Raw genomic sequence first — 55,509 nt, forward strand, 5'->3', positions numbered from 1 at the left:
CTTATAAAAAGGGCCGTAAAAGGGTCGCAGGGGCGAATACCCCTTCTCCAGATGGGTTGAAGTGATAATCGTTATCACTAACATGGTGAGATGCCCTGATGGCGCCAACCAATGAGGTAGAGCTATGGAATTACAAGCAGGAACCTTTAATCCCGACGATTTTAGCTGGCGAGGTCTGATAATGACGCCCGCCGCCGCCGCCCATATCCGTGATCTGGTGAGCAAGCAGCCGCCGATGCAGGGGCTGCGTCTTGGCGTGAAAACCAGCGGCTGCGCTGGATTTGCCTACGTCATGGAGCTTATCGCTGAGCCCGCGCAGGACGATCTGCTGTTTGAGTTTGATGGCGCGAAGCTGTGGGCGCCGCTGCAGGCAATGCCGTTTATTGATGGTACGGAGCTGGATTACGTTCGGGAAGGATTAAATGAAATCTTTAAGTTTCATAACCCGAAAGCGCAGCACGAGTGCGGCTGCGGTGAAAGCTTTGGGGTTCAGGCGGAGTAATTATGTCTCGTAATACTGAAACAACTGACGATGTCAAAACCTGGACCGGCGGGCCGCTGAATTATAAAGAAGGCTTTTTTACCCGGTTACAGACCGATGAGCTGGCCAAGGGCATCAACGAAGAGGTGGTGCGGGCAATATCCGCCCGTCGCAACGAGCCGGAGTGGATGCTTGAGTTCAGGTTGAACGCATTTAAGGCGTGGCTGGAGATGGAAGAGCCGCACTGGCTGAAGGCGCACTACGATAAGCTGGACTATCAGGACTACAGCTACTATTCCGCGCCGTCCTGCGGCAACTGCGACGACACCTGCGCCTCCGAACCGGGAGCGGTGCAGCAAACCGGCCCCGGCGACTATCTGACCAGCGAAGTCGAAGAGGCCTTTAATCTGCTGGGCGTGCCGGTACGTGAAGGTCGCGAAGTGGCGGTAGACGCCATATTTGACTCGGTTTCGGTCGCCACCACCTACCGGGAAAAGCTGGGAGAGCAGGGCATCATCTTCTGTTCCTTCGGCGAAGCGATTCACGATCATCCGGAGCTGGTGAAAAAATATCTCGGCACCGTGGTGCCCGGCAATGACAACTTCTTCGCCGCGCTGAACGCCGCGGTTGCCTCCGACGGCACCTTTATCTACGTGCCGAAAGGCGTGCGCTGCCCGATGGAGCTATCGACCTATTTTCGCATCAATGCGGAAAAAACCGGCCAGTTTGAACGCACGATCCTCGTCGCCGATGAGGGCAGCTACGTCAGCTATATTGAAGGCTGCTCGGCGCCGGTTCGCGACAGCTACCAGCTGCACGCGGCGGTCGTTGAGGTCATCATCCACAAAGATGCCGAAGTAAAATATTCCACGGTGCAGAACTGGTTCCCCGGCGATAACAACACCGGCGGGATCCTGAACTTCGTCACCAAACGGGCGCTCTGTGAAGGCGAAAACAGCAAAATGTCGTGGACTCAGTCGGAGACCGGCTCGGCGATAACGTGGAAGTATCCGAGCTGCATTCTGCGCGGCGACAACTCCATCGGCGAGTTCTTCTCGGTGGCGTTGACCAGCGGTCACCAGCAGGCGGATACCGGCACCAAAATGATTCATATCGGTAAAAATACCCGCTCGACGATTATCTCCAAAGGGATTTCCGCCGGTAAAAGCCAGAACAGCTACCGCGGGCTGGTAAAAATTATGCCGACCGCGACCAACGCGCGAAACTTTACCCAGTGTGACTCGATGCTGATTGGGCCAGACTGCGGGGCGCATACCTTCCCGTACGTCGAGTGCCGCAACAATAGCGCCCAGCTGGAGCACGAAGCCACCACCTCGCGAATCGGTGAAGATCAGCTGTTCTACTGCCTGCAGCGCGGGATCAGTGAAGATGATGCGATCTCAATGATCGTTAACGGTTTCTGTAAGGATGTTTTCTCAGAGCTGCCGCTGGAATTTGCCGTGGAAGCGCAAAAACTGCTGGCGATAAGCCTTGAACACAGCGTCGGTTAACAGTCTGACCCACACCGGCTGCGCGCTGACGCCGCCTGAATCAGACTGCCGAATTAAGGAATATACATGTTAAGTATTAAAGATTTGCAGGTTTCCGTTGACGAGAAAGAGATCCTGCGCGGATTGAACCTGGATATCCGACCTGGCGAAGTTCACGCCATTATGGGGCCCAACGGCTCCGGGAAAAGTACGCTCTCCGCAACGCTCGCCGGGCGGGAAGATTATGAAGTGACCGGCGGCAGCGTTGAGTTTAAGGGCAAGGATCTGCTTGAGCTTGCGCCGGAGGATCGCGCGGGCGAGGGGATCTTTATGGCCTTCCAGTATCCGGTTGAAATTCCGGGCGTCAGCAATCAGTTTTTCCTGCAAACGGCGCTGAATGCGGTACGTCGCTATCGCGGGCAGGAGCAGTTAGATCGCTTTGATTTTCAGGATCTGATGGAAGACAAAATTAAGCTGCTGAAGATGCCGGAAGACCTGCTGACCCGCTCGGTCAACGTCGGCTTCTCCGGTGGCGAGAAAAAGCGCAACGACATCCTGCAGATGGCGGTGCTGGAGCCGGAGCTGTGCATTCTCGATGAGTCTGACTCGGGGCTGGATATCGACGCCCTGAAGATCGTTTCTGACGGCGTCAACGCGCTGCGCGACGGCAAGCGCGCGTTTATTATTGTCACCCACTACCAGCGTATTCTCGACTATATCAAGCCTGATTACGTCCACGTGCTGTATCAGGGGCGGATCGTCAAATCCGGCGACTTCACCCTGGTCAAACAACTGGAGGAGCAGGGCTATGGCTGGCTTACCGAACAGCAGTAACGCGCTGCAGCAGTGGCACCACCTGTTTGAAGCGCAGGCGGAGCAGCGAACCCCAGAAGCGCACCAGCACCTGCAGCAGGCGCTGCGCCTGGGGCTGCCGACGCGTAAGCATGAGCACTGGAAATATACGCCGCTGGATGCGCTGCTCAGCGGCACCTTCGTCGCACCGCAGCCCGAGGCGTTAACCACGGCGCAGCGGGACGCGCTGGCGCTCTCCGTCGATGCCTGGCGGCTGGTGTTCATCGATGGCCGCTACAGCGAAGCGTTGAGCGATGCGCTGGCCGACAGCGGCTACGAAGTCAGCATCGATAACCAGCGGCAGACGCTGCCCGACGCGCTGCAGCCGGAGCTGTTTCTGCACCTGACCGAAAGCCTGGCGCCGACGGTGACGCGCATTCGCGTGAAGCGCAACCAGCGCCCCGCGAGGCCGTTACTGATTATGCACGTGACGCGCGGGCTGGCGGGGGAAGAGATGAATACCGCGCACTACCGGCATCATCTGGAGCTGGAGAGCGGCGCGGAGGCGACGATCCTTGAGCACTATGTCAGCCTTAACGAGCAGCGTCATTTTACCGGCGGACGGCTGACCGCCACGGTGGCGGACAACGCGCATCTGCAGCATATCAAGCTGGCGTTTGAAAACGCGCAGAGCTTCCACTTTGCCCACAACGACCTCTCTCTGGGGCGCGATGCATCGGCCTTTAGCAGCAGCTTCCTGCTCGGCGGCGCGGTGCTGCGCCAGCATACCAGCGTGCAGCTGCGGGGTGAGAACAGCAACCTGCGGATCAACTCTCTGGCGATGCCGGTAAAAAATGAGGTCTGCGACAGCCGCACCTGGCTGAACCATGACGTCGGCTACTGCAACAGCCGCCAGCTGCATAAGACCATCGTCAGCGACAAAGGTCGGGCGGTATTTAACGGCCTGATCAACGTTGCGCCGAACGCGATTAAAACCGACGGCCAGATGACCAATAATAATCTGCTGTTAGGCCGGCTGTCGGAGGTGGATACCAAACCGCAGCTGGAGATTTACGCCGATGACGTCAAATGTAGCCACGGCGCCACCATCGGGCGTATCGACGATGAACAGCTGTTTTACCTGCGCTCGCGCGGCATCACCCAGCAGGCGGCGCAGCACATGATTCTGTACGCTTTCGCCGCGGAGCTGACGGAAGCCATCGGCGATGTGGCGCTGAGGCAGCAAATCCTCGCGCGCATCGGCCAGCGTCTACCGGGAGAGGCAGCATGACATTTTCTGTTGAACGAGTCCGTGCAGATTTTCCGCTGCTCGGCCGGGAGGTCAACGGCCAGCCGCTGGTCTATCTGGACAGCGCCGCCAGCGCGCAAAAGCCGGAGGCGGTCATTCACGCCGAGGCGGAGTTTTACCGGCACGGCTATGCCGCCGTGCATCGCGGCATTCACACCCTGAGCGCGGAAGCGACGACGCGAATGGAGCAGGTTCGCCAGCGGGCGGCAACCTTCCTCAACGCGCGCTCTGCGGAAGAGCTGGTGTTTGTCCGCGGGACCACCGAAGGGATTAACCTGGTGGCGAATAGCTGGGGCAACGCCAACGTGGGGGCCGGAGATAACATCATCGTTAGCGCGATGGAGCACCACGCCAATATCGTTCCGTGGCAGCTGCTCTGCGCCCGGGTGGGCGCAGAGCTGCGGGTGATCCCACTCAATCCGGACGGAACCCTGCAGCTGGAGGCGATAGCGGGCCTGTTCGACGCGCGCACCCGGCTGCTGGCCATCACCCAGGTCTCCAACGTGCTGGGCATTGAAAATCCGGTAGCGGCGCTGATTGCGCTGGCGCATCAGCACGGCGCCAGGGTGCTGGTGGACGGCGCTCAGGCGGTGATGCATCACGCCGTGGACGTCCAGGCGCTGGACTGCGACTTCTACGTCTTCTCCGGACACAAGCTGTATGGCCCGACCGGGATCGGCGTCCTCTATGGTAAAGCGGCTCTGCTGGACGAGATGCCGCCGTGGGAAGGGGGCGGATCGATGATCGCCACCGTCAGCCTGACCCAGGGGACCACCTGGGCAAAAGCGCCGTGGCGCTTTGAGGCGGGGACGCCAAATACCGGCGGAATTATCGGGCTCGGGGCGGCGCTGGATTACGTCAGCGCGCTGGGGCTGGCGCATATCGGCGAATATGAACAGACGCTGATGCGCTACGCGCTGCAGGAGCTGACAAAAGTGCCGGACCTGATCATCTACGGCCCGCCGCAGCGGCTCGGGGTGATTGCCTTTAATCTCGGCGCGCACCACGCCTACGACGTCGGCAGCTTCCTCGATAACTATGGCATCGCGATTCGAACCGGCCATCACTGCGCGATGCCGCTGATGGACTTCTTTAGCGTTCCGGCGATGTGTCGGGCATCGCTGGCGATGTACAATACCACGGAAGATGTGGATCGGCTGGTCGCAGGACTACAGCGCATTCACAAGCTATTAGGCTAAAGGAAGCAATCATGGCGGCGTTACCGGATAAAGATAAACTGCTGCGCAACTTCAGCCGTTGCGCAAACTGGGAAGAGAAGTACCTCTATATTATTGAGCTTGGCCAGCGGCTGGCGCCGCTGAGCGCCGAGGAGCATACGGCGCAAAACATTATCCAGGGCTGCCAGAGCCAGGTATGGATTGTCGTGGAGCAGAACGAGACGGGCGCGCTCGTGCTGCGCGGCGATAGCGACGCGGCTATCGTCAAAGGGCTCATCGCCGTGGTGTTTATTCTCTATGACCAGATGACGGCCAAGGATATCACCGCTTTTGACGTTCGCCCGTGGTTTGAAAAGATGGCGCTGACTCAGCATCTTACGCCATCGCGGTCGCAGGGGCTGGAAGCCATGATTCGCGCAATTCGCGCGAAAGCCGCAAATCTTAGCTAGAATAAACAGGTAGATTTCATTCTGTTACGTTCGGTGGGAACGCGTTTCCCGCCGATGTACAGATCCTGGCGTTTTATTAGCGAAAGAAGGAATCTCAGTATGAAACGCGCGTCTCTCCTCACTTTATCCCTTCTGGCGGCCCTCAGCGTGCAGCATGGCGCCTGGGCGGTAGATTACCCACTTCCTCCTGCTAACAGCAGGATCATTGGTCAAAATCAATTCTGGACGGTGCAGGAGGGGGATCGCAACCTGCAGGCGATTGCTCGTCATTTTGATACCGCGGCAATGCTGATCCTCGAAGCTAACGATACGCTGGCGCCGGTAGAGCCTGAACCGGGCACCCAGGTGCTGATCCCTTCGCAGATGCTGCTGCCCGACACGCCTCGCGAGGGAATTGTCGTGAACCTGGCGGAGCTGCGGCTCTACTACTTCCCGCCGGGGCAAAATCAGGTGCAGGTCTATCCTCTCGGCATTGGCCAGCTTGGGCTGGAAACGCCGGAGATGACCACCCGCGTCGGGCAGAAGATCCCCAATCCGACCTGGACCCCGACGGCGGGCATCCGCGCCCGCTCGCTGGAGAAAGGGATTAAGCTGCCGCCCGTTATTCCGGCGGGGCCGAACAACCCTCTGGGACGCTATGCGCTGCGCCTGGCGTACGGTAACGGCGAATACCTCATTCATGGCACCAACGCGCCGGATAGCGTGGGGCTGCGGGTCAGCTCCGGCTGTATGCGCATGAACGCCGCCGACATTCAGGCACTCTTTAGCCAGGTGAAGACCGGAACGCCGGTGCGCATCATCAATCAGCCGGTGAAGTTTGCGGTTGAGCCCGACGGCAGGCGCTACGTTGAGGTACACCGGCCGCTGTCGCAGGATGAAAGCGGCGATACCCGAACTATTGCCTATACGCTCCCGGCGGAATTCCATCAGTTTTCCGGCGATAAGTCCGTCGACGAGGCGCTGCTGAAGCGCGCGCTGTCGAGAAGAGCGGGCTACCCGGTGGTGGTTTCTGGCGGTGAGCAGAGCAGTGCCGGAGGGGCGGTATCGAATTTGTCGGTGCAGAATGCGCCGGTGGATGAGAGTACAAGAGTGCAGTAAATCGGGGAGAGCAGGACAAAAAAATGGCGCACAATGTGCGCCATTTCTATTACACAGGCACTATTACTTACGGTATTTAGTAGCCTGGTTGTCCAGACGCTGGTTAGCGCGTGCTGCGTCATCTTTAGCAGCCTGAACGTCGGAACGGATTGCGTTCACGTCGTTGCTCAGCTGGTCAACTTTAGCGTTCAGAGTCTGAACGTCAGAAGACAGCTGATCGATTTTAGCATTGCTGGAGCAACCAGCCAGCAGAGTAGAACCCAGGATTACCGCGCCCAGTACCAGTTTAGTACGATTCATTATTAATACCCTCTAGATTGAGTTAATCTCCATGTAGCGTTACAAGTATTACACAAACTTTTTTGGGATGAGAATATTTTTTTACGGTAATACGCTTATTTTTGATCGTTCGCTCAAAGAACCAACGAATTTGGAGGATTAGTTTAAAAAGCTGTGTGAAAACAGCACGCTTCCATCGGATTCATCTTAGATAATCTCTTATTAAATAGTAAATTCCGATTTGCATTTTTATTAAGAGTAGCTAGTGATTGAATAAAAAAAAAGCGCCTCACGGAGGCGCCTTTAAAAAAACGAATTAGCCTGTAAATTATTACAGCACGTGCACGGATGCGGTATTGGTTGTTCCGCTTGGAACCAGCGCTCCGGACACCATCACGACGACGTCGCCTTTACGCGCCAGACCGCTCTGCAGAGCCAGCTCTTTGCCCAGCATGTAGAAGTCGTCGGTAGAGGCCAGCTGCTCAACCAGCTGCGGTACAACGCCTTTGGTCAGCACCAGCTGGCGGGCGGTGGTTTCGTTGGTGGTCAGCGCCAGGATAGTGGCATCCGGGAAGTATTTACGCACTGCGCGAGCGGATTTACCGCCCTGGGTGGCGACGACGATCAGCGGCGCTTCCAGTTTTTCAGCGGTTTCTACAGCACCACGGCAAACGGCTTCGGTGATGCGCAGCTTGCGGTTGTCGTTGTTGAACTCCAGACGGCTGGTCATGACGCGGTCGGTACGTTCGCAGATGGTCGCCATGATGGTAACCGCTTCCAGCGGGTATTTACCTTTTGCCGATTCGCCGGACAGCATCACGGCATCGGTGCCGTCGAGGATGGCGTTAGCGACGTCGCCGGCTTCCGCGCGGGTCGGACGCGGGTTCTTGATCATTGAGTCCAGCATCTGGGTAGCGGTGATAACCACTTTACGCGCGCGGATACATTTTTCGATGATCATTTTCTGGGCGAAGATAACTTCTTCAACCGGGATTTCAACGCCCATGTCGCCACGAGCAACCATGATGCCGTCGGAGGCTTCAAGGATTTCGTCGAAGTTGTTCAGGCCTTCCTGGTTTTCGATCTTGGAGATGATCTGAATGTTGTCGCCACCGTTAGCCTTCAGGTGTTCGCGAATTTCTACTACGTCAGAACGCTTGCGGATAAAGGATGCGGCAACAAAGTCAACGCCCTGTTCGCAGCCGAAGATCAGGTCCTGTTTGTCTTTCTCAGCCAGCGCCGGCAGAGCGATAGATACGCCCGGCAGGTTAACGCCTTTGTTCTCGCCGAGGTCGCCGTTATTCAGCACTTTACAGATAACGTTTTTACCTTCGATGGCGGTAACTTCCATACCGATCAGACCATCGTCAACCAGTACGGTGTTGCCAACGGAGAGGTCAGAGGTAAAACCTTCATAGGTGACGGCTACGATTTCGTTGTTGCCGACTACGGATTTGTCGGTTGTGAAGGTGAAGGTCTGACCCGCTTTCAGGGAGACGTCGTTGCCGCCTTCCAGTTTGATGGTGCGAATTTCCGGACCTTTGGTATCCAGCAGGATAGCGGCGGTTTTACCGGTTTTGCTCACCACATTGCGCAGGTTCTGGATGCGCTGACCGTGTTCAGCATAGTCGCCGTGAGAGAAGTTCAGACGCATGACGTTCATGCCCGCGTCCAGCATCTTGGTTAACATCTCTTCGGATTCGGTTTTCGGACCGATGGTGCAAACAATTTTGGTCTTTTTCATGAAGGTATTAGTCTTTAAGTTGTGAAGGATAGGGGAATCTCGCTCCGTGGGCGCACTGCCGTGGAGGCAAACCTGTATTGCGAAAGCTGCTATGCCACGCTCTAAGGATAGGTGACAACAATAGAGCGTGCAGAAGAATGTGTGCTGGCGGTTCAGCCCATGAAAAGAGGCAATTTTTTATGCTTTTAGTCATGCAGTCCAATGTGCTGAAACCATTCAAGAAAGAATCGGTGTGCATTATACGACGATGAAACAAAAAAGGAAAATGAAAACAACGTTTCATTTTCCGTTATACAAACGCAACAAAACTCACACCAATAACAATCTTATCTGCAACACAAATTTTCGCCAGTCGCTAAGATAAACTGGCCGCAGCGTGCCGTTTTAGCCGCGGTTTGGTCATGGAAATTCGTCATTAGCGAAGAAACGGTGCGCTGGTTTGATTTATGCGGAAAAGATATCAATAATGAATTGATTGATAATGATAATTTGCGAGCGTGATTTGATGGGAAACCGAGCAAAAGACGATGAGTTGTACCAGGAAATGTGCCGCGTGGTGGGGAAAGTCGTGCTCGAAATGCGCGATCTTGGTCAGGAACCGAAACATATCGTGATTGCCGGCGTCGTTCGCACCGCGCTGGCGAATCCCAAAATCGCCCGTTCGGAGCTGACTCATGAAGCGATGACCCGGGTTATTCACGCCTTATCAGGACATGAATAACGCCGACGGCAGCGCCTCAGGCTTCAGGATATAACGAAGCGAACCACCGCTTTTACCGCGATATCGCAGTGGTGGGCGACCATCGCCTCATCGTCGATTTCCGGCAGCGGATCGTCGAGATAGAGGCTGTTGAAGGTGTAAAAATTCGAGACCTGATAAAAGCTGAAGCTGCTGATCAGCCGGTGGACGTCCCGCGGCTCAATCCCGGCCTGAAAAATCCCCTGCTGCTGCCCGCGCTGGAGAATATCCTCGAGGATGGAAAGGGCGGTTCGGTTCAGCGGTTTCAGCTGCCCGGATGACTGCAGCCACTTCCCGCGCTGCATATTCTCCATACAGATCACGCGCATAAAGTCCGCGTGGGTCGCGTGATAGCGCACGCTCCACCTCACCAGCTGAACCAACGCCTCCACCGGAGGAAGCTGCTCCAGCCCGAGCTGCTGTTCCGTTTCGCGAATACGGGCGTAGACGTGCTGCAGCACGGCCTGATACAGCAGCTCTTTGCTTTTGAAGTAGTAGACCACCATCCGCTTGGTCGTCTGCGCTTCGACGGCGATCTGTTCCATCCGCGCCCCCGAAAGCCCGTGTTCGGCAAATACGGCAATCGCGGCGGTGAAGATCCGCTCTTTCAGGGATTGCGCTTCATCATGAGCAACCACGGACATAACCACTCCTTTTTTCTGAGAGACAAAAAATACACATAACGATCACAATTTAGCAACCTTGTGTGGCGCGGATGAACCAAATGATACATATTCAGGGCTCACGTCCGCTGATGACACGAGGATCTATGCTGCGCTCAATCGCCACCGTCTCGATTTCCGGTACCTTACCTGAAAAGCTTCACGCCATTGCCGCTGCGGGTTATCAGGGCGTCGAAATCTTCGAAAACGATCTGCTCTATTATACGGGCACGCCGGCGGATATTCGTAATCTGGCGGCTGATTTAGGGCTAAAAATCACGCTTTTTCAACCCTTTCGCGATTTTGAAGGCGCCAGCCGCGCGCAGTTTGCGGCCAATCTGGCGCGGGCGAGGCGCAAATTCGCGCTGATGCATGAGCTCGGCTGCGACACCATGCTGCTTTGCAGCAACGTGCAGCCGGACTGCTCCGCCGATATCTCCCTGCAGGTGGCGGATTTACGCGCCCTGGCGGATCTGGCGGAGCAGGAGGGCATTATCGTGGGCTATGAGGCGCTGGCCTGGGGGACTCACGTTAACCTCTGGCATCAGGCCTGGGAGCGGGTAAAAGCGGTGAACAGCCCGGCAATGGGCATCGTACTCGACAGCTTCCATATCCTGGCGCGCGGCGACGATCTGGCGCGGCTCCACGAGGTGCCGGTGGATAAAGTCACCTTCCTGCAGCTTGCCGACGCGCCGCTGATGAAGATGGATGTCCTCGAATGGAGCCGCCATTTCCGCTGCTTCCCCGGCCAGGGGCAGCTGCCGCTGGTGGATTTTGCCTGCGAGCTGACCCGCTGCGGCTATCGCGGCCCGTGGTCGCTGGAGATCTTTAATGATGGTTTTCGCGCCTCGCCGAACGGCGCGACGGCGAAAGACGGCTACCGTTCGCTGCTGTGGCTGGAAGAGCAGACCCGGCGCCAGCTGGCGAGCAGCGATGCGGCGCTGTTTGACGCGCCGGAGTTAGCCCCCTACACGGGGCTGGAGTTTATTGAGTTTGCCGCCAGCCCCTCCGAGGCCAAAACCCTCGGCCAGCGCCTGGCGCAGCTGGGTTTTCAGCAGGAGGGCCAGCATCGTTCGAAACAGGTGGCGCTGTGGCGTAACGGGGCGGCAAGAGCCGTCGTCAACTTTCAGCCGCACAGCTGGGCCGACCATTTCTACCAGCGCCACGGGATCTCGCTGTGCGCGATGGCCCTTGGCGTCAGCCGCAGCGCGCCGATTATTGCGCGCGCTCGCGCCTACGGTTACGCCACCTGGCAGGGCGACGCCGGGCCGAATGAAAGCCCGATTCCGGCGGTTTGCGCCCCGGATGGCAGCCTGATTTATTTGATTGAGCGCGGGGACGATATCTATGCCCGCGATTTCCACCTGCAGCCGCCTGCGGCTGTGCGCGATGATTACAGCGGCATCGACCACCTGGCGCTCGGGATGGAGGCGGACAGCCGCGACAACTGGATTATGTTCTTCCGCACGGTGTTCGGCTTTACCCTCGAACATGAACAGACGCTGCCGGACCCGTACGGTCTGGTGCGAAGCCTTGCGGTACATAGCCCGCAGGGCAACATCCGCCTGGCGCTGAATATTTCTCAAAGCCGCGCGACGCAGATTGCCCGCTCCGTTGCCTGCTATCAGGGCGCAGGCCTGCAGCATGCGGCCTTCGCCTGCCGGGACCTGCCGGCCACCCTCAATTGCCTGCCTGAGGTCTCCCTTAACGCGCTGCCGATCCCGGCAAACTACTATGAGGATTTAGCGGCGCGCTTTGGCGCAGGTGAGAGCGTGGCGCTGTTCAAACGTCTGCAGCTCCTCTACGACAGCGATGGCCAGGGCGGTGAATTCCTGCATCTCTACACCCGACCCTTTTCCGCAGGGCGCTTTTTCTTTGAGTTGACCGAAAGACGTGACGGCTACGCGCTCTACGGCGCGGCGAACGCGGCGGTGCGTCTTTCGGCGATGCAGTACGGCTAGTTTGTATCAAATGGTTCATCTGATACGTGTCGCCCATACAATAACAACATTCATCTGCACCCAACGCACCACATCACTCGCGCTGCGTTAAGGCGGCAACGTTCCTGCCGCCCGTACAAAAGCGACCCGGGTGATAACGTGTCTATGACAGGAAACGACTATGAGTTTTTATAGCCATAACCACGCGGCGACGGCGGCGACCGTGACCACCGCGCGCCGCTCCCGGCGGCGTATCGGGATCCTTTCGCTGCTGGCCGTCGGTACGATGATTAACTACCTTGACCGAACGGTATTAGGCATTGCGGCCCCCAGCTTAACCTCCGAGCTCGGCATCGATGCCGCGGTGATGGGGATCGTGTTTTCCGCCTTCGCGTGGACCTACGCGCTGGCGCAGATCCCCGGCGGCCTGTTCCTCGACCGTTTCGGCAACAAGGTGACCTATTTCCTGTCGTTGACCCTGTGGTCGCTGTTTACCCTGTTTCACGGCATGGCGCTTGGCCTCAAGACGCTGCTGCTTTGCCGTTTTGGCCTCGGGGTCAGCGAAGCGCCGTGCTTTCCGGTCAACAGCCGGGTCGTCAGCGCCTGGTTCCCCCAGCAGGAGCGGGCCAAAGCCACTGCGGTATATACGGTGGGCGAATATCTTGGGCTGGCCTGCTTCTCCCCGCTGCTGTTCTGGATCATGGGCAGCTTTGGCTGGCGGACGCTGTTTATCAGCGTCGGCGCGGTCGGCGTGCTGTTCGCGCTGGTGTGGTGGCGCTGCTACCGCGAGCCGCACGAGGATAAGCAGCTTAGCCCGCAGGAGCGTGACCATATCGCCAGCGGCGGCGGCATGACTACCGCGATGCAGCAGCGGACGCTCTTCAGCTGGCCGCTGGTCCGCCAGCTGCTCGGCAAGCGGCAGATCCTCGGCGCCAGCATCGGCCAGTTTGCCGGCAATACGGTACTGGTCTTCTTCCTGACCTGGTTTCCGACCTACCTGGCGACCGAGCGCCACATGCCGTGGCTAAAAGTGGGCTTCTTCGCCATTCTGCCGTTCCTCGCCGCCGCCGGCGGGGTGATGTTCGGCGGCTGGGTATCCGACAGGCTGCTGAAGGCCACCGGCTCGGCGAACCTTGGGCGCAAGCTGCCTATCGTTGCCGGCCTGCTGATGGCCAGCACCATTATCTCCGCCAACTGGCTGACCAGCGATCTGGCGGTGATCCTCGTGATGTCGTTCGCCTTCTTTGGTCAGGGCATGGTCGGCCTCGGCTGGACGCTGATTTCCGATATCGCTCCACGGGGGCTGGGCGGGCTGACCGGCGGGTTGTTCAACTTCTGTGCCAACCTTGCCGGGATCCTCACGCCGCTGATCGTCGGCTTTATCGTCGCGGCCTTCGGCAGCTTCTTCTATGCGCTGGTCTATATCGGCGGCGCGGCGCTGCTCGGCGTGGTGGCATATCTGTTTATTCTTGGCGACGTCAAACGCATCGAGCTGGCGAAATAGAGAGAGGGGCAGGAGATGGTGATTAGTGGCAACACGCGGCTGATAGCGCACCTTGGCTATCCTACCGCCAGTTTTAAGGCACCGATGATTTATAACCCGTGGTTTGTAAACCAGCAGGTGGATGTCAAAGTGGTGCCGATGGGGGTCAGACCTGAGGACTATGCCGACTTTATCGCGCCGCTGTTCTCGATGACCAATATCGTCGGCGCGCTGGTTACCATGCCGCACAAGATTGCCACCTGCGGCCTGGTGCAGCATCTCAGCCCCACGGCGGCAATTGCCGGCGCGTGTAACGCCATTCGCCGCGAGGCCGACGGCAGCCTGAGCGGGGATATGTTTGATGGCGAAGGCTTCGTCCTTGGCATCCGCCGCAAGGGTTTTCAGCCCCAGGGCGCGCGGGCGCTGGTCATCGGCTGCGGCGGCGTTGGCTCGGCGATCGCCGCTTCGCTGGCGGCGGCGGGGGTCCGCGCCCTGACGCTCTACGATAGCCGTCCGCAGGCGGTGCAGGCGCTGGCCGGGCGTCTGCTGCGGCACTATCCGGTGCTGGATCTCAGCCTGATGCAGCGCGATCCGCAGGGGCATGACCTGGTGGTCAACGCTACGCCGCTGGGCATGAAGGCCGACGACCCGCTGCCGCTGGACCCGCAGCGGCTGTCTCCCGCCTGCTGGGTGGGCGAAGTGGTGATGACCCACGAAATGACGCCGCTGCTGCGGGCGGCGCAGGAGCGGGGCTGCGCGATCCAGCGCGGCACCGACATGCTGTTTGAAATGATCCCCGCCTACCTGCGCTTTTTCAATTTGCCGGTGGCGACCCCGGAACGGCTGCGGGAGCTGGCGGAAATTCGCTACTGAAACGCGCTCAGTCCGGTTACCATAGCCAGCATTTCCGGGCTTCAGCGAGAGATCTATGACACCTTGCATCGTTCTGCTGGCGGCGGGGAGCCTGAAGGGCGCCTTTGTCCCGCTGCTGGCGCGTTTTCATCAGCTTACCGGCATTGCGGTCGAGGCGCATTTTGCTCCCGCAGGCCTGCTGCGCGAGCGGATTGAGGCCGGGGAGCGCTGCTCGGTTTTCGCCTCCGCCAATAGCCAGCATCCGCAGGCGCTGCAGCAGGCGGGGCTGGCGGGCGAGTGCTGGCCGTTTGCCGCTAACCAACTGATGCTCACCGTGCGACGAACGGCCGCTAGCGATGAGGCCGACTGGCTGACGCTGCTCTGCGACCCGCAGCTACGCCTGGCGACCTCAACGCCGGGCTGCGATCCTTCCGGCGACTATACCTGGCAACTATTCGAACGGATTGAAGCCGGCTATCCGGGGGCCGGGCGGCGGATGATGGCCCGCGCGCGGCAGCTGGTGGGGGGAAGGGGTTCGCTACAGGTCCCGCCGGGCAGCACGGCAGGGGCCTGGCTGATTGGCGAAGGGTTAGCCGATCTGTTTATCGGCTACGCCCACTACGTCGGCCAAATGGCGGCCGGCGACGCGCTGCGTACCGTCGCCATTCCGCCGCCGTGGAACGTTCGCGCCGACTACTACCTGACACAAACCGAAGAGAGCGCCGGGGCGCAGCGGCTCAGCCGCTTTATTCTTGGCGACGAGGGGCAGAGCTACCTGCGCGCGGCGGGCTTTTTGCCGGTCAGCGGCGGATCGTAAACTGCGGCGCCAGCAGCGGTACGGCCGATCCGGGGTGATCGATTTTGTGGACCGGTAAACCGTAGGCCCGCTGCAGATTGGCTTCGCTCAGCACCTCGGCGGAGCGGCCCGCCAGCCACTCGCCGTCAGGCAGCAGGAGTAAAGTATGGCTGGCTATCTGCAGGGCGTGGGTAGGATCGTGGGTGGTGAACAGCACCGTGCGCGTCTGGCGATGCGCCAGATCGCTAATCAGCTGCAGCACCACCTGCTGATTAGCGAGATCCAGCGCCGAGCAGGGCTCGTCGAGCAGGATATTCTGGCTGGCGCCCACCAGCGCGCGGGCAATCAGGACCAGCTGCTGCTGGCCGCCGGAGAGCGCGCGAAAGGATGCGGCGGCCAGATGCGCAATCCCCAGCTGGCGCAGCGCCTCCTGAACCTGCCGTCGGTCTTCAGCGCCGGGCTGGGCGAACAGATCGACATGGCGAGCGCGGCCCATCAGCACCACCTCCTGCACCTGCCAACTGAATGCCGGGCGAAAAGATTGCGGCACGATGGCGGTGCCGTCGACGGACTCAAACCGGCCGCCGAGCGGCGGCAGCACGCCGGTCAGCGTATCAAGCAGCGTGCTTTTTCCGCGCCCGTTAGCGCCCAGGATCGCCCAGATCTCGCCGGCGCGACAGCGCAGGCTAAGGGGAGCAAACAGCGGCTGACGGTGGCCATAAAGCAGCTGCGTCAGGCTAAGAGAGGCCTCCATCAGACGGTTCCTCGACGACGGGAATGGAAAAGCAGCCAGCTAAACAGCGGCGCGCCGAGCAGGGCGGTGATAATCCCAATCGGGATCTCCGCCTGGGTTAAGGTGCGGGCCAGACTGTCCACCACCACCATAAAGCCGCCGCCGAGCCAGAAGGCGGTGGGCAGCAGGCGTCGATGGTCGGCGCCGACCAGCAGGCGGGCAAGGTGCGGAATAACCAGACCGACCCAGGCGATGCTGCCGCTGACCGCCACCTGCGCGGCCACCAGCACGGCGCAGCAGACCAGCACGCTACGCCGCAGCGCGGTGACCGATACCCCCAGCCCGCGGGCGTCCTTATCCTCCAGCGCCAGCAGGTTAATCCGCCAGCGCAGCCGATAGAGAATGGTTGCGGCGGCGATAACCGGCAGCGCCATCAGCAGCACCTTATGCCAGTTAGCGGTGGCGAAGCTGCCCAGCAGCCAGAAGACGATATTCGGCAGCGTCTCTTCGCTATCGGCCAGATACTGCATCAGGCTGACCAGCGCGGCGAAAAAGCCGCTGAGGATAATGCCCGAGAGGATCAGCACCAGGGTGTTTTCCCGCCCCTGCAGCGCCGCAATCAGGTACACCAGCATCAGCGCCAGCAGGCCAAAACCGAACGTTGAGGCCATCATCAGCAGCGTGTCCAGGCCTAAGAGGATCGCCAGCGTCCCGCCGAAAGCGGAGCCGGAGGTCACGCCGATGATATGCGGATCAACCAGCGGGTTTTGAAATACCCCCTGCAGGGTGGCTCCGCACAGGCCCAGCGCGCCGCCGGCCAGCAGCGCCATCACCACCCGCGGCAGACGCACCGACCAGACGATCTGCCCGGCCACGCCGTCGGCGGGCGACAGATGGCCAAGCTGGCGAAAGACCTCGCCGAGGCTCAGCGGATACTGACCCAAACAGAGTGAAGTCACGGCGATCAGCAGCGTTGCCAGCGCCAGGCCTCCCTGCAGCAGGGCCGGGTGACGATTACTGAGCATCGGGCGTCCATTTTACGCGGTAAAAGCGCTGGTAATAATCCTCCGCCCTGGCGTCGACGTCGACGGCGCTATAGCGGGACGGATAGAGCTTTTTCGCCATCCACAGTTCGCCGATCGCCAGCGCTTCCGGCATCGGGTAGCCCCAGGCTTTGGCGTATTCCGGCATCAGCCAGACGCGATGGTTTTTGACCGCGTCGATTCTCTGCCACTGCGGATCGGCGATAATCTGGTTCACCACTTCCGGATAGCGGTCCTGGACAAAGATCACCTCCGGGTTCCACTGCAGCACCTGCTCCAGCGAGACCTGACGCGCGCCCTTCACCGAGGCGGCCGCCACGTTCAGCGCGCCCGCGTGCTTCATCATCAGGCCGGTATACTTCCCGGAGCCGTAGGTATTAAGATCGGGATTAGCCATATAGACGCGGACCCGCCGGCCGTCGGGAATGTCGGCAACCGGCGCGTTGGCCTGCGCCCGGGCGCTAAAGGCGTAGCGAATCAGCTCTTCCGCCTGGGCCTGACGATCGACCACCTCGCCAATCAGACGAATACCCTGTTTCAGCCCTTCGTTATAGGCCTGCTCTTCGTCGGCCATCGACGGGTTCATTTTATTCTTCTCCCCCTCGGCGTCCTGGCGCAGCGACACGGCGACGACCGGGACTCCGGCATTCTGAATCTGCTGAATCATCGCCTGGGGAGCGTAGTTGGCGACGAACACCACCTGCGGATGCAGCGCCAGCAGGCTTTCGATGTTGACCTGGGTTAAATCCCCCGGCGTTGGCAGCCCTTCGATGGCGGGCATAAAGCGCGCAAAGGCCGGGCCGAGCTGCTTTTTCCAGCTGCTCATGACGCCGACAACGTCGTCGGCGGCGTTAAGCTGCACCAGCAGGTTCAGGGTCTGATGCTGCAGCACGACGACGCGGTTAACGCGATCCGGCAGGGTGACCTGGCGCCCCGTCTGGTCGGTGATGGTGCGATCGGCAAAGGCGTTACCGGCGAACAGAGTGCTGCCGATCAGCGTCAGGCTGAGCAGGAAACGAGGTAGTGTTGACATAAGCGGCTCGGTTAGATGGGAAAGAATCGTTGTGTATTAAAATATATAGCGTTGTCGGAAGCAACGCTAAACGTCGCGTATACCCCTTAAGATCAAGGTGATTCCACTCTTTCGCCTGCCGTCCGGCCGCCTTGCGCATCCGCCGACTTTGGCATACGGTAAATCATCATTAATTTATTTTCGCTGCCATCATGTCCTTTCAATCCCGGTTATTAAGCGATATTCCCGGCATCCGCCATGCCTTCCTTGACGTGCATGAGACCGCCGCCTTTCCCTACGGCGAAATGGCGCCGGTTAAGCTGGTTCACGGCAACGTTGTCCATCACTATCAGGCCCCTTTGGCGGAACGGCCGCACGCCGACGCGGTGTTCACCGCCCGAAGCGGGCAAAAGGTGGGGGTGGTGACTGCGGACTGCCTGCCGATGCTGATGGCCTCCCGCGACGGGCGCTACGTCTGCAGCGTCCACGCCGGATGGCGCGGCGCGGCGAGCGGGATCGTCGAAAACAGCCTGGCGCTGTTCCGCGAGCATCGGGTGGCGCCGGAGGAGGTGATAGTGGCGATCGGGCCGCATATCCACGCCTGCTGCTATGAAGTCTCCGCCGACTTTTATCGCTCTCTGCTGACGATGCCGGCGGGCGAGCTGGCGCGGCGGCATCGTGACCTCCTGTTCCATCAGCGCCCCGCGCAGCCTGCCAGAGCGGAGCAGGCCCGGGGGACGGAGGCGGATAATTTGTGGTTCGATCTGCGGGCTTTTGCCCGGCTGCTGCTGCAGCGCGCCGGCGTGGCGGATGAAAACGTCGAGTGGCTGGGAAGCTGCACCTACTGCACGCCGCAGACGCTGGGCTCGTTCCGGCGGCGCACTCATTTCCCGGCAGCGAAAACCTTTCAGTTCTCGTGGATTATGCGTGCGCCTGACCGCGAGAACGGCGGCGCCGGCTAGCGCACCCTAAAGCCGTGGGTGGCGTCGCGCGCCAGCTGCTCGACGAGTCCGAACTCCCAGTCCAGATAGGCCTGCATCGCCTCGGGAGAGTTATCCGTTCCCTCATACGGGCGACGATAGCGGTCGCTACGTTCGCTCGCCAGGTGCGTATCGCCCCGCTCCAGCGGCAGATCGGCCGCTATCCACGCCTGCGTGCCGCCGCGCAGCAGCTGCACCGGCTTACCGGTAAGCGCCGCGACTTCGGTGACGGCGTAACGTGCAAGCAGGCTGCTGCCGCAGGTGAGCACATAGCGCTCGGCGGGCGGGAGAACCGCCAGCGCCTGCTTGAGCTGGGAGCGCACCAGCCACCAGGCGCCGGGAATATGCCGCGCCGCGTAGTTGGCGCTGGTGGTGAAATCCAGCACCGCGGTGCCTGGTTCATTCAGTAGCTCCGCCAGCTGGCGGGGCGCGATCTCTTCCGCCTCCGGGGCCGGCGGTACGCTGGCTGCCGGTACGCCGCGCTCGCTAAAACCTGCCGGATTCGCTTCGCGCAGCACCGCCACCTCCCAGCCCATCTGCGCCAGCCAGGAGGCGGTGATGGCCGCGCGAACGCCGTCATCATCCAGCGCGACGATCCGCGCCCCGCGCACGCTGGCATGGTGGTCCGTCTCCTGCACCAGCTGTCCCCCAGGAGCGCTGAGGCTGCCGGGCAGGTGGCCGGCGGCATACTCCTCCGGGCTGCGAACATCGAACAGATAGGTGGTCCGATCCTCCTGGCGCCGCCAGCGCTGCAGAGTCGCGTCGTCAATAAACGCCACCCCGGCGCTTTCGGCCAGCGCGCGCACCTGCTGGAGGCGCGCCGTCGACGCCTGCCGCTCAGGGTCATAGCGCCGCTGCTGGCCGTGCTCCAGCGCCAGCCCGGCCAGCGTCCAGCCGATGGTGCCGTTACGCAGGGCGTAGACCGGATTACGCACTCCGGCGTTGCGCAGCGACTGGGCGCCGATAATGCTGCGGGTGCGTCCCGCGCAGTTAACCACGATCGGCGTCTGCTCCGAGGTCACGAGGCCGTCAACCCGCAGCGCCAGCTCGCCGCCGGGAACGCTGATGCTGCCGGGAATGCTCATGGTCTGATACTCATCGAAGCGCCGGGCGTCCAGCACCACCACCGGCTGCGGGCCGTCAATCAGCGCCTGAACCTCCTGCGCGCTCAGCGAAGGCGTATGACGCTGGCTCTCGACCAGTTCACCAAACGCTTTGCTCGGGGAGTTGACGTCCTGAAACAGCTCCCCGCCGCTGCGCTGCCAGCCGGATAGCCCTCCGTCGAGCAGAGCGACATCCCGATAACCCCAGCCGCGCAGGCGTTCGAGAGCCAGTATTGCAAGGCCTTCACCGTTGTCGTAAACGGTTATCGGCGTCGTCAGGCGCGGCACCCGGCGGCTTATTTCCAGCTCCAGCTTGCTGAGCGGCAGGTTTGCGGCGAACAGCGGATGCGCGGTGGCGAAGTGCGCTTCTTCACGTACGTCGATCAGCGCCAGCTCAGCGCCGTCGAGCAGCGCCTGGCGGATCTGTGCGGCCTGGCGTAAGGAGTGAACGGGCATATTAATTATCCTTAGAGAGATCCCAGATATTGGGTAAATGGCGGTTGGAGTAGCCGGAGATAAACGGTTTGCTAACGCCTTCCGGGGTGTACACGGCACGTTTGACGGCGCCGATATTGCCGCCGTAGATGTGGATGCTGATCGATACCCTGTCCGCCAGCGCGTTGCTGACCCGGTGAATATCGCCGTCGCGGGCGGAGACTTTCTCCACCTCGCCGGGGGAGAGCCGCTGCGCGATACCGTCAGCCACCGGCGTTCCGGCGTCGTCGAGGCGGTAGCGCTGATTCTCTTCCGCCCCGCGCAGCATGCCGATCGCGCCCCACACCCTGTGGTCGTGGATCGGCGTCGACTGTCCTGGCCCCCAGACAAAGCTGACTATCGAAAAACGCTGCCCGGAGTCGGCGTGCAGCAGATACTGCTGATAGTGATGGGGATGCGGCAGGGCGTACTCGTCCGGCAGCCAGTCATCCTGCTTCACCAGCGCCGCCAGGCGCAGGGCAACCGCATCCAGCAGCGACGACGGCTGGCTGACCTGGCGATGCAGGACGTCAACGTCTTGAATAAAATGGCGTAATTTTTCCAGTCGTGGAGTGCTCATCATCGGTTCCTGTCAGAGGGGCTGGTCAATACGCTAACAAAGGCGTTAATATTATTTAAATGCAATTTCCGCATATATTAATATGCAAAATAAACATTAAGAGTTTGGCGAGACTGACTCTAAGGAACCTATGCGCATTGACGACATCGACGCCCTGTTAGCCACCGTACAGTTCTCCTCGCTGAATCAGGCGGCGGAATATCTGGGCATTACCCAGTCGGCGATCACCCGCCGGCTGCAGCGGCTGGAGCAGACGCTGAACGTGACCCTGCTGGAGCGTCAGACCCGGCCGTTGACCCTGACCGTCGCCGGGCATCGCGTATACGAGCAGTGCCTGACCATCAAGCGGGAAACCAAAAAGCTCTACGGGCTGCTGGACCCGGAGGCGGAGCCGCGCGGCGTTCTGCGCCTTGGCCTACCGCAGAGCGTGGCTGAAATTGCCCTCCAGCCGGCGCTGACGGCGCTGCGTCAGCAGTTCCCGCACCTCCAGCCGCAGGTGACCTGCGGCTGGAGCGGCCAGCTGCAGAAGCGTCTGGAAAGCGTCGAGCTTGACGGCGTGCTGGCGATGGGCCCGGCGCAGCAGGCCTTCGCGGAGGGCTACAGCGGGCGGCTGCTGTGTCCGCTGGATATCGTGGTGATTGCCGGCAAGAGCCTGCGCCTCTCCGCCGGGGCGCTCCGGGACTGCGCGGCGCACGGCTGGGTGCTCAACCCCGACGGCTGCGGACTGCGGGCGGGATTGATTCGCGAGCTGCAGGCCCAGGGGCTGCGGCTACAGCTTAATACTGAAACCGCGGGGGCTCAGCTGCAGATTGGCCTGGTGGCGCAAGGGCTGGGGCTGGGCATCGTGCCCCGCGCGGCGCTGACCGCCAGCCCGTGGCGCGATGAGATTAGCATCCTGGCGCTGGCCGATTTCCAGCCCGCGGTCTGCTTATGGCAAATCAGCGCGCAGAATCTGGCTAATCTTCAGCAGCCGCTCACTTTTTTTGCCGCAAAAATCGTGCAACAGCTGGCGTCATCTGACTGAAAAACATGCGTAATTTATCTAAATGCTGATTTAGCATATTAAGATATGATAAAAATGCATTTTGTTCATTAAGCTCCCGTGTATAGGGTAACGATATCGCGCCGCCGCCGCGGCCAGCCCGTTACCCTGACCCAAGGAGTTTGTATGAGCATTCAGTTTCTCGGCATGATCGGCCACCGTCTTGCGTCCGAAACTATCGCCCCGGCAGGGCCGATTTTTGACCGCGACTATATCGTTCGTTTTGCCCAGACTCACGAGGCCGCCGGGTTTGACCGTCTGCTGGTGGGGCATTGGTCCGATCAGCCCGATGGCTTTCTGGTAACCGCCCTGGCCGGGCTGTCGACGCAAAAAATCAGCTTCCTGCTCGCCCACCGCCCGGGTTTTGTTTCGCCAACCCTCGCCGCGCGAAAATTCGCCACCCTTGAGCATCTGCTCGGCGGCCGCCTCGCGGTGCATATTATCAGCGGCGGCAACGATGCCGAACAGCGCCGCGACGGCGACTATCTCAATCACGACCAGCGCTATGCGCGCACCGACGCCTTCCTTGAAACGGTACGAAAAATCTGGACCGCGGAGCAGCCGGTCGATATCGCCAATGAGTTCTACCAGGCCGAGCAGGCATGGTCGGCCATTCGTCCGCTGCAAAAGCCGCATATTCCGCTCTATTTTGGCGGCTCTTCAGAAGCTGCCATTCGGGTGGCCGGTAAGCACGCCGACGTCTTTGCCCTGTGGGGAGAGTCGCTGGGGCAAACCCAGGAGACGGTTAAGCGGGTGCGGGCTGAAGCGGCAAAACATCAGCGCGAAATTGATTTCAGCGTCTCCTTCCGGCCGATTATCGCCGACAGCGAAGCGCAGGCCTGGGAAAAAGCCGAACATATTTTACACGTGGCCTCCGAGCGCGCGGCGCAGAGTGACGGTGGATTTAAAGCTAAACCGGAAAGCGTCGGCGCCCAGCGCCTGCGGGCGACGGCGGAGCAGGGGAACGTGGTGGATAAGCGCCTGTGGACCGGCATTGCGAAGCTGGTGGGCGGCGGGCATAACTCTACCGCGCTGGTGGGGACGCCGGAACAGGTTGCCGACGCGCTGCTCGATTACTACGACCTCGGGGTCCACAACTTCCTGATCCGCGGCTTCGATCCGCTCAACGATGCGCAGGAATATGGCAAAGCGCTGCTGCCGATCGCCCGCGAAAAGGCGGCGCTGCGGGCGGCTAAGGCGCGGGTATCGTGAGCTATCCTCCCCAGGCTCCGCCTCGGCCGGCGGCCAGCTGGCCGCAGCGGCTGACGGATATCCGCCGGCAGATGGCGGAACGGGCGGCAGAACTTGACCGCAGCGGCGAATTCCCCCGGCACAACCTCGACCTGCTGCGACAGGAAGGCTTTCTGAGCCTGGCGACGCCGCGGCGCTACGGCGGCGCGCAGGCGGACCTGCTGCAGCTGCAGGAGGCGATTTCCGCCATCGCGTGGGGGGAACCGGCGACGGCGCTGATCGTCTGTATGCAGTATCTGCACCATCTGCGGCTGGCGGAGAGCGATGGCTGGACGGAGCCGCTGCGCGAACGGGTCTTTCGCGATGCCGTCGAGCGCGGCGGCCTCATCAACAGCCTGCGCGTTGAACCAGAGCTCGGTTCCCCGGCGCGCGGCGGCCTGCCGCAAACGATCGCCACCCGTACCGCGCAAGGCTGGCGGCTTAACGGCCACAAGCTCTATACCACCGGCGTTGAGGGGCTGAGCTGGCTGGCCGTCTGGGCGCGGAGCGATGACCCCGACCCGCTGGTGGGGACCTGGCTGGTGCCGGCTAAAAGTGACGGTGTCACTATCGTCAGGAGCTGGGATCACGCGGGAATGCGCGCCACCGGCAGCCATGAAGCGATCTTCAGCAACGTGCTGCTGGCGCCGGAGAGCGCGGTGGAGACCTGGCCTGCGGCGACGCCGCCGGGGCCGAATGCCGAACAGACGCGGCTGTTTGCCAACCGCCACGCGGCGCTGCTGGCGGCAATTTACGACAGCGTCGCCCGCGCCGCGCGCGACTGGCTGCTGGGCTGGCTGCGTTCACGTATCCCTGGAAGCCTTGGGCAGCCGCTAAGCCAGCTGCCGCGGGTGCAGGAAAAAGTAGGGCAGATCGAGAGCGCGCTGCTAACCAACCGCTGCCTGCTGCAGCGGGCGGCCGCGCTGGGGTTTACCGCCGCTGAAGCCAATCTGGCGAAGGTGACCATCACCGACAACGCCATTCTGGCGGTAGGCCTGGCGCTGGAGCTCACCGGCAATCACGGGCTCAGCCGCCAGCATCCTCTGGAGCGCCACTACCGCAACGTGCTGTGCGGACGGGTGCACACGCCGCAGAGCGACAGCGCCTGGCAGGCGGCGGGTAAACAGGCTTTTCAATTATAAGGATAATCACCATGCGCGAACGAAAGAGAACACCTTTAGCCGCGGCGCTAATGCTGCTGGCGCTGAGCGGCTATGCGGCGGCGCAGGAGCGCGTCACGCTGCGCATTGCCGATCAAAAAGGCGGCATGCGCTCGCAGCTTGAAGCTGCGAATGCGCTGCAGAACCTGAATTACGACATCAAGTGGGCGGAGTTTCCCGCCGCCGCGCCGCTGGCCGAAGCGCTGAACGCCGGTGCGGTTGATGCCGGGATTATCGGCGATGCGCCGCTGCTGTTCGCCCTCGCCAACGGCGCGCCGGTAAAAGCGATCGCCGTCGATAAGAGCAACCCCGCCGGCACCGCGGTGCTGGTCTCTCCGGGCAGCCCGCTGAAAAGCGCGGCGGACTTAAAGGGCAAACGCATCGCTACCGGGAAGGGGTCCATCGGCCACTTTGTCGCCCTCAAAGCGCTGGAGCAGGCGGGGATATCGCCCAGGGACGTGCAGTGGGTCTTCCTCGGCCCGGTTGATGCCAAAGTGGCATTGCTCAACGGGTCGGTGGATGCCTGGGCGACCTGGGAGCCCTACACCACCCAACTGGTGAAAACCGCCGAGGGGCAAATTCTGGTCAGCGGCAAGGGGCTGCTGCCCGGCAATACCTTCCTTGCTGCCACCGACGCCAGCCTCAAGGACCCGGCTAAACGGGCGGCGCTGCAGGATTATCTGCATCGCCTGGCGGGAGCGGAGCGCTGGGCCTATGCCAATCTGGACAGCTACGGCAAAACCCTCGGCGAGATTATCCGTTTTCCAGCGGATATCGCCCGGGCGCAGTTCGCTAACCGGCAATCGCAGTGGCAGCGCCTGGACTCGCGCATCGTCGCCCAGCAGCAGGCCACCGCCGATTTTTATCAGGCCAACGGGCTGATTCGCGCCAGGCTGGACGTCACGCCGACGTTTGATGACGGCTTTACCGTGCCTGCGCAAGCCGCTCAGCAGGAGACCACGCCATGATCCAGCACTCTTTTTCACGCCGTCGTTTTCTACGGCTGAGCGCCGGCACGGCGCTGGCGGCAACGGCCTGGCCGCTGTGGGCGCATGATATGGCGGCGATGCCCGCAGAGGGCGAAAACCTGGCGCTGCGCCTGGCCGAACCGTACAAAATCAAGCTGGCGATCAACAAAAGCGCGGTGTGCCTTGCCCCGGTCGCGGTGGCCGAGCAGCAGAAGTTTTTCAGTAAGTACAACCTCGACGTGGAGTTCGTCAATTTTGGTAATTCGACCGACGTTCTGCTGGAGGCGATAGCCACCGGCAAGGCGGACGCCGGCGTCGGGATGGCGCTGCGCTGGCTGAAGGCGCTGGAGCAGGGTTTTGACGTCAAGCTCACCGCCGGGACGCACGGCGGCTGCCTGAATCTGCTGACGGCAAAAAATTCGCCGTTTGGCGGCCTGGAGAGCCTGAAAGGGCAGACTATCGGGGTGACCGATATGGCCGGCCCGGATAAAAACTTCTTCGCCATTTTGCTCAAGCGTCACGGGATCGACCCGCTAAGCGACGTGCAGTGGAAGGTGTATCCCGCCGATTTGCTGAGCGTGGCGCTCGATAAACGCGAGATTGCCGCCATCAGCGGCAGCGAACCCTTCAGCTACCGCCTGCTGGCGACCGGAAAGTATCAGCTGATCGCCAGCAATATGAGCGGGGATTATGCCGACCTCAGCTGCTGCGTGCTGGGGGTTAGCGGATCGCTGGCGCGGGACCACAAGCCGGCGGCCGCCGCGCTGACCCAGGCCATTCTGGAGGCGCATAGCTACGCTTCGGCCCATCCGCAAAGCGTGGCGCAGGCGTTTATGGCCCACGCGCTAAATACCAATGAAACCGAGGTCTCGGGGATCCTCCACGGCCAGGGCCACGGCCACCACGCCGTCGGCGAGGCGTTCGTGAAAGAGCTGACCCAGTACGCTATTGACCTGCAGCGTGTGCAGGTGATCAAGCCCGGGACCGATCCCCATCAGTTTGCGGAGAGTATTTATGCCAACGTATTCGCCTGAGCAGGCGCTGTCGCGGCCGCGGGCGGGCGGTCCGCTGTGGGCTGAAGGCCTGCTGGCCGCCGCGCTGTGGCTGGCGGGCGGGCTTTTTACCCTCAGGTGGCCGGATGCCGGGCGACGCTGGCCCTACAGCGAAGGCTGGGCAATGGCGCAGTTCGCGATAGCCGGCGGGCTGCTGCTGCTGGCGCTGAGCTACCGCTACTGGCGCCAGCGGGGCGGGCGTCTGCAGCATGCCGGGAAATGGCTGGCGCTGCTGCCGGTGCTGTTCGGCCTGTGGGAGTGGCTGACGGCGAAATCCGCGCTCCTGCCGGTACCGTTTTTTGCCCCGCCGCAGGCGCTGATCGAAGTTCTGTATGACGACTGGCCGCGCCTGCTGGATAGCCTGCTGCACTCGCTGGGCCTGCTGAGCCTTGGGGTGCTGCTCGGGACATCCAGCGGCTTTATCAGCGGACTGGCCATTGGCTGGTCGCAGCGCATTGGCTACTGGCTGCATCCGGTGCTGCGCCTGCTCGGGCCGGTGCCGTCAACGGCGCTGCTGCCGCTGTGCCTGTTTATCTTCCCTTCCAGCTTCGGGGCCAGCGTCTTTTTAATTGCCCTCAGCACCTGGTTTCCGGTCACCGTTTTGACGTGGTCCGGGGTGATGAGTATCGACAAAGCCTGGTACGACGTGGCGCGCACGCTGGGAGCCAGCCAGCGCTTTCTGATCCTGCGGGTGGCCATTCCCGCCGCGCTGCCGAACGTCTTCGTCGGGCTGTTTATGGGGTTAGGTGCCTCGTTTTCGGTGCTGATCGTCGCTGAGATGGTGGGCGTCAAATCCGGGATCGGCTTTTATCTGCAGTGGGCGCAGGGCTGGGCGGCCTACCCCAACATGTACGCCGCGCTGCTGGTGATGGCCTTTCTCTGTTCCGGCCTGATTAGCGGACTGTTTATTTTGCGCGACCGGCTGCTGAGCTGGCAGCGAGGAGGCATGACATGGTAACGACCACGGCAACGCCGGCCGGTGCGGCCATCGACATCGCCCATCTGAGCCACGCCTTCGCGCTGGGCAGGCAGACGGTGCCGGTGCTGGAGAATATCAGCCTGCAGCTGCGCCCCGGAGAGAGCGTGGCGCTGCTTGGGCCGTCGGGCTGCGGTAAATCCACCCTGCTGCGGCTGCTGGCGGGGCTGGAGGCGCTGCAAAGCGGCCAGGTGCAGATCGATGACCGCCGCATGGGGGCTCCGGGGCCGGAGCGGATCCTGGTGTTTCAGGACCCGACCCTCTATCCGTGGCTGACGGTGCGGCAAAATGTGCTGCTCGGGCCGCAGGCGCAGGGGAGAAAAGGGCTGGAGCCAAAGGCCGACGCGCTGATTGCGCGGATGGGGCTTGAGGCGTTTAGCGCCGCCTGGCCGCGTCAGCTCTCCGGCGGGATGGCCCAGCGGGCGGCGCTGGCGCGGGCGCTGCTCAACGAGCCGCGGCTGCTGCTGCTCGATGAACCCTTAGGCAAGCTGGATTCCCTGACGCGCATCAGCATGCAGCGCGAGCTTATCTCGCTCTGGCAGCAGCAGGGCTATACCAGCCTGCTGGTGACGCACGATATTGAAGAGGCGCTGCTGCTGTGCGAAAGGGTGCTGGTGATGTCGCCGCGTCCGGGGCGAATTATTGCCGAATTTACGCTGCCGCTGCCCTTTCCGCGCCACCGCGATAATCCGCAGCTGGTTGGTCATCGGCAGGACATTTTGCGCATCCTGGGCCAGGCGGAGGACTGGTAAGATTGGCGATGGGGAGCGTCTCCCGGCGGCAACGTTGCGCTGCGCCGGGAGAGCGTCAGGCGCTTAAAAATCCATCTTCACCGTAAACTGCACTTCGCGCGGGTCGCCAATCTGGTTGCCCAGGTTATTGGTACCGATTGACGAGGTGTAGTAGGTCTTATCAAACAGGTTCTTAACGTTAACCTGCAGGGTGACCGGATACTGCAGCTTCATCTTATAGGCGGCGAACACGTCCGCGACGCCGTACCCCGGCAGATAATAGTCCGCGCCGTTGGTGGCGGAACGCTTGCTGACCGCGTGCCCCCCGGCGCCGAGCGTCAGGGTGTTGCTGGCATAGACGTTATGCACGTCATAGGTCATATACAGGGAACCGGTATGCTTTGGCACGTTTGGCATCGGCTTGCCGGCGTAGTCCGGATCGTCGAGTACCTTGGCGTCGGTATAGCCGTAGCTGGCGATGATGCTCAGGTTGTCGGTTAACGATCCGGCGACATCCATCTCTACGCCGCGTGAGCGCACTTTACCCGCCGTTTTGGCAATGGTTTCATCCCCGACCGTTTCGCTGTACAGCACGTTACGCTTATCAATATCGAACAGGGCGATATTGGCGGTCACGCCGTTGAACAGTTCAAACTTGGCGCCCAGCTCATAGGAGGTGGACTCTTCCGGCGGCAGGTTGCCGATATAGCTGGCGATGGACGATTGCGGCATAAACGACTGCGCCACGTTACCGAACAGCGAGATGGTCGGCGTCAGCTTATAGACCAGGCCAAATTTCGGCGTCCACTTCTGGTCGCTGCTGTCGGTATTGACGTTAAACGGGCGTCCCTTTCCGGCATACTGGGTGTAATACTGGTAGCGCACGCCGGCGACGGCGATCCAGCGGTCGTTCAGGTAGAGCGCATCCTGCACGTAGGCGGCGTAGCTCTCCTGCTGGATGCGCTGATCGCTGTCGGAGGCCGACACGCTGGTGCATTTATCGACGGTACCGTAGACCGGGTTGTAGATATTGAATCCCTTCACGTTTTTACAGCGGATCATGCCGGTGCGCAGCAGATCGTAGTTCTCGTAGGCGATACCGCTGAGGATCTCGTTGTAGAAGCCGCCAATCACCACGTCGCCCTGCAGATCGGCGCGGGTCGAGTGCATCTTCTGGGTTGAGCCGTGGGTGGCGTCAACGCGCCGGGTCAGGTCGCCGGTGGCCGAATCATAGGCCATGACCCGAGCCTGGTTATCGTTGTAGTGATCCTGGCTGTAGCTGTAGTCGAAGCGGGCGGTCCAGGCCTCGTTGAGCCGGTATTCGGCGTTAAGCTGCGCCAGGTCGGAATAGCCGTCGGTAACGTTAAACGGTTCGTCAAAACGCGTTTTACGATCGACGTTAACGGCCTTTTTGGTCGTGAGATCGAAAATCGTCCCGCGATCGAACGGCGTATTGTAGTCGCGATGCGAGTACGACACGTTCACCGTGGCGCGGTCGCCAAACCAGGTCAGGGAAGGGGCGATAAAGCTGCTCTTCTCTTTGCCAAAGTTGCGCCAGTAGTCTTCATTCTGATATTCGCCGATGACCCGGTACGCCAGCCGCGTCCCTTCGATGGGCCCGGTGACGTCAAACTGGCCGCTGCCGCCGCCAAAGCTGGTGGAGGTGGCAGAAATCGATCCGCCGAAGGTTTTTTCCGGGCGTTTTGTCACCACGTTAATCAGCCCGCCGGGGTCGAGAATGCCGTACAGCGTCGAGGCCGGGCCTTTCAGCACCTCCACGCGCTCGGCGGCGGCGTTGAAGCTGCGCGGCAGGACGGTGCGCAGCCCGTTGGTCATAATGGAACCGTCGCGGTTGGCGCCGAAACCGCGGCGGGTAAAGGCGTCCTGGGTGCCGCCGAGGGTATTGGTCTGCACGACGTTAGCGACGTTATACAGCGCCTCGTCGAGCGTAGTGACGTGCTGATCTTGCAGCACCTGGTCGCTGACGGTGTTAACCACCTGCGGGATATCCAGCATCGGCATTGAGGTCAGCGTCGCGGTCGAGCTGCTGAGGGGCTGATAGCCGCTGGTGGCGTTTTGCTGCGTGCCGTCCGCCACCACCGTAATGGTTTCGTCGCTCGCCTTTTTATCTTTTTCCGCTGCGGTTTCCGCGGCGATAATCCCCGGAGAAGTAAAGGAACCCAAAAAAATCAGTGAAAAAAGTGCACGCCCTTTCAATGTCGTGAAAGGGACAGTTGATTGCGTCATTTGTCTGTTTCTCATGAACGAATCTGTCCTTTGCGGACAGATAAAGCCAATTAAATCATTGCCCTTAAAAATATTATCTATCTGTTATCCGCTATAATTCGCGCCCAGATATGTAATTGAGAATCATTCAATCACGTAGCAATGTAGTAGTAAACGTTATGTAAGATAAAAAAATGCCGCTGCTGAAAACAACGCTCTGGCGCTGGTTTTAGTGATGGAAATGGTATGTATCTTTATGTTTATTATCATTTTTATTAAGAGGCTGCTGCCGCGTCATGCCGTAGGGCGCGCCTTTTCGCTACGGGCGAAACAGAGTATTGACTACTACATTCATTCACATCATGATCAAAAGAGAATGAGATGTATTTTTGTTTGAGTGCAGTACGTGCGGGCCTGATGCCACGCCGCTGCGGTGCGGGAGCGAGTTATGCCACAGCGGGTGATACCTGCAGAGCAGGGAATTGTGCTGGATTCCCTGTCGGCCGGATACGGCCAGACCCTTATCGTCAACGATATTAATCTGACGATCCCCCACGGCAAAATGACGGTACTGGCCGGGGCCAACGGCTCCGGTAAATCCACGCTGCTATCGACTATCGCCCGAATGCTCAAACCGCTCGGCGGCTGCGTGCGCCTCGACGGTCAGGTTATTCATGAGCTGCCAACCCGGGCGGTATCGCGTCAGCTGGGAATATTGCCCCAGTCGCCGCTCACCCCGGAAGGATTGACGGTCTTCGAGCTGGTCTCCCGCGGGCGCTATCCCTGGCAAGGGCTGATGCGCCAGTGGTCGGACGCCGACGAGCGGGCGGTGGAAGAGGCGCTGGCGCTCACCGGCACCGCCGAATTCGCCCATCTGCCGGTGGACAGCCTCTCCGGCGGCCAGCGCCAGCGCTGCTGGATCGCGATGGCGCTGGCCCAGCAAACCGCCACCATTTTGCTCGATGAACCCACCACCTGGCTCGATCTGCGCTATCAGGTCGATATTCTCGAACTGCTGCAGACCCTGACCCGCGAACATGGGCGCACGGTGGTCACCGTCCTGCATGACCTGAACTTTGCGGTGAACTATGCCGATACGCTGGTCTTTCTCAAGCAGGGGCGCATTGCCGGGGTCATTGACGAAAATGAAACCTGCACGCCGGAGCTGATTAAAACGGTGTTTGACGTTGACGTGCAGATGTCGCTGAACCCGCAAACCGGTAAACCGTTCTTTATGCCCTTTCGCGCCCGCCAGGCGGCCGGACAATGAGCGCCAGCGCGCTGATGCTCCAGCGCCGACGCGCCCGGCCGCGGCTGGCCTTTGCGCTACTGACCCTGCTGCTGGTCGGCGGCTCGCTGGTGCACCTGGGGCTGGGGGCGCGCTGGATTGCGCCGCAGACGATACTGCAGGCGCTGCTCCATTACGATCCGCGCGATTTTGACCAGCGGATTATTGTCGATTTACGCCTTGTGCGCCTGGCCGCCGCGCTGCTGACCGGCGCCGCGCTCGGTATCGCGGGCATGCTGCTGCAGACGGTGATCCGTAATCCGCTCGGCGAACCGCACATTCTTGGGCTCAATGCCGGCGCGTCGCTGGCGGTGGTGGCGACCTCGGCGCTGGGCCTCGGCGAAGTGACGTTCGGCCGCCCGCTGACCGCCGCCTGCGGCGCGGGGCTGCTGTTTGGCGCCGTGATGCTGCTGGCCTCCTCCGGACGCGGCGGCATGACGCCGCTGCGCATCACCCTGTGCGGGGTGGCGCTCTCGGCCTTTGCGTCGGCGGTGACCGCGGCGATCCTGATTCTGGATGAGCAAACGCTGCTGGCGATGCGTACGTGGCTGGCCGGCGATCTTGCCGGACTGAAATGGCAGACGCTGCGTGCGGCGCTGATCCCGGCGCTGGGCGGGCTGCTGATTGCGCTCACCATCGCCCCGCGGCTTAACGTGCTGGCGCTGGGGGATAAAGTCGCGCTGGGGCTGGGCGTGAAGATCGGCCAAACCCGGCTGCTGGGGCTGACCGCGATCGCGCTACTGTGCGGTTCGGCGGTAGCCGTTGCCGGGCCGATCGGCTTTGTCGGCCTGGTGGTCCCGCACGTGGTGCGGCGGCTGATTACCGAGGATATTCGCCTGGCGCTACCGCTGGCGGCGCCGGTGGGCGCCCTGGTGCTGGTGCTGGCGGATATTGCGGCGCGTACCCTGGTGGCGCCTCAGGAGCTGGCGACCGGGGCGATGACCGCCCTGGTGGGGGCGCCACTGTTTATCTTTATTGCCGCGAGATTCTTTAAATGAAAAGCGCCGCACGTCGTGCCGGATTCCGCCCGCTGATTGTCGGGAGTCGTCATATTCTGCTGCGTCCGGCGGCGCTGAAGATGGCCGCCGCGCTGTTCGTCGTGATGGCGATCCTCGGCGCGTTTGGCCTGACGCGCGGCAGTTTTCCGCTGCCTTCCGGAACCTTGCTCCGGGCGCTGCTGGCCGCGGATAGCGTCACCGGGCAGCAGCGTTTTATTCTGTTCGATATCCGCTTGCCGCGGATGTTTATGGCGCTGCTGTGCGGAGCGATGCTGGGGATGGCCGGCGCGGCGATGCAGAGCATCACCCGTAACGGACTGGCGGACCCGGGGCTTATCGGCGTCAAGGAGGGGGCCAGCGTGGTGGTGCTGACGCTGATTCTGTTCTTCCCGGCGATCGCGCTGGCGTGGCGACCGCTGGCAGGAATGGTCGGCGGCGTGCTGGTGGCGCTGCTGGTGCTGGCGCTGGCGCGCGACTGTTCGCGGCCGCGCTTCATTTTGATCGGTATCGGCGTCTCCTGGACGCTGGCCGCGGCGGTCGGCATTTTTATGACCACCGCCGACGTCCGCGACGTGCAGACGGCGATGATCTGGCTGGCGGGAAGCCTGCATGCGGCGACCTGGCCGCTGCTGGCGGTCGCCTTCTGCTGGGCGCTGCCCGGGGCGCTGATCCTGTTTCTTACCGCCCGGGCGGCGGACGTGGCGCTGCTCGGCGACCGAACGGCGATCGGCCTCGGCGTCCGGCTGCAGCAGCTGACGCTGCTGCGCTTTTTTGCTCCGGTTCTGCTGACCTCAGCCAGCGTTTCCTGCGTGGGCAGCCTCGGCTTCGTTGGCCTGATGGCGCCGCATATGGCGCGCTTTCTGCTGCGCGGCGGCCAGGTCTCTCTGCTGTGCGGCAGCGCGCTGGTTGGCGCTCTGCTGGTATTGGTGACCGACACCATCGGGCGGGTGGCCTTTGCGCCGCTGCAAATCCCGGCCGGGATTGTGATCGCCCTGGTGGGGTGTCCGTTTTTTATTCTGCTGCTGTGGCGTCGTCGTGATGCCCTGTAAATCTGAAGGATTGCTATGCGTTGGTTAGTTCCTCTGCTGCTTTGCGTGGCCGGCACCGCAGGTGCCGCCGCGAGTCAGACGCAAAAATTTACCGATGATTTAGGTCGGGTGGTGAACGTGCCGCTGCATCCGCAGCGGATTGTCTCGATGCACGATCTGGATATTACGATCCCGCTGATTGAGCTCGGCGTGCCGCCGGTCGCCAGCCACGGGCGTACGCGCCCGGACGGTAGCCACTATCTGCGCTCCAGCGCCCAGCTTACCGGCGTCGATTTTGATAACAGCGATATTCAGTTTATCGGTACTGCGGATATCGATCTTGAAGCCGTGGCCGCGGCCAGGCCGGACCTGATCATTACCGAGCCCAGCCGCCACGTCTCCGTTGAACAGCTGGAGAAGATCGCCCCGACGGTGAGCATCGACCATCTGCAGGGCAGCGCGCCGCGCATTTACGCTAAGCTGGCGCAGCTTACCGGCTCCGAGGCGCGGCTGGCGGTGCTTGAACGACGCTATCAGGAGCAGATTAAGCAGCTGAAGGCCGCGGTAGATACGCAGAAGATTACCGTCTCGGTGATTCAGGCCAACGGCGGTAAAGTGACCGTCCATCACGCCTATCACGCGCTGGGGCGCGTGCTGCGCGATGCCGGCTTCCGCTTCCCGCCGCTGATTGAAGGTATTCCCGACGGGCAGCGCATCGACGTCAGCGCCGAGCAGCTGCCGGAGCTGGATGCCGATTTCGTCTTTGCGACCTGGCGCTCCGACACCGGCGGTAAACCGCAGGACGAGCTGCAGGCGATGGAGGCCGTGATGCCGGGCTGGTGCGACTTTATGCGCGCCTGCCGCAGCGGACGCTATATCCTGCTGCCGCGGGAGGACGTGATCTCCAACTCCTTCGCCGCCCTGAGCCTGATGGCGGCCGAAGTGCAGTCGCATATTGCCGGACGTCCGCTGCCGGCGGAGCTGAAATGAAAACCCCGCTAAAACGCGAGAAAGGGCGGGTTGACCTGTTTGGCGACCGCTTTCGCGCCCGGGCGCATCAGCTGTCGCCGCGCCTGCTGGCGGTGGTCAGCTATATCAACGACAACCGCGAGGTGGTGCTGGAGCGCACGGCGATGGAGATTGCCACCGCCACCCACACCTCCGACGCCACGGTGGTCAGGGCCATCCAGGCGCTGGGCTTCGCCGGGCTGCGTGAGCTGAAGCAGACGATGGAGCGCTGGTTTGGCCCGTCGATTACCTCCTCGGAGAAAATGCTCTCGACCGTCAATGCGCTCTCTACCGACGTCAATTCGAGCATCGATTTCGTGCTGGAGGGCCACCAGCGCGCCTGTGAGGTGCTCTCCCGTCCTGACAACCGCGCGGCGGTCGCGCAGGCGGTGGCCCTGCTGACCGACGCGCGCCAGGTGGCGATTTTCGGCATCGGGGCGTCGGGGATTCTGGCGGAGTATACCGGCAGGCTGTTCAGCCGCATCGGCCTGCCTTCCTACGTCCTGAACCGCACCGGTTTTAGCCTCGCCGAACAGCTGATCGGCCTGCAGCGCGGCGACGTGCTGATTATGATGGGGCAAAAATCCCCCCACCGGGAGGGCATGACCACCCTGCGGGAGGCCCGGCGGCTCGGTATTCCGACGATTCTGCTGACCCAGGCGGTCGATTCCCGCTTCAGCCAGGAGGCGCAGGTGGTTATCGAGGTGCCGCGCGGCGGCGATAACGGGCGGGTGCCGCTGCACGGAACGGTGCTGGTATGCCTGGAAATGATGGTGCTGTCGGTCGCCTCTACCGCTCCGCAAAAAACCATGAAATCGATGAAGCGCATCAACGAGCTGCACAAAGCGATCGGTAAATCTGGCGGTAAGCGTAGCTAAGAGCCAGATAAATCACCGCAGCTAAGGTTTGTGGTTGCATGCCATGCTGAGTATGTGTATTTTTATGCAAAATAAATGCATAAAAAGGAATCATCATGGTTAAGAAGTGGATGAAAGCGTGCTGCCTGATGGCGGCAATGATGGGGACCGCGCAGGCGGCACAGCAAACCTACGTTGTCGGTTCGGGCGGCACCTATCGCCCGTTTGAATATGAAAATAGCCAGAAGCAGCTGGAAGGTTTTGATATCGACATCATCAAAGCGATCGCCAAAGCGGAAAACTTTGATATCAAGCTGGTCAATACGCCGTGGGAGGGGATCTTCGCCACCCTCAACACCGGCGACCGCGACATTATCATCTCCGGGATCACCATTACCGATAAGCGTAAGCAGATGGTGGATTTCTCCGCGCCTTATTTCCCGGCCGAGCAGTCGATCGTGGTGCCTGCTGATTCGAAAGTGACCTCGCTGGCGGCGCTGAAAAGCGAGAAGGTCGGGGTGGTGAACTCCAGCACCGGCGATATCGTGGTCTCTGACGTGCTGGGTAAAAACAGCACCGCCATTAAGCGCTTCGACAATACGCCGCTGATGCTGCAGGAGCTGTTTGAAGACGGCGTCAGCGCGGCGGTAGGGGACGTTGGGGTGGTGAAATACTACATCAAGCAGCACCCGGAGAAGCAGTTCAGGCTGGTGCCGGACGCGAAGTTTGAGCGGCAGTATTTCGGTATTGCGGTGGCCAAAGGCAACAGCGAGCTGCAGGCGAAAATCAACGCTGGCCTGCAGAAAATTGTTGCTGACGGCACCTACGCTAAAATCTACAAAACCTGGTTCGACGACAACGTCCCGACGCTACCTGCGCAATAAGATCTGTTTTTTTTGTCTTACTCACGGCTATCGGCTCTGACGATAGCCGTATTTTTTAGGGAAGGGTTATGACGGGATTCCGTTGGGAGATCATCGAGGAGTACGGTCCGCTGTTTATGGACGGCGCCTTGATGACCATTAAATGCACCATTATTTGCGTGATCCTCGGCACCCTGTGGGGGCTGACCCTTGGGCTGGGGCGAATGGCGAAGGCCGAGCACGGGGTATGGAAATACGTCCTGCGCTACCTGGTCCAGTTCCCGGTACGCTTCTACGTCAGCGCATTTCGCGGCACGCCGCTGTTTGTGCAAATCATGGTGGTTCACTTCGCGCTGGTACCGCTGTTTATCAACCCGCGCGACGGCCTGCTGGTCACCGGCGGCATGATGAGCGCCGACTTTGCCCGCGAGCTGCGCTCTAACTACGGCGCGTTTCTCTCCTGCGTGGTGGCGATAACGCTGAACGCCGGGGCCTACGTCTCGGAAATTTTCCGCGCCGGTATTCAGTCGATCGACAAAGGGCAGATGGAGGCCTCCCGCGCGCTGGGGATGCCGTGGTGGAAAACCATGCGCCAGGTGATCCTGCCGCAGGCGTTTCGCCGCATTCTGCCGCCGCTGGGCAACAACGCTATCGCTATCGTTAAGGACTCCTCGCTGGCGTCGGCGATCGGCCTTGCCGACCTGGCCTACGCCGCGCGCACCGTCTCCGGCGCCTACGCCACCTACTGGGAACCCTATCTGACGATCTCTCTGGTCTACTGGGTGATTACCTTCCTGCTGGCACAGCTGGTTAACCGTCTGGAAAAGAGGTTTGGCAAAAGTGATTCACATTAACAATCTGCACAAACGCTTCGGTGACAGCCACGTCCTGCGCGGCATCAGCTGCGATATTCAACCGCAGGAAGTGGTGTGCATCATCGGCCCGTCGGGCTCCGGGAAAAGCACTTTTCTGCGCTGCATGAACGCGCTGGAAACCGTCAGCGAAGGCGAAGTTGCGGTCAACGGCTTTGCCGTCCACGATCGCGCCACCGATCTGAATAAGATGCGTGAAAGCGTCGGCATGGTCTTTCAGCGCTTTAACCTGTTCCCGCATATGACGGTGCTGGAAAACCTGATCATGGCGCCGATGAACCTGCGCGGCATGGCCCGGCAGGCGGCGATTGCGCTGGCGGAAGAGCTGCTGGCGAAGGTGGGGCTGAGCGATAAGCGCGACGCCTGGCCTTCCAGCCTCTCCGGCGGCCAGCAGCAGCGGGTGGCGATTGCCCGCGCGCTGGCGATGAAGCCGTCGATCATGCTGTTCGATGAACCGACTTCGGCGCTCGATCCCGAGCTGGTCGGCGACGTGCTGGCGGTGATGAAAAATCTCGCCAGCGAAGGGATGACGATGGTGATCGTGACCCATGAAATGGGCTTTGCCCGCGAAGTCGCCGACAGGGTTATCTTTATCGACGGCGGGATCATTCAGGAGCAGGGCCGGCCGGAGCAGATCTTTAGCGCCCCGAGCAACCCGCGCACCGCCGCGTTTCTCAGCAAGGTGCTGTAAGCAAAAGCGGCCGCCAGGGCCGCTTTATCATATTGCTGCAGGCGAAGCTGCGCGCTACTGCGCCGCTTCGCTAACCTCATCGACTGAAGCTTCACGCTCGTTAGCCAGCAGCGTTTTCTCGCTCTGCCCGACGCTCTGAATCAGCAGGAACAGCAGGCCGCTGGCGAAGAGGGTGACGATCAGACCATCATATCCCGAGACGCCGATCGCCAGGCTGCTGATCACCGGCCCGGCAACGCTCCCCGCCGACCAGAAGAACCCTAGCAGCGCGTTTATCATGATCAGCTTCTGCCCGGAGAAGGTTTTACCGGCGCGCACCAGCGACAGGGTATAGAGCGCGCCCGCCGCCGCCCCGAGAACCAGGCAGCCGGCAATCAGCTGAATGCGCGAGCCGAGCAGGAAGGGCAGCGCCAGCAGGGCGAGGCAGAACACCAGCGCGCAGCTGAGGTGCACGCGGCGAATGCCGAACCTGTCGGCAATCCAGCCAAGCGGCGCCTGGAACAGCGCATCGCCGGTGAGTACCACCGTCACCAGCAGCACCGCCATCGACTCTTTTAGCCCCTTATCCATGCCGTACAGCGGCAGCAGCGCCAGGATGCTGGCATCAAAGAAGGAGAAGCAGAATACGCCGGAAGCCAGAACCGGCAAAAATACGCCGAGGCTGCGCCAGCTGGCGCGTCCGGCGAGGCTCTCGCGGCTGCCGCCCGGCAGGTGGCGCAGCATAAACAGGCACACGGCGGTCAGGCCGCAGATCGCCAGCAGCGCCCATGACTGATAGTCCGGGCCGGCGGAAATCAGCAGCGGCCCGGCCAGCTGGCAGCCGGTAAACGCCGAGGCGTAAATCCCGGTCAGCGTGGCGCGATTTTTCCCCGCCGCCCCGCCGGTGATCCAGCTTTCCCCCAGCACGATAATCACCCCCGAGGCGAGGCCGGTGAGAAAGCGCGGCAGCAGGAGCTGCGCCAGATCGACGGTCAGGCAGGAGGCTACCGTCGCCAGGGCCAGCAGGATCAGGCTCGCGCTGAGCAGTACGCCCATCTCAAAACGGCGGCACAGCGCGGGAGAAAGGAAGGAGGAGAGCATCATTCCCGCCGGCGGCAGCGCGGCCAGCAGGCCAACGTAGACGGTGTCAATTTGCTGCTGCGCAAGCTCAAGACTGATAAGCGGCACCGTGTAGCCGGTGATAAAGCCTACCAGCGAGGCGGCCATGATCATCGCCAGCGTGGGCGCTAAGCGATTGTGGTCTGGGTTAAACATTTTATTCCCGATAACGGAAGTCAACAGGTGGATAATCTGGCGAATCGCCAACAGCCCTGCATATTAGTTAATCATATGCCGTCTGTCACCGTTGAAATGGCTACCATTAATGAGAAGGGGGCCGCGAGCGCTCGCCAAAGCCCGCCGGGGGACGGTTAGCGAGAGTTGTCAGCGCGCTGGCGAAAGGATATAACTCATAGAGCAGCCCGGCGCTCGCGGGGCGCATGGATAAAATGCATACCGATAACAACACTCGTTCAGCGTTGATGCTGTGCAGGAAAGGAGTACGACATGGCAGTATCGCCTTCATCCATCGCAGAGGCTATTCGCTGGCGACGCGATTTTCATGCTTACCCTGAACTGGGCTACCAGGAACAGAAAACCTCCCGTCGCGTTGCCGAACTGCTGGCCTCGTTTGGCCTGCAGGTGCATACGGGGCTGGCGGGAACGGGGGTGGTGGCGACCCTGGAGAATGGCCCTGGCCCGGTTATTGGCCTGCGCGCCGATATGGACGCCCTGCCGATTACCGAACTCGGCGAGGTCAGCTACAAATCCCGCAATCCCGGCGTGATGCACGCCTGCGGCCACGATGGTCATACCGCGATGCTGCTGGCGGCGGCGTCGCATCTGGCGCGGACCCGCCGTTTTCGCGGCACGGTGCATTTCGTTTTTCAGCCGGCGGAAGAGAACCTCGGCGGCGCGCGAAAAATGGTCGAAGAGGGGCTGTTTACCCTGTTTCCGATGGACGCAATCTACGCGCTGCACAACTGGCCGGGGCTTCCGCTGGGTCAGGTGGCGATCAACAGCGGCGCGATGATGGCCTCCCTCGATGCGTTCGAAATCACCCTGACCGGCAAAAGCTGCCATGCGGCGATGCCGGAGAGCGGGGCCGATCCGATCGTCGCCGCCGCGCAGCTTATCATGGCGCTGCAGACGATTCCGTCGCGCCGCCTGTCGCCGCAGGAGTCGGCGGTGGTCAGCATTACGCAGATTAACGGCGGCGAGGCGATCAACGTCCTGCCGGACAAAGTGGTGCTGCGCGGTACCTTCCGCTGCCTGAGCAACCCGGTTCGCGAGCGGGTCAAAGGGCTGATTGAGAGCTACGTGGCGACGCAGCCGCAGGTATCTGACGTCAAGGGGGAGATATTCTGGTATCCCGGCTATCCGGTCACCCGCAACCACCCGGCGCAGGCGCTGAGCGTCCGCGACGCGGCGATTGCCGCGCTGGGCGAGTCGGCGGTGAACGCCCAGGTCAGCCCGTCTATGGCCTCGGAAGATTTTGCCTGCATGCTGGAAGCGTGTCCCGGCGCCTATTTCTGGATCGGTACCGATGGCGAGACGCCGTCGAAACCGCTGCATAACGCCGGCTATGATTTTAATGACGACCTGATCGGACCCGGAGTGCTGATGTGGACGGCGCTGGTGGAAAAACTGCTGCCGGCGACGCCTGATGGGGGTTGAGTGACAACGTCACGCAAGGGGAGGCGCGCCTCCCCTGAGTTTTTTAGGCGTTAGCCGCCTCTTTGAGACGCGCTTTCATCTCGTTGTAGGAGGTGAGCGCAAACTGTTCCGCCCAGCGCTGATCGGCAATGGCCTCAACCTTCACCGCGCAGTATTTGGTTTCCGGCGTTTTAGAGATCGGGTCGAGGTTATCCTGGGTTAACTCATTGCAGGCCCCCACCCACCACTGATAGGTCATATAGACGGCGCCGCTGTTGATGCGATCGCTGATATCGGCGCGGGTGATAACCTTTCCGCGCCGCGAGCTGACCCACACCAGCTGCCGGTCGACGATCCCCATCTGCTGCGCATCGGCGCGGCTAATCTGCACCCGGCCCGGCTCGTCGGCCAGCGACTGCAGCGCCGCGCAGTTACCGGTCATCGAGCGGCAGGAATAGTGGCCGACTTCGCGCACCGTGCAGAGCACCAGCGGAAAGTCGGCATCCGGCGTTTCGGCCGGAGCTCGCCACGGCGCGGCGAACAGCTGACCTTTACCCGTCGGGGTATCAAACTGATTGTCCTTATAAAGCCACGGCGTGCCCGGGTGATCCAGCGTCGGGCAGGGCCACTGCACGTGGTTCATGTCGCCCATTTTTTCATAGGTTACGCCGTAGAACAGCGGGCACAGCTCGCGCATTTCGTCCCAGATTTGTTGGTTATCCGCGTAGCGCATCGGATAGCCCATTTCGCTGGCCAGCAGGCTGATGATCTCCCAGTCGCGCTTGACGTTGCCCGTCGCCGGGATCGCCTTCTCAAAGCGCTGGAAACCGCGATCGGCGCAGGTGAACACGCCGCCGTGTTCGCCCCAGGAGGTCGCCGGGAGCAGCACGTCGGCTATCTCGGCGGTTTTGGTCATAAAGATATCCTGCACCACCACAAAATCCAGCGCTTCGATGCCCTTGCGCACCAGTCCGAGGTCGGCTTCCGTCTGCAGCGGATCTTCCCCCATAATGTAGTAGGCTTTGATCTCCCCGGTCAGCGCCTTATGGGGCACTTCGGTGATACGGGTGCCGACCTTGTCATCCATCAGCGCCGGATCGATGCCCCAGGCCGCGGCAAACTTAGCCCGCACCTGCGGGTCGGTGACCTCCTGATAGCCGGGGAAGAGGTTCGGCAGGACTCCCATATCGCAGGCGCCCTGCACGTTGTTTTGTCCGCGTACCGGGCCCACGCCGACGTGCTCCCGCCCGAGGTTGCCGGTGAGCAGCGCGAGGCTGGCCAGCCCTTTGACCACGTCCACCGCCTGGCCGAACTGGGTTACGCCCATTCCCCACATAATGGTGGCCGAAGGCGCGGCGGCAAACATTCTCATCGCCTGGCGCACTTCCTGCGCCGGAACCCCGGTCAGCGGTTCGACCGCCTCGGGAGAGTAGTCCCGCACCGCTTCCCGGTAGGCCTCAAGACCTTCGGTAAAGCGATCGACGTAATCATGGTTGTAGAGGTCTTCTTCGAGCAGGACGTGCGCGAAGGCGTTGACCAGCGCCATATTGCTGCCGTTATTAAGCTGCAGGTGACGATCGGCAATGCGCGCGGTCTCAATGCGGCGCGGGTCGCAGACGATGATCTTCGCCCCGTTCTCGCGGGCTTTGATCACCCTGCGGGCCACGATAGGGTGGGAATCCGCGCAGTTGTAGCCAAATACCAGCAGGCATTTTGAGTTTTCAATATCGCTTATCGAGTTGCTCATCGCGCCGTTGCCCAGCGCCTGCTGAAGGCCTGCCACCGACGGCCCGTGACACACGCGGGCGCAGCAGTCGACGTTGTTGGTGTTGAGTACCGCGCGCGCAAATTTCTGCATCACATAGTTGGTTTCATTCCCCGTACCGCGGGATGATCCGGTGGTCATAATGGCGCGCGGGCCGTACTGCTGTTTAATGGCCTGCAGCTTTTTCGCCGTGTAGCGGATCGCCTCATCCCAGCTGACCGGGGTGAGCTTGCCGCCTTTTTGGTAGCGAATCATCGGCTGCTTCAGGCGCGGGGTGAGCAGCTGGGTATCGTTGAGGAAATCCCATCCGTAGTAGCCTTTGAGGCACAGCTGGTTTTGGTTAGTTACCCCGTCAGCGGCTTCCGCGCGGATAATTTTATCGTTCTCGACAACCAGCTTGAGTTTGCAACCCGCCCCACAGTAAGGGCAAACGCTCGTGATTTTTTTCATCAGTAACAGACCTGTTAACAGTGAATGAAGATCGGCGGTCAGGCCGGGCCCGGCCTGCCATCGTCATTGAGTCCCTTCGTCACGATGCTGACGTCAGGTGAGGCTGTTAAGCAGGAACCGTGCCAAAAAATAAAATATTGATTTTGCTGATAAATTAAATCACGGTGCGCCGGGTCGTCGCGATGTCGTCACTAATGACGATGACGAATCGCCGGGCCCGACGCACCGGCTATTGCGGACTCGCGCCGGCTGGCGGCGCGAAGGAAGGGATGCAGGGCGGGGGATCAGGCCATTTTTTGCCGGAAGTGGGCCAGCGTCTGCGGCGCTAAACCGGCTTCCTGCGCCGCGCTGCAGATGGCCTGCCAGCTGCCCTCGTCCAGCGGAATACCCAGCGCCAGCCGCTCCTGACGGTTGGCCTGTTCCCACTCGCCAGGGACCAGAATCGGTGCGTCCGGATCGTGCGGCGATTGCTTACACCAGTCGATAAAGGCCTCGGTCTGGCTCTGCATCTCCGGGGCATCGAAGGTTTCCGGGTCCAGAATAATGGTCGTCATGCAGTTAAAAATAGCGTCGACGCAGGTTTGCAGGCTCTCCTGGTGGGTTGTCTGGCCGCCGGATACCGCGCCGCCGAGGATTTCGCACAGCGTCGCCAGCGCGTAGCCTTTATGCTGGGCAAAGGTCAGCAGCGCGCCGAGGGGCGAGGTCTGCATCACCGCCGGGTCATTGGTCGGCTCGCCCTGGGCATCGATCAGCGAGCCTGCCGGAACCGCTTCGCCCTTATGCCAGGCAACCCGGGTCTTGCCGAAGGCGATGGCGCTGGTGGCGTAGTCCAGCAGCAGCGGCGGCTGGCCTTTGCGCGGAAACACCACGCACAGCGGGTTGGTGCCGAAGCGGCTGTCCTTCCCGCGAAACGGCGCAACCATCGGGTCGCCGACGACGCTGACGAAGTGGATGGAGATCATGCCCGCCGCGGCGCACTGCTCGGCCCAGTAGCCGATGCGGCCAATATGGTGGGCGTTGCGCAGGGCAACGGCGGCCATGCCGTGCTGTTTTGCCTTTTCGATACCGATCTGCATCGCCTCATGGGCGACCACCTGACCAAACCCGGCGTTGCCGTCGAGGGTCACGACGGCACCGGCGTCCTTCATAATGCTGGCATGACGGTTAAGCTGTAGGTGCCCCCCGGCCAGGGAGCGCACGTAGCTCGGGATCATCCCGACGCCGTGCGAGTCGTGGCCGGCGAGGTTGGCGGCAATCAGATGGTCGGCGACCAGGGTCGCTTCGGTGGCGGTGCTGCCGAGATGGCTGAAGAGGGTGACGACAAACTGATGCAGATCCGTAGCTTGCAAGCGATGTCCGGTTGGCACTGAGTTTCTCCTGTGGTGGGCGGATAGTGTTGTTATTTTGTTATGTTTGCCGATCCATGCTGCTCCCCATGCCGAAGAAGATCAAGCGCTTGTCGTGAGCAGCGCCATGAGGGGCAGAGAACAGAGTTGAGGCTGGCGGGACTGGTCGCCGGGGTGAGAATCATTATGATAAAAATCTTATTCTAAATGATATGGAGAAAACCATAATGAACATCAGCTCAGTCATTTTAGCGATCGTCGCTATTGCCCTGCTGGGCATTTCCGTCTATAGCCTGCTTAGCTATATTAAAGAGCGCCGGGCTATGCGCTTTAAATCGTTTCGCCAGCGCTGAACCAATAAGCCCGCAGGGTATTAACCTGCTTTATGATAATTTTCGCGCCAGGCCTTCGGCGATGCGTGATATTTTTCGCGAAAGCTTTTGCTGAATAGCGGATGACTGATAAACCCGCAGAGCCACGAAATTTGCTCGACCCGCAGCTGAGGCGCATTTTCCAGCAGCTCGCGCGCGGCTTCTAAACGCCGCTCTTTGAGCACCGTCATGACCGAGGTTCCCTGTTCATTGAAGGCGCGGTCAAGACTGGAGCGCGAGCAGTGGAGCGCTTTCGACAGCAGATCCGGGGAGAGATCGTGCTGTTGATAGTGCAGGGCGATAAACGATTTCGCGCTATTCACCAGATGCCCCAGCTTTCCTGACGACATTAATCCCTGCTGTTTCGCGATATCGCTCAGCACTAATAGCGCCATATTATGCAGACCATCCACAACGGTCGCCGTCTCTTTCGGCGACAAGCTGGCTGAATGCGCATCGAGCAGCAGCATATGCGATTTCAGGAACATCGCCAGATGATGATTCTCCAAGGAAACTATCGGGCTATTGAGCCTGCCGTTAAAAACTTCTTTGATTTTCTCGCTGCGGGGAATGATATAGAGCTGCTTCACATCGTCGCACTGATACTGATAATAGTCATTGCGCTGATGAACAATCAGCATTCCCGGATTCACCTGCGCGGCGACGGATTTCTTTCTGCCGCTAATAACCTGATGTCCCTGCACCAGCAGCGAAATATAGATCGATTGCTCTTCGACCCGATGTGGGTCAAAGGTGGTCTGATTTTTAGAACCCATCGCACTACAATAGTCGCCGGAAATAGCGGATATAGTCTTATGTGTGGCAATAATCTCTGCCGGGCGGCGGTTGTTCGCCACTTCTATCCCATAGCAGCCGAGGTTTTGCGATATTTGCTGGAAACGCTCTTCCGGCGCGATATCCGCCGCGCTCAAAACATGAGGAACGTACAGCGCAGTAGGTCTGGGCATGTTTGTTGCCTTTCTCAAGATGATGCTGGCAGGTGAATTTTTATCCTTCGATTATAAGATTAATCCTAAGAAAAACCAGCGCCGGGAGGTTTTTTTACTCATTTCAGCCGCCCGCTTCCGGGCGCCTCGTTCCGGCTGGATGATAAGCCTCATCTTTTGACCAAAAAATAGATCGGCAGCGCGTTTAATATTATTTTGGCGTTATTAATAATTTTTTTTACGGGGGTGAAATATATTTACTAAGCGCGCCGTTGGCTAATTTATCCAGTGGTAAATGATTTATTTAGCCGCTACGGGCCAGGTAACGTCGTGCTGGACAGCGGGACAAAAATAATTGCAAGCTATATCGCAGGTAGCGATCGATACGTATCTGGTAACGGGGATAATAAGCTCATGGTTAAACGTAAAATTATTGTTTTATCTTTGATGTTTTTTTGTATTTTATTTTTTGCCGCGGCGGGCGGCTATTTTTTACTGCTCAAAGACAATTTTGCCGAACCCGACGGTGATGAAACCGCCGCTGCCGTTCTCAAAGTTGCCGGGCTTGATGAAAGCGGCCAGCGCGATCCGCAGGCGCAAAGGGCGCTGTTTCAGCGCCGGGTTACCGTTCGTCAGCTTAATCTCGATAGCGGCGAGCTGCTGGCGGCGGGCAAGGGTAGCGCGGCGGAAAAACGCTGCGTCAGCCTGCCGGCGGCCGGCGATCCGGCGCAAATCAGGCAGCGCTGCTCCCTGGTGGATATCTACCTCGTTCACGATAATAACAATACGATTCAACAGATTATTCTGCCCGTTTCCGGCAAAGGGGCGAAATCGATGATGTATGCGCTGGTGGCCATCGACACCGACGGCCGCACGGTGAAAGACCTGCTGTACTACCGGCAAAATGAGACGCCGCTGCTCGGCGCGAGGGTGGAAGACCCGCAGTGGCTCAGGCAGTGGGCGGGCAAAAAAATACGCGATAATAACGGCCAGCCGGCGCTGAAGGTGACGCAGAATAACGCCGGACAGCACGACGATTATACGGTCGACGGTATTAGCGGGGCGACCTTAACCTCGAACGGCGTTGAGAAGAGTATTAATTACTGGATGGGGTCGCAGGGCTACGGCAAATTTCTCCAGCGCCTGCAGCAGGACCCGGCACGATTAACTACGGACGCTACGCGCTATTAGCGCCGCGCGCTTTGCAATATTTGACATAAATTTTCACGCTTTGACATTTTCATGATCTGCGTCATGTACAGCGAAAGTAAAAATGGCAATGATAATTATTATCATTAAATTTCGATGGAAGGCGCAATGGCAGCTCCACGTTTTCTCTTTCTGGCGATGCTTTTTAGCCTCCTGTTTAGCGCCGCCGCGCTGGCTCAGACCCACTATGCCCCCTACATCGAGGATATCGAGCAGCGGCTGGACAAAACGGCGCAGCTGTACCAGCAGCACAGGAACGACGAGGCGCGCCGGGAAGTTCAGAGCGCCTACTTTGAAGTGTTTGAAAACCTCGAAGGGCCGATTCGCATTAATATTTCGGCGCGCAAAAGCTACGAAATGGAGAGTACCTTCGGCGACATCCGGCGGATGATTGCCGAAGGGAAACCGCTGGACGCGGTTCAGGCGCGCATCGATGGCCTGAAGCAGGCGCTGCGCGAAGTCGAACCGGTGCTTGACGACGGGCATCGGCTGGTGGCGGAGGAGCAGCATACCGCCTTATCGCGGGACGATATCGCGCCGCAGTGGCAGGAGAGCTTCCGCACTATCGACGATCGGCTGGCGCAGGCGGTGAGCGAGTATCAGGCCGGCCGCTACGATCTCGCCAGCCAGCAGATCCAGCAGGCGCACTATCAGGGTTTCAAAAACTCGGAAATGGAAATCGCGGTGCGTAAGAATCGCTCGGCGAAGGAGGCCGCGGCGATTAACCAGCAGTTCACCGCCCTGATCGCGCTGACGGCGCAGCCGGGGCAGCTGAACGACGTCTCTTATCAGGTCACCGCGCTGCTGCAGGATCTGGAAGACCTTCTACCCGGCCTGCCGGGCACCCGCGATGACGGGCCGCAGGTCAACCCGACTGCGGCGGACGCCTCCGTGCCGAATGCCGACTGGGCCAGCGTCGCGGCGGGAATTAACCGCAGCATGGATGCGGCACTGGCGCGCTATCAGCGCGGTGAAGCGGAAGGCGCCATTCAGGATATCCAGGATAGCTACTTCGACCGCTTCGAAGCCAGCGGCATGGAGAACAAAATCGGCTCCCGCGACGCGGCGTTCAAAACCACCCTTGAAGCCTATTTCACCCGCATGGTCAGCCTGATGAAGGCCGGCCAGCCGCAGGAGAAGCTGACGGAACAGGCCGCCGCGCTGGAGCAGGATCTGCAGAAAGCGGTCGCGTTGCTCGGGGAGGGGGAAGAGACCCACTGGAGCCTGCTGCTCTACAGCCTGATGATCATCGTGCGTGAAGGGCTGGAAGCCCTGCTGATCGTGGCGGCTATCGTCGCCTATCTGATTAAAAACGACCACCGCGACAAGCTGCCGCTGATTCGCCAGTCGGTGGTCGTGGCGCTCGTCGCCAGCGTGGTGACGGCGTTTATCTTCCAGCTGCTGTTTACCAACTCCGGCGCCAGCCGGGAGCTGCTGGAGGGGATTACCATGCTGATCGCGGTGGTGATGCTGTTCTTCATGAGCTACTGGCTGCTCTCCAAAGTTGAAGCCCGCCACTGGAAAGCCTGGCTGGAGGGCAAACTCTCCCACTCGCTCTCGCGCGGCTCGCTGGTTGGGCTGTGGTTGACCAGCTTCCTGGCGGTCTATCGCGAAGGCGCGGAAACGGTGCTGTTTTACGCCGCGCTGATCGGCGATGCGCAGGGCGTTGGCGGACATCTCGCCATCGGCGGCGGGTTTATCATCGGCTGCGTGGTGCTGTTGGTGGCCTGGCTGGTGATGCGCTACTCGGTGGTTCGGCTGCCGCTTAAACCCTTCTTCATGTTCACCGGCGGCTTTATGTACCTGATGGCATTCGTTTTTGCCGGTAAAGGGGTGCTGGAGCTGGTGGAGGGCAAACTCTTCCAGCCGACGCTGGTCGGCGGTATTCCCGAAATCGGCTGGCTGGGGGTGTATCCCTATGTTGAAACCCTGATCCCGCAGGCGATATTGCTGATTGCGGCGCTGGTAGCGCTGTGGATCATGCGTCGCCGCGGCCGGGAGCCGGCTGAAAGTATAAAAAATAACTTCTGACTATTTTAATTTTAAGACGAGAGGATGTGCCAGATGACCTTTAAACAGACCCTGATTATCAGCGCCACCGTTGCCAGCATTTTTACCGCCCCGGCGGCGCTGGCCTTTAAGGAATATCCGGCGGGGGAACCGGTGACCATGAATGAGATGGAGATTGCGGCGGTCTATCTCCAGCCGATCGATATGGAGCCTCGCGGCATGGGGCTGCCGGCGGCGAAGTCGGATATTCATCTGGAAGCCGACATCCATGCGGTGGAAGGGGGCAAGAACGGCTTTGGCGCGGGCGAATGGATCCCCTATCTGACCATCGCCTACACCCTGGTTAACAGCGACACCGGCGAGAAGCAGGAAGGTACCTTTATGCCGATGGTGGCCAGCGACGGCCCGCACTACGGCGCCAATATCAAAATGATGGGCGTTGGTAACTATAAAGTGACCTACCACATCGACCCGCCGTCAAAAGCCGGGATGCACCGCCATACCGATAGCGAAACCGGCGTCGGCCGCTGGTGGAAACCGTTTGACGTCAGCTATGAGTTTAAATACGTCGGCCTGAACTAAGCGCCTGGCGTATCTGCCTGTCCGCGGCGAAAGACGCCGCCGTTGTTACGCAGGATGGCCCGCCGGTCATCCTGCGGCATGTTATTTATCTGCCGTACAGAGTTGAAGTCATGAGCTATTTTTTCGTCTCGACGCTACAGGTCTTTTTCTGCATTGCGCTTCTGTCCGCTGCGCTCTGGGGACGCGGCGACGCTCCCGCGCTGCGCCCGCTCGCCTGGACGCTGCTCGCGGCGCTGGCTGCAGGCCTGCTGGCGGGGCTCTACGTTCGCGGTAGCCAGTCGCTACAGCTGATCATCGTCGGCGCTGAAATTCTGCTTTCGCTGCTGTTTTTGCTCAGCTTCTGGTGGGCATCGCAGCGGGTTCGCTACCTGTGGCAGGGGGTCCTTGTTGCCGGCGCCGCCCGCCGCTGGGGGCTTGACCCGAACCTGACCGGCCTGACCTCAACTCACGTCCTGAATACCGATCTGCTGCTGAACCTGACGGCGATCGTCCTCGCGCTGGCAACGCTCTGCCTCGCCGCCGCGCTCTGCGCGATGCTTCTGTGGCGGATGCGCTGGCTGTACTGGCCGCTGACCCTGCTGCTGATGGTTCTGCTGTGGCTTCCGCTGAGCGGAACGCTGCTGCTGCTGCTGATGAAGCTGCAGGTGGTGCCGCTGCTGAAGCCGCTGCTGAGCTTTGTCGCCAAAGTGACCAATAATGCCGCGCTCTATAGCTGGGCCGCCGGCGCAATACTGCTGCTGATGAGCCTGCTCTGGCTCCCGGCGATGCGCGGCTATGCCCGGGCGGTGAAGGCCGCCGAACGGCCGATTGACCGCCGGCTGGCGCTCGCCGAACGCCGGGGAGCCAGCCGCCTGTGGTTAACCACCGTCGCCTGCGCGCTGGTGATTATCGGCGGCCAGCTGTGGTGGGATCTGGTGGCCTCGCAGCCGCCGCGCTTATCCGAAGCGCAGCCGGTGACGCTCGCCGCCGACGGGCAGGTGCATATTCCGCTGGAGCAGGTCCGCGACGGGAAGCTGCATCGCTTCGTCTGGGTGGCGGACGACGGTAAAGCGGTGCGCTTTTTTGTGATCAACCGCTATCCCGACAAGCTGCGCCTGGGCGTGGTGTTCGACGCCTGCCTGCTGTGCGGCGATCAGGGGTACGTGATGGAAGGCAACCAGGTGATTTGCGTCGCCTGCGGGGTGCACATTTTTATCCCGTCGATTGGCAAACCCGGCGGCTGCAATCCGGTGCCGATCGACGGCTGGCGCAACGATGAAACCGAGCTGACGATCCCCGGCAGCGCGCTGGCGACAGGGGTCAATTACTTCTCGACGGTGCTGACCATCAAGGTTACCGACCCGGTGGACGGCTCAAGCCTGACCAATACCGCGGCCGACTTTAAATATAGCTATGGCGGTAAGACCTGGTTCTTCGCCTCCGAAGCCAACTATGATCGTTTTCGTCAGGCGCCGGAGCAGTTCGTTGCCGACGCGGTGAAGGAGGAGTAGCGATGCTGTGGCGAATGATCTACCGCTCATGGGGACGCAACCTGCGGCGAAAAGCGCTGGCGGTGCTGACCGTTTTTCTCGCCGCCAGCCTGATTTCGGCGCTGCTGGCGGTCTCTATCGACATCGGCGATAAGATGTCGCGCGAGCTGAAATCCTACGGCGCTAATATCCTGATTGAACCGGCGGGGCAGGCCGCGCTGCCGGCGCTGTTCAGCGAGCAAAGCAACCCGCTGGCCAGCGATGACTTCCTTGACCAATCCGAGCTGCCCAATATTAAAGATATCTTCTGGCGCAATAATATCGTCGGCTTCGCCCCGATGCTCGGCGGCGAGGTGCAGGTCAACGGTCGGGATATTCGGATTCTGGGGACCTTCTTCAGCCAGCCGGTGGCGATACCGGATGAAGAGGGCTACCAAACGGGGCAGCGTACGGTCAGCCCGTACTGGCAGGTCGCCGGCGAGTGGCCGCAGGAGCCGCCGGGCCCGCTGCCGCAGGCGCTGGTCGGCCACGCGCTGGCGCGCAGCTCCGGCTGGAAGCCGGGCGACCGCCTGACGCTGCGGACTGCGGAGCGCGATCTGACCGTCGAGGTTAGCGGCATTTTATCCAGCGGCGGCGATGAAGATAACCAGCTGGTGATGCCGCTGGGCGTCGTTCAGCAGCTGCTGGGCCTGCCGGGGAAAGTGCAGGCGATCCGCGTGTCGGCGCTGACGGTGCCGGAGAACGAGCTTTCGCGCCGGGCGCGCGAGGATCTGGAAGCGCTGAATGCCGAAGAGTATGACCTGTGGTACTGCACGGCCTACGTCTCTTCCATTGCCCATCAGCTGGAGGAGGCGATCTCCGGCGCGCAGGTGCGGCCGGTCTGGCAGGTTGCCGCCTCAGAAGGGGTGGTTATCGATAAAATTCAGCTGCTGATGGCCGTCGTGACCCTGGCGGCGCTGGCCGCCGCCGCGATGGGGATCGCCTCGCTGATGACCAGCACCATTATGGAGCGGGCGAAAGAGATCGGCCTGATGAAAGCGCTGGGCGCGCGGCAGTGGCAAATCCTGCTGCTGTTTTACCTTGAGGCGGCGCTCGGCGGTCTGGTGGGCGGAGCGTTTGGCTGCATGGCGGGATGGGGGCTGGCTAAGGTGATTGGCCTGATGCTGTTCGCGACACCGCTTAATTTTGCCTGGGTGGTGGTCCCCTGCGTGCTGGTGATTGCGGTGCTGATTTCGTTAATCGGCACCTGGTTCCCGGCGCGGCGCATTGCCCGTCTTTACCCCGTGGAGGTGCTGTATGGCCGCTAAGCGCGACATGCTGTGGCTGCTGGTGCTGCGGGCGCTGCGCCTGCGTTTACAGCGGGTTAGCGTGGTGTTTGCCGCGCTGGCGGTGGGGGCGACCATCGTAACGGCGCTCTCCGCCGTGTGGTTCGACATTAATAGCAAAATGAGCGAAGAGCTGCGCACCTTCGGCGCCAATTTCTATATTGGCCCCGGGCACGGCACCAGCATGCCGCAGCCCGAGCTGCAGGCGATTCTCGACGCCGCGCCGCCGGGGCTTATTCACGGCGCCAGCCCGTGGCTGTACGGCACGGCGCGTACCGAGCTGGAAAAGGTGGTGATGGTCGGCGTGTGGTTCGAGTCGCTGCAAAAGCTGGTGCCGTACTGGCAGGTGAGCGGCAGCTGGATCGGCGTCAGCTTTGACGATCGCAATGCGATGATTGGCGTCAAGCTGGCGCAGCGGCTGGATCTGCACCTCGGCGATAGCCTGACGCTGGTGGCGGGTAATCAGCGCAAAAAGCTGCTGGTCAAAGGCATCGTGGAGGCCGGAGACGCCACCGATAATATGCTGATTGTTAGCCTCGACGTCGCGCAGGGCTGGCTGAATAAACCCGGCGTTATCAGCCACGGCCTGCTGAGCGTCAGCAACGATCTCGGCCAGGTGGATCGCTACGCCGGCCAGCTGCAGCAGCAGTACCCCGATCTTGAAATCCGCCCGGTGCGCAAGGTTTCGGCCTCCGAAGGTCAGGTGCTGGATAAAATTAAGGGGCTGATGGGGCTGGTATCGCTCGTTATCCTCGCGCTGTCGTCGCTGTGCGTTAACACCACGCTGATGGCGATCGTTGGCGAACGCGCCCGCGAGTTTGCCTTGCAAAAGGCGCTGGGCGCCAGCAACGGCGATATCATCCGCCAGATGCTGCTGGAAACCAGCATTATCACCCTTGCGGCGGTGGTCTGCGGCTGGGTGCTCGGCTATCTGCTGGCGCAGCTGCTGGGAATGACGGTATTTAATGCCAGTATCTCGCTGCGCCTGCCGGTGCTGCCGATTACCCTGGCGCTGTCTTTACTGGTCGCCGCGCTGGCGGCCATTGTTCCGGTGCGGCGCGCGGTAAGCGTTGAACCGGCGAAAGTGTTGAAAGGAGAGTAACGCCATGACCGTCACGCCCTTGCGTCAGATGGCAATTGAGACCCGTCATTTATATAAGCGATTTGGCGAGGTCACCGCGCTGGAGGATATTAATCTGTGCATCGCCCGCGGGGAGTTCGTCGCCATTATGGGCGCTTCCGGTTCCGGGAAAACGACGCTGATGAACATTCTTACCTGCCTTGATACCGCCAGCGAAGGCCAGGTTATCCTCGACGGCACCGACGCGGCGGCGCTGGACGAAGAGGGGCGCCGCGCCTTTCGCGCGCAGAAAATTGGTCTCGTTTTCCAGCAGTTTCACCTGATCCCGTTTCTGACGGCGCTGGAAAATATCATGCTGGCGCAGCACTACCACAGCGTGGTTGACGAAGCCGCCGCCCGGGCGGTACTGGCACAGGTCGGCCTTGAGCACCGCATGACCCATCTGCCGAGCCAGCTTTCGGGCGGCGAACAGCAGCGCGTCTGCATCGCCCGGGCGCTGGTCAACGAGCCGCCGGTCATTTTTGCCGATGAGCCCACCGGCAACCTTGATGAAGAAAACGAGCAGCGGGTGCTGGATCTGCTGACCGATCTGCACCGGCAGGGGCGCACCGTGGTGATGGTGACCCACAACCCGGCGCTGGGGCAGTTTGCCGACCGTATCGTGCGGCTGCAGCACGGCAGGTATCTGGGCGAAGAGGTGAACCATCATGCGCATGCCTAAGGTGATTATCATGCTGCTGCTGACGCTGCTGGTCGGCTGCAAAGAGGAGAAGCTGGCGCGCGGCGAGGCGGCGCCCGCGCTGGCGGCCTTCGATCTTCAGGATAATGCGGCCAGCCTTGAACGCTGGCGCGGCAAGGCTATCTATCTTAATTTCTGGTCCGCCGGCTGCGGCGGCTGCCTGGCGGAGATGGATACCCTGCAGGCGCTCAGCCAGCGCTGGCCGGATAAAGTGGTGGTGGTGGGGGTGAATACCGATCCCGACAGCGTAGAGATCGCGCCGCTGCTGGCAAAGCACGGGATCAGCTATCCGGTGCTGCGCGATCGGCTGAAAATAACCCAGGAGCGCTATCAGGTTATCGGCACCCCGACGTCGGTGCTGATTGATAGCCGCGGGCGGGTGGTGGATCTGCATCAGGGCTGGCGTAAACCGGAGGAGCTGCAGGCGGTATTCAGCCAGCTGGCGCAGCGCTAAGCGGCTTCCCCGGGACTTGCCCGGGGTAAGCCTGGCGCAGTTTAGTCAAGCAGCGAAGGATCGGCGTCGATCATCAGCTGTTTCATTTCCTCAAAATGCTGACGGGAAAAGTCGGTAATTTTTTCCCAGTCGGCGGCGGTTTTCTCCGCCACCTCGTCGGACAGAACCTTCAGCGGCCGGCCGGTTGACCAGGCGGTGACCAGAATCTGGCAGGCTCGCTCGAGGGTCCAGATATCGTCAAACGCCTCGCCGATGGAGCCGGCGGTCACCAGCACCCCGTGATTGCCCATCAGCAGACGGCGTTTATCCGCCAGCAGCCCCGCCAGCCGCGCCCCTTCTGCGGCGGTATCCGCCATCCCGCCGTACAGCGTATCGACCGCCACGCGCTGAAAGTAGCGCGCGGTGTTTTGATCGATCGGCAGGATCTGCGGCTGCTCGAGGCAGGCGACGCTGGTGGCATACACCGGATGCAGATGCAGCACCGCCCGGGCCTGCGGCAGCCGCTGGTGAATCTGCCCGTGGATAGCCCATGCCGTCGCGTCAACGTCCGCGCGGTGGGCGTTATCTTCATCATCGGCGTTCAGCAGCAGCAGATCGCTGGCGCGAATGCGTGAGAAGTGCCGCCACTTCGGGTTAAGCAGGAATGTTTTGCCGTCCGGCGACAGGGCGGCGCTAAAGTGGTTGGCGACCGCCTCGTGCATGCCGAGGTGGGCAACAATGCGCAGCGTCGCCGCCAGGTCGATACGCGTTTGTTCTTCAAGAGAGTAGGCCACGGGCGTTATTCCACTTTCGGCATCAGGTCGTTGAGGTCTGCCGCCGTCGGCGGCTGGAAGTTATACTTTTTCAGCAGGGCGGCATAC

At 61.0% G+C, this 55,509-nt stretch carries 54 protein-coding genes and 1 pseudogene (1 of these 55 cut by a window edge); 39 read left to right on the top strand and 16 right to left on the bottom strand.

Annotated elements, in window-relative coordinates; all coding sequences use genetic code 11:
- Positions 1-124: 124 nt before the first annotated feature.
- The 7 genes from sufA (at position 125) to ldtE (ending at position 6,797) form a co-directional block, all read left to right on the top strand.
- Complete coding sequence (sufA, locus tag GO007_RS17635) at positions 125-502, top strand: Fe-S cluster assembly scaffold SufA (protein WP_095102082.1); 378 nt, start codon at positions 125-127, stop codon at positions 500-502.
- 2 nt (positions 503-504) lie between these two features.
- Positions 505-1,992, top strand: coding sequence for a Fe-S cluster assembly protein SufB (sufB, locus tag GO007_RS17640; protein WP_095102084.1), 1,488 nt, complete (start codon positions 505-507; stop codon positions 1,990-1,992).
- Positions 1,993-2,058: 66 nt separating this feature from the next.
- Positions 2,059-2,805: a Fe-S cluster assembly ATPase SufC gene (sufC, locus tag GO007_RS17645; protein ID WP_095102086.1), complete on the top strand. Its 747-nt coding sequence runs from the start codon at positions 2,059-2,061 to the stop codon at positions 2,803-2,805.
- Positions 2,780-4,054, top strand: a complete 1,275-nt coding sequence (sufD, locus tag GO007_RS17650; RefSeq protein WP_095102088.1) for a Fe-S cluster assembly protein SufD — start codon at positions 2,780-2,782, stop codon at positions 4,052-4,054. Before sufC ends, sufD begins: the two co-directional genes overlap by 26 nt.
- A complete protein-coding gene (sufS, locus tag GO007_RS17655) occupies positions 4,051-5,271 on the top strand; it encodes a cysteine desulfurase SufS (protein ID WP_095102090.1) in 1,221 nt (406 codons plus the stop codon). The genes sufD and sufS overlap by 4 nt, the downstream gene beginning before the upstream one ends.
- A gap of 11 nt (positions 5,272-5,282) precedes the next feature.
- Entirely contained in the window at positions 5,283-5,699 is a 417-nt protein-coding gene (sufE, locus tag GO007_RS17660) for a cysteine desulfuration protein SufE (RefSeq protein WP_095102092.1), read from the top strand.
- 99 nt (positions 5,700-5,798) lie between these two features.
- The gene (gene ldtE, locus GO007_RS17665; protein ID WP_095102094.1) at positions 5,799-6,797 is read left to right on the top strand and encodes a L,D-transpeptidase LdtE; all 999 of its coding nucleotides are present in this window, start codon (positions 5,799-5,801) and stop codon (positions 6,795-6,797) included.
- A 63-nt stretch (positions 6,798-6,860) separates the two neighbouring features.
- Here the strand turns inward: ldtE and lpp are convergent, their stop codons facing one another.
- From lpp to ynhH, 3 genes are all read right to left on the bottom strand, one after another.
- On the bottom strand, positions 6,861-7,097 hold the full coding sequence (lpp, locus tag GO007_RS17670; protein ID WP_010430241.1) for a murein lipoprotein Lpp: 237 nt from the start codon (positions 7,095-7,097) through the stop codon (positions 6,861-6,863).
- A 310-nt stretch (positions 7,098-7,407) separates the two neighbouring features.
- Positions 7,408-8,820 carry a pyruvate kinase PykF gene (gene pykF / locus GO007_RS17675; RefSeq protein WP_095102096.1) on the bottom strand — a complete coding sequence of 471 codons (1,413 nt, stop codon included), beginning with the start codon at positions 8,818-8,820 and terminating at the stop codon, positions 7,408-7,410.
- A 7-nt stretch (positions 8,821-8,827) separates the two neighbouring features.
- Positions 8,828-9,103, bottom strand: coding sequence for a protein YnhH (ynhH, locus tag GO007_RS29725; protein WP_428983941.1), 276 nt, complete (start codon positions 9,101-9,103; stop codon positions 8,828-8,830).
- Between the two features lie 222 nt (positions 9,104-9,325).
- Between ynhH and fumD the strand changes: the two genes are divergently transcribed.
- Complete coding sequence (gene fumD / locus GO007_RS17680) at positions 9,326-9,541, top strand: fumarate hydratase FumD (RefSeq protein ID WP_095102098.1); 216 nt, start codon at positions 9,326-9,328, stop codon at positions 9,539-9,541.
- Between the two features lie 23 nt (positions 9,542-9,564).
- On the opposite strand, the gene GO007_RS17685 is transcribed toward fumD, so the two are convergent.
- The gene (locus GO007_RS17685; RefSeq protein ID WP_095102100.1) at positions 9,565-10,203 is read right to left on the bottom strand and encodes a TetR/AcrR family transcriptional regulator; all 639 of its coding nucleotides are present in this window, start codon (positions 10,201-10,203) and stop codon (positions 9,565-9,567) included.
- Between the two features lie 125 nt (positions 10,204-10,328).
- On the opposite strand from GO007_RS17685, the gene GO007_RS17690 reads away from it, so the two are divergent.
- From GO007_RS17690 to GO007_RS17705, 4 genes are all read left to right on the top strand, one after another.
- Positions 10,329-12,182 (top strand): bifunctional sugar phosphate isomerase/epimerase/4-hydroxyphenylpyruvate dioxygenase family protein, encoded by a 1,854-nt coding sequence (locus tag GO007_RS17690; RefSeq protein ID WP_095102102.1) that lies wholly within the window; start codon positions 10,329-10,331, stop codon positions 12,180-12,182.
- Positions 12,183-12,342: 160 nt separating this feature from the next.
- Complete coding sequence (locus GO007_RS17695; RefSeq protein ID WP_095102107.1) at positions 12,343-13,665, top strand: MFS transporter; 1,323 nt, start codon at positions 12,343-12,345, stop codon at positions 13,663-13,665.
- 15 nt (positions 13,666-13,680) lie between these two features.
- Positions 13,681-14,517: a shikimate dehydrogenase family protein gene (locus GO007_RS17700; protein WP_095102109.1), complete on the top strand. Its 837-nt coding sequence runs from the start codon at positions 13,681-13,683 to the stop codon at positions 14,515-14,517.
- Positions 14,518-14,572: 55 nt separating this feature from the next.
- Positions 14,573-15,313, top strand: coding sequence for a substrate-binding domain-containing protein (locus GO007_RS17705; protein ID WP_095102111.1), 741 nt, complete (start codon positions 14,573-14,575; stop codon positions 15,311-15,313).
- On the opposite strand, the gene GO007_RS17710 is transcribed toward GO007_RS17705, so the two are convergent.
- From GO007_RS17710 to GO007_RS17720, 3 genes are read right to left on the bottom strand one after another with little or no spacing between them, the layout of a single operon-like run.
- Entirely contained in the window at positions 15,297-16,046 is a 750-nt protein-coding gene (locus GO007_RS17710; RefSeq protein WP_095102112.1) for an ABC transporter ATP-binding protein, read from the bottom strand. The genes GO007_RS17705 and GO007_RS17710 overlap by 17 nt on opposite strands.
- On the bottom strand, positions 16,046-17,050 hold the full coding sequence (locus GO007_RS17715) for a FecCD family ABC transporter permease (RefSeq protein WP_095102114.1): 1,005 nt from the start codon (positions 17,048-17,050) through the stop codon (positions 16,046-16,048). The genes GO007_RS17710 and GO007_RS17715 overlap by 1 nt, the downstream gene beginning before the upstream one ends.
- Positions 17,040-18,101, bottom strand: coding sequence for an ABC transporter substrate-binding protein (locus GO007_RS17720; RefSeq protein ID WP_095102115.1), 1,062 nt, complete (start codon positions 18,099-18,101; stop codon positions 17,040-17,042). Before GO007_RS17720 ends, GO007_RS17715 begins: the two co-directional genes overlap by 11 nt.
- Before the next feature lie 191 nt (positions 18,102-18,292).
- On the opposite strand from GO007_RS17720, the gene GO007_RS17725 reads away from it, so the two are divergent.
- A complete protein-coding gene (locus tag GO007_RS17725; protein ID WP_095102117.1) occupies positions 18,293-19,042 on the top strand; it encodes a purine nucleoside phosphorylase YfiH/LACC1 family protein in 750 nt (249 codons plus the stop codon).
- Here the strand turns inward: GO007_RS17725 and GO007_RS17730 are convergent.
- Positions 19,039-20,619 (bottom strand): rhodanese homology domain-containing protein, encoded by a 1,581-nt coding sequence (locus GO007_RS17730; RefSeq protein ID WP_095102121.1) that lies wholly within the window; start codon positions 20,617-20,619, stop codon positions 19,039-19,041. The two genes, GO007_RS17725 and GO007_RS17730, sit on opposite strands and share 4 nt — an antisense overlap.
- Position 20,620: 1 nt before the next feature.
- Positions 20,621-21,217, bottom strand: a complete 597-nt coding sequence (locus GO007_RS17735) for a cysteine dioxygenase family protein (protein ID WP_095102123.1) — start codon at positions 21,215-21,217, stop codon at positions 20,621-20,623.
- 130 nt (positions 21,218-21,347) lie between these two features.
- Between GO007_RS17735 and GO007_RS17740 the strand changes: the two genes are divergently transcribed.
- From GO007_RS17740 to GO007_RS17770, 7 genes are all read left to right on the top strand, one after another.
- Positions 21,348-22,241 (top strand): LysR family transcriptional regulator, encoded by an 894-nt coding sequence (locus tag GO007_RS17740; protein WP_095102125.1) that lies wholly within the window; start codon positions 21,348-21,350, stop codon positions 22,239-22,241.
- A gap of 144 nt (positions 22,242-22,385) precedes the next feature.
- On the top strand, positions 22,386-23,471 hold the full coding sequence (locus GO007_RS17745; protein ID WP_095102127.1) for an LLM class flavin-dependent oxidoreductase: 1,086 nt from the start codon (positions 22,386-22,388) through the stop codon (positions 23,469-23,471).
- A gap of 71 nt (positions 23,472-23,542) precedes the next feature.
- Entirely contained in the window at positions 23,543-24,631 is a 1,089-nt protein-coding gene (locus GO007_RS17750; protein ID WP_095102294.1) for an acyl-CoA dehydrogenase family protein, read from the top strand.
- Between the two features lie 11 nt (positions 24,632-24,642).
- On the top strand, positions 24,643-25,617 hold the full coding sequence (locus tag GO007_RS17755; RefSeq protein WP_095102129.1) for an ABC transporter substrate-binding protein: 975 nt from the start codon (positions 24,643-24,645) through the stop codon (positions 25,615-25,617).
- Positions 25,614-26,651, top strand: a complete 1,038-nt coding sequence (locus GO007_RS17760; RefSeq protein WP_095102131.1) for an ABC transporter substrate-binding protein — start codon at positions 25,614-25,616, stop codon at positions 26,649-26,651. The genes GO007_RS17755 and GO007_RS17760 overlap by 4 nt, the downstream gene beginning before the upstream one ends.
- A complete protein-coding gene (locus tag GO007_RS17765) occupies positions 26,632-27,627 on the top strand; it encodes an ABC transporter permease (protein ID WP_095102133.1) in 996 nt (331 codons plus the stop codon). Before GO007_RS17760 ends, GO007_RS17765 begins: the two co-directional genes overlap by 20 nt.
- Positions 27,621-28,397: an ABC transporter ATP-binding protein gene (locus GO007_RS17770; RefSeq protein WP_095102135.1), complete on the top strand. Its 777-nt coding sequence runs from the start codon at positions 27,621-27,623 to the stop codon at positions 28,395-28,397. Before GO007_RS17765 ends, GO007_RS17770 begins: the two co-directional genes overlap by 7 nt.
- Positions 28,398-28,460: 63 nt before the next feature.
- Here GO007_RS17770 and GO007_RS17775 read toward each other — a convergent pair whose 3' ends face one another.
- Positions 28,461-30,623, bottom strand: coding sequence for a TonB-dependent siderophore receptor (locus GO007_RS17775; RefSeq protein WP_157349255.1), 2,163 nt, complete (start codon positions 30,621-30,623; stop codon positions 28,461-28,463).
- Between the two features lie 427 nt (positions 30,624-31,050).
- On the opposite strand from GO007_RS17775, the gene GO007_RS17780 reads away from it, so the two are divergent.
- The 8 genes and pseudogenes from GO007_RS17780 (at position 31,051) to GO007_RS17815 (ending at position 38,207) form a co-directional block, all read left to right on the top strand.
- A complete protein-coding gene (locus tag GO007_RS17780) occupies positions 31,051-31,872 on the top strand; it encodes an ABC transporter ATP-binding protein (protein ID WP_095102137.1) in 822 nt (273 codons plus the stop codon).
- Positions 31,869-32,888: a FecCD family ABC transporter permease gene (locus GO007_RS17785; RefSeq protein ID WP_095102139.1), complete on the top strand. Its 1,020-nt coding sequence runs from the start codon at positions 31,869-31,871 to the stop codon at positions 32,886-32,888. The genes GO007_RS17780 and GO007_RS17785 overlap by 4 nt, the downstream gene beginning before the upstream one ends.
- On the top strand, positions 32,885-33,937 hold the full coding sequence (locus tag GO007_RS17790) for a FecCD family ABC transporter permease (RefSeq protein WP_095102141.1): 1,053 nt from the start codon (positions 32,885-32,887) through the stop codon (positions 33,935-33,937). Before GO007_RS17785 ends, GO007_RS17790 begins: the two co-directional genes overlap by 4 nt.
- Positions 33,927-34,906: pseudogene (locus GO007_RS17795) on the top strand (iron-siderophore ABC transporter substrate-binding protein). The gene GO007_RS17790 and the pseudogene GO007_RS17795 overlap by 11 nt, the downstream one beginning before the upstream one ends.
- Positions 34,903-35,802, top strand: a complete 900-nt coding sequence (locus tag GO007_RS17800) for a MurR/RpiR family transcriptional regulator (RefSeq protein WP_095102145.1) — start codon at positions 34,903-34,905, stop codon at positions 35,800-35,802. The pseudogene GO007_RS17795 and the gene GO007_RS17800 overlap by 4 nt, the downstream one beginning before the upstream one ends.
- A 95-nt stretch (positions 35,803-35,897) precedes the next feature.
- Complete coding sequence (locus tag GO007_RS17805) at positions 35,898-36,665, top strand: basic amino acid ABC transporter substrate-binding protein (RefSeq protein WP_095102147.1); 768 nt, start codon at positions 35,898-35,900, stop codon at positions 36,663-36,665.
- Positions 36,666-36,733: 68 nt separating this feature from the next.
- The gene (locus GO007_RS17810) at positions 36,734-37,498 is read left to right on the top strand and encodes an amino acid ABC transporter permease (RefSeq protein WP_095102149.1); all 765 of its coding nucleotides are present in this window, start codon (positions 36,734-36,736) and stop codon (positions 37,496-37,498) included.
- Positions 37,485-38,207 (top strand): amino acid ABC transporter ATP-binding protein, encoded by a 723-nt coding sequence (locus tag GO007_RS17815; RefSeq protein WP_095102298.1) that lies wholly within the window; start codon positions 37,485-37,487, stop codon positions 38,205-38,207. The genes GO007_RS17810 and GO007_RS17815 overlap by 14 nt, the downstream gene beginning before the upstream one ends.
- Positions 38,208-38,261: 54 nt before the next feature.
- Here GO007_RS17815 and GO007_RS17820 read toward each other — a convergent pair whose 3' ends face one another.
- Complete coding sequence (locus GO007_RS17820; protein ID WP_095102300.1) at positions 38,262-39,461, bottom strand: MFS transporter; 1,200 nt, start codon at positions 39,459-39,461, stop codon at positions 38,262-38,264.
- Positions 39,462-39,752: 291 nt separating this feature from the next.
- On the opposite strand from GO007_RS17820, the gene GO007_RS17825 reads away from it, so the two are divergent.
- Positions 39,753-40,922 carry a M20 aminoacylase family protein gene (locus GO007_RS17825; protein WP_095102151.1) on the top strand — a complete coding sequence of 390 codons (1,170 nt, stop codon included), beginning with the start codon at positions 39,753-39,755 and terminating at the stop codon, positions 40,920-40,922.
- Between the two features lie 43 nt (positions 40,923-40,965).
- On the opposite strand, the gene fdhF is transcribed toward GO007_RS17825, so the two are convergent.
- Together fdhF and GO007_RS17835 are read right to left on the bottom strand one after the other, a co-directional pair.
- Positions 40,966-43,116 (bottom strand): formate dehydrogenase subunit alpha, encoded by a 2,151-nt coding sequence (fdhF, locus tag GO007_RS17830; RefSeq protein WP_095102153.1) that lies wholly within the window; start codon positions 43,114-43,116, stop codon positions 40,966-40,968.
- 284 nt (positions 43,117-43,400) lie between these two features.
- Complete coding sequence (locus GO007_RS17835) at positions 43,401-44,483, bottom strand: malate/lactate/ureidoglycolate dehydrogenase (RefSeq protein ID WP_095102155.1); 1,083 nt, start codon at positions 44,481-44,483, stop codon at positions 43,401-43,403.
- Between the two features lie 206 nt (positions 44,484-44,689).
- Here GO007_RS17835 and GO007_RS17840 point away from each other — a divergent pair, with 206 nt between their 5' ends.
- Positions 44,690-44,815: a small membrane protein gene (locus tag GO007_RS17840; protein ID WP_157349257.1), complete on the top strand. Its 126-nt coding sequence runs from the start codon at positions 44,690-44,692 to the stop codon at positions 44,813-44,815.
- 20 nt (positions 44,816-44,835) lie between these two features.
- Here GO007_RS17840 and GO007_RS17845 read toward each other — a convergent pair whose 3' ends face one another.
- Complete coding sequence (locus GO007_RS17845) at positions 44,836-45,801, bottom strand: helix-turn-helix domain-containing protein (protein ID WP_095102157.1); 966 nt, start codon at positions 45,799-45,801, stop codon at positions 44,836-44,838.
- On the opposite strand from GO007_RS17845, the gene GO007_RS17850 reads away from it, so the two are divergent.
- From GO007_RS17850 to GO007_RS17890, 9 genes are all read left to right on the top strand, one after another.
- Entirely contained in the window at positions 45,800-45,961 is a 162-nt protein-coding gene (locus GO007_RS17850) for a hypothetical protein (protein WP_157349258.1), read from the top strand. The two genes, GO007_RS17845 and GO007_RS17850, sit on opposite strands and share 2 nt — an antisense overlap.
- A 233-nt stretch (positions 45,962-46,194) precedes the next feature.
- Positions 46,195-46,971, top strand: a complete 777-nt coding sequence (gene nqrC / locus GO007_RS17855) for an NADH:ubiquinone reductase (Na(+)-transporting) subunit C (RefSeq protein ID WP_095102302.1) — start codon at positions 46,195-46,197, stop codon at positions 46,969-46,971.
- 126 nt (positions 46,972-47,097) lie between these two features.
- Positions 47,098-49,020 carry an FTR1 family iron permease gene (locus tag GO007_RS17860; protein WP_095102159.1) on the top strand — a complete coding sequence of 641 codons (1,923 nt, stop codon included), beginning with the start codon at positions 47,098-47,100 and terminating at the stop codon, positions 49,018-49,020.
- A 33-nt stretch (positions 49,021-49,053) separates the two neighbouring features.
- Positions 49,054-49,581: an iron transporter gene (locus GO007_RS17865; protein WP_095102161.1), complete on the top strand. Its 528-nt coding sequence runs from the start codon at positions 49,054-49,056 to the stop codon at positions 49,579-49,581.
- Positions 49,582-49,691: 110 nt separating this feature from the next.
- On the top strand, positions 49,692-51,071 hold the full coding sequence (locus GO007_RS17870; RefSeq protein WP_095102163.1) for a Fe-S-containing protein: 1,380 nt from the start codon (positions 49,692-49,694) through the stop codon (positions 51,069-51,071).
- A gap of 2 nt (positions 51,072-51,073) precedes the next feature.
- Positions 51,074-52,357: an ABC transporter permease gene (locus GO007_RS17875; protein WP_095102165.1), complete on the top strand. Its 1,284-nt coding sequence runs from the start codon at positions 51,074-51,076 to the stop codon at positions 52,355-52,357.
- Complete coding sequence (locus tag GO007_RS17880; RefSeq protein WP_095102167.1) at positions 52,347-53,477, top strand: ABC transporter permease; 1,131 nt, start codon at positions 52,347-52,349, stop codon at positions 53,475-53,477. The genes GO007_RS17875 and GO007_RS17880 overlap by 11 nt, the downstream gene beginning before the upstream one ends.
- 4 nt (positions 53,478-53,481) lie before the next feature.
- Positions 53,482-54,177 (top strand): ABC transporter ATP-binding protein, encoded by a 696-nt coding sequence (locus tag GO007_RS17885; protein ID WP_076947590.1) that lies wholly within the window; start codon positions 53,482-53,484, stop codon positions 54,175-54,177.
- Positions 54,164-54,649: a TlpA family protein disulfide reductase gene (locus tag GO007_RS17890; RefSeq protein WP_095102169.1), complete on the top strand. Its 486-nt coding sequence runs from the start codon at positions 54,164-54,166 to the stop codon at positions 54,647-54,649. The genes GO007_RS17885 and GO007_RS17890 overlap by 14 nt, the downstream gene beginning before the upstream one ends.
- Positions 54,650-54,690: 41 nt before the next feature.
- Here GO007_RS17890 and GO007_RS17895 read toward each other — a convergent pair whose 3' ends face one another.
- Positions 54,691-55,422 carry a class II aldolase and adducin N-terminal domain-containing protein gene (locus GO007_RS17895; RefSeq protein ID WP_095102171.1) on the bottom strand — a complete coding sequence of 244 codons (732 nt, stop codon included), beginning with the start codon at positions 55,420-55,422 and terminating at the stop codon, positions 54,691-54,693.
- A gap of 5 nt (positions 55,423-55,427) precedes the next feature.
- Positions 55,428-55,509, bottom strand: the end of a protein-coding gene (locus GO007_RS17900) for an ABC transporter substrate-binding protein (protein ID WP_095102304.1). It continues 737 nt past the right edge of the window; the window shows 82 of its 819 coding nt (coding positions 738-819); its start codon lies beyond the right edge, outside the window; the stop codon is at positions 55,428-55,430.

It is taken from the genome of Klebsiella sp. 10-1 (assembly GCF_009758445.1).
GTDB lineage: Bacteria > Pseudomonadota > Gammaproteobacteria > Enterobacterales > Enterobacteriaceae > Klebsiella > Klebsiella scottii.

Excerpts from the sequence above, each read along its gene's own strand:
- sufA (WP_095102082.1), top strand. The coding sequence starts at position 125 with ATGGAATTACAAGCAGGAACCTTTAATCCCGACGATTTTAGCTGGCGA.
- sufB (WP_095102084.1), top strand. The coding sequence starts at position 505 with ATGTCTCGTAATACTGAAACAACTGACGATGTCAAAACCTGGACCGGC.
- sufC (WP_095102086.1), top strand. The coding sequence starts at position 2,059 with ATGTTAAGTATTAAAGATTTGCAGGTTTCCGTTGACGAGAAAGAGATC.
- sufD (WP_095102088.1), top strand. The coding sequence starts at position 2,780 with ATGGCTGGCTTACCGAACAGCAGTAACGCGCTGCAGCAGTGGCACCAC.
- sufS (WP_095102090.1), top strand. The coding sequence starts at position 4,051 with ATGACATTTTCTGTTGAACGAGTCCGTGCAGATTTTCCGCTGCTCGGC.
- sufE (WP_095102092.1), top strand. The coding sequence starts at position 5,283 with ATGGCGGCGTTACCGGATAAAGATAAACTGCTGCGCAACTTCAGCCGT.
- ldtE (WP_095102094.1), top strand. The coding sequence starts at position 5,799 with ATGAAACGCGCGTCTCTCCTCACTTTATCCCTTCTGGCGGCCCTCAGC.
- lpp (WP_010430241.1), bottom strand. The coding sequence starts at position 7,097 with ATGAATCGTACTAAACTGGTACTGGGCGCGGTAATCCTGGGTTCTACT.
- pykF (WP_095102096.1), bottom strand. The coding sequence starts at position 8,820 with ATGAAAAAGACCAAAATTGTTTGCACCATCGGTCCGAAAACCGAATCC.
- ynhH (WP_428983941.1), bottom strand. The coding sequence starts at position 9,103 with ATGAAACGTTGTTTTCATTTTCCTTTTTTGTTTCATCGTCGTATAATG.
- fumD (WP_095102098.1), top strand. The coding sequence starts at position 9,326 with ATGGGAAACCGAGCAAAAGACGATGAGTTGTACCAGGAAATGTGCCGC.
- GO007_RS17685 (WP_095102100.1), bottom strand. The coding sequence starts at position 10,203 with ATGTCCGTGGTTGCTCATGATGAAGCGCAATCCCTGAAAGAGCGGATC.
- GO007_RS17690 (WP_095102102.1), top strand. The coding sequence starts at position 10,329 with ATGCTGCGCTCAATCGCCACCGTCTCGATTTCCGGTACCTTACCTGAA.
- GO007_RS17695 (WP_095102107.1), top strand. The coding sequence starts at position 12,343 with ATGAGTTTTTATAGCCATAACCACGCGGCGACGGCGGCGACCGTGACC.
- GO007_RS17700 (WP_095102109.1), top strand. The coding sequence starts at position 13,681 with ATGGTGATTAGTGGCAACACGCGGCTGATAGCGCACCTTGGCTATCCT.
- GO007_RS17705 (WP_095102111.1), top strand. The coding sequence starts at position 14,573 with ATGACACCTTGCATCGTTCTGCTGGCGGCGGGGAGCCTGAAGGGCGCC.
- GO007_RS17710 (WP_095102112.1), bottom strand. The coding sequence starts at position 16,046 with ATGGAGGCCTCTCTTAGCCTGACGCAGCTGCTTTATGGCCACCGTCAG.
- GO007_RS17715 (WP_095102114.1), bottom strand. The coding sequence starts at position 17,050 with ATGCTCAGTAATCGTCACCCGGCCCTGCTGCAGGGAGGCCTGGCGCTG.
- GO007_RS17720 (WP_095102115.1), bottom strand. The coding sequence starts at position 18,101 with ATGTCAACACTACCTCGTTTCCTGCTCAGCCTGACGCTGATCGGCAGC.
- GO007_RS17725 (WP_095102117.1), top strand. The coding sequence starts at position 18,293 with ATGTCCTTTCAATCCCGGTTATTAAGCGATATTCCCGGCATCCGCCAT.
- GO007_RS17730 (WP_095102121.1), bottom strand. The coding sequence starts at position 20,619 with ATGCCCGTTCACTCCTTACGCCAGGCCGCACAGATCCGCCAGGCGCTG.
- GO007_RS17735 (WP_095102123.1), bottom strand. The coding sequence starts at position 21,217 with ATGAGCACTCCACGACTGGAAAAATTACGCCATTTTATTCAAGACGTT.
- GO007_RS17740 (WP_095102125.1), top strand. The coding sequence starts at position 21,348 with ATGCGCATTGACGACATCGACGCCCTGTTAGCCACCGTACAGTTCTCC.
- GO007_RS17745 (WP_095102127.1), top strand. The coding sequence starts at position 22,386 with ATGAGCATTCAGTTTCTCGGCATGATCGGCCACCGTCTTGCGTCCGAA.
- GO007_RS17750 (WP_095102294.1), top strand. The coding sequence starts at position 23,543 with ATGGCGGAACGGGCGGCAGAACTTGACCGCAGCGGCGAATTCCCCCGG.
- GO007_RS17755 (WP_095102129.1), top strand. The coding sequence starts at position 24,643 with ATGCGCGAACGAAAGAGAACACCTTTAGCCGCGGCGCTAATGCTGCTG.
- GO007_RS17760 (WP_095102131.1), top strand. The coding sequence starts at position 25,614 with ATGATCCAGCACTCTTTTTCACGCCGTCGTTTTCTACGGCTGAGCGCC.
- GO007_RS17765 (WP_095102133.1), top strand. The coding sequence starts at position 26,632 with ATGCCAACGTATTCGCCTGAGCAGGCGCTGTCGCGGCCGCGGGCGGGC.
- GO007_RS17770 (WP_095102135.1), top strand. The coding sequence starts at position 27,621 with ATGGTAACGACCACGGCAACGCCGGCCGGTGCGGCCATCGACATCGCC.
- GO007_RS17775 (WP_157349255.1), bottom strand. The coding sequence starts at position 30,623 with ATGACGCAATCAACTGTCCCTTTCACGACATTGAAAGGGCGTGCACTT.
- GO007_RS17780 (WP_095102137.1), top strand. The coding sequence starts at position 31,051 with ATGCCACAGCGGGTGATACCTGCAGAGCAGGGAATTGTGCTGGATTCC.
- GO007_RS17785 (WP_095102139.1), top strand. The coding sequence starts at position 31,869 with ATGAGCGCCAGCGCGCTGATGCTCCAGCGCCGACGCGCCCGGCCGCGG.
- GO007_RS17790 (WP_095102141.1), top strand. The coding sequence starts at position 32,885 with ATGAAAAGCGCCGCACGTCGTGCCGGATTCCGCCCGCTGATTGTCGGG.
- GO007_RS17800 (WP_095102145.1), top strand. The coding sequence starts at position 34,903 with ATGAAAACCCCGCTAAAACGCGAGAAAGGGCGGGTTGACCTGTTTGGC.
- GO007_RS17805 (WP_095102147.1), top strand. The coding sequence starts at position 35,898 with ATGGTTAAGAAGTGGATGAAAGCGTGCTGCCTGATGGCGGCAATGATG.
- GO007_RS17810 (WP_095102149.1), top strand. The coding sequence starts at position 36,734 with ATGACGGGATTCCGTTGGGAGATCATCGAGGAGTACGGTCCGCTGTTT.
- GO007_RS17820 (WP_095102300.1), bottom strand. The coding sequence starts at position 39,461 with ATGTTTAACCCAGACCACAATCGCTTAGCGCCCACGCTGGCGATGATC.
- GO007_RS17825 (WP_095102151.1), top strand. The coding sequence starts at position 39,753 with ATGGCAGTATCGCCTTCATCCATCGCAGAGGCTATTCGCTGGCGACGC.
- fdhF (WP_095102153.1), bottom strand. The coding sequence starts at position 43,116 with ATGAAAAAAATCACGAGCGTTTGCCCTTACTGTGGGGCGGGTTGCAAA.
- GO007_RS17840 (WP_157349257.1), top strand. The coding sequence starts at position 44,690 with ATGAACATCAGCTCAGTCATTTTAGCGATCGTCGCTATTGCCCTGCTG.
- GO007_RS17850 (WP_157349258.1), top strand. The coding sequence starts at position 45,800 with ATGTTTGTTGCCTTTCTCAAGATGATGCTGGCAGGTGAATTTTTATCC.
- GO007_RS17845 (WP_095102157.1), bottom strand. The coding sequence starts at position 45,801 with ATGCCCAGACCTACTGCGCTGTACGTTCCTCATGTTTTGAGCGCGGCG.
- nqrC (WP_095102302.1), top strand. The coding sequence starts at position 46,195 with ATGGTTAAACGTAAAATTATTGTTTTATCTTTGATGTTTTTTTGTATT.
- GO007_RS17860 (WP_095102159.1), top strand. The coding sequence starts at position 47,098 with ATGGCAGCTCCACGTTTTCTCTTTCTGGCGATGCTTTTTAGCCTCCTG.
- GO007_RS17865 (WP_095102161.1), top strand. The coding sequence starts at position 49,054 with ATGACCTTTAAACAGACCCTGATTATCAGCGCCACCGTTGCCAGCATT.
- GO007_RS17870 (WP_095102163.1), top strand. The coding sequence starts at position 49,692 with ATGAGCTATTTTTTCGTCTCGACGCTACAGGTCTTTTTCTGCATTGCG.
- GO007_RS17875 (WP_095102165.1), top strand. The coding sequence starts at position 51,074 with ATGCTGTGGCGAATGATCTACCGCTCATGGGGACGCAACCTGCGGCGA.
- GO007_RS17880 (WP_095102167.1), top strand. The coding sequence starts at position 52,347 with ATGGCCGCTAAGCGCGACATGCTGTGGCTGCTGGTGCTGCGGGCGCTG.
- GO007_RS17885 (WP_076947590.1), top strand. The coding sequence starts at position 53,482 with ATGACCGTCACGCCCTTGCGTCAGATGGCAATTGAGACCCGTCATTTA.
- GO007_RS17890 (WP_095102169.1), top strand. The coding sequence starts at position 54,164 with ATGCGCATGCCTAAGGTGATTATCATGCTGCTGCTGACGCTGCTGGTC.